At 62.8% G+C, this 49,468-nt stretch carries 58 protein-coding genes and 2 pseudogenes; 27 read left to right on the top strand and 33 right to left on the bottom strand.

Annotated features, from left to right (window positions below; genetic code table 11):
* The 3 genes and pseudogenes from AC0L17_RS08830 to AC0L17_RS08820 form a co-directional block, all read left to right on the top strand.
* A partial coding sequence (locus AC0L17_RS08830; RefSeq protein WP_473515513.1) for an efflux RND transporter permease subunit occupies positions 1 to 1,353 on the top strand: 1,353 nt, incomplete at its 5' end.
* A gap of 98 nt (positions 1,354 to 1,451) precedes the next feature.
* The gene (locus AC0L17_RS08825; protein WP_091593346.1) at positions 1,452 to 1,610 is read left to right on the top strand and encodes a DUF3309 family protein; all 159 of its coding nucleotides are present in this window, start codon (positions 1,452 to 1,454) and stop codon (positions 1,608 to 1,610) included.
* A 108-nt stretch (positions 1,611 to 1,718) separates the two neighbouring features.
* A pseudogene (locus AC0L17_RS08820) lies at positions 1,719 to 1,835 on the top strand (LysR family transcriptional regulator); the annotation flags it as partial.
* On the opposite strand, the gene AC0L17_RS08815 reads toward AC0L17_RS08820, so the two are convergent.
* From AC0L17_RS08815 to AC0L17_RS08805, 3 genes are all read right to left on the bottom strand, one after another.
* On the bottom strand, positions 1,793 to 2,989 hold the full coding sequence (locus tag AC0L17_RS08815; RefSeq protein ID WP_473515512.1) for an MFS transporter: 1,197 nt from the start codon (positions 2,987 to 2,989) through the stop codon (positions 1,793 to 1,795). The pseudogene AC0L17_RS08820 and the gene AC0L17_RS08815 overlap by 43 nt on opposite strands.
* A gap of 195 nt (positions 2,990 to 3,184) precedes the next feature.
* Entirely contained in the window at positions 3,185 to 3,493 is a 309-nt protein-coding gene (locus tag AC0L17_RS08810; protein WP_473515511.1) for a DUF1244 domain-containing protein, read from the bottom strand.
* Between the two features lie 25 nt (positions 3,494 to 3,518).
* Positions 3,519 to 4,316 (bottom strand): N-formylglutamate amidohydrolase, encoded by a 798-nt coding sequence (locus AC0L17_RS08805; RefSeq protein WP_473515510.1) that lies wholly within the window; start codon positions 4,314 to 4,316, stop codon positions 3,519 to 3,521.
* Positions 4,317 to 4,562: 246 nt separating this feature from the next.
* Between AC0L17_RS08805 and AC0L17_RS08800 the strand changes: the two genes are divergently transcribed.
* A complete protein-coding gene (locus AC0L17_RS08800; RefSeq protein ID WP_023797022.1) occupies positions 4,563 to 5,051 on the top strand; it encodes a DUF1036 domain-containing protein in 489 nt (162 codons plus the stop codon).
* Positions 5,048 to 6,484: a pyruvate kinase gene (pyk, locus tag AC0L17_RS08795; protein WP_023797023.1), complete on the top strand. Its 1,437-nt coding sequence runs from the start codon at positions 5,048 to 5,050 to the stop codon at positions 6,482 to 6,484. Before AC0L17_RS08800 ends, pyk begins: the two co-directional genes overlap by 4 nt.
* 33 nt (positions 6,485 to 6,517) lie before the next feature.
* Here the strand turns inward: pyk and AC0L17_RS08790 are convergent, their stop codons facing one another.
* The 11 genes from AC0L17_RS08790 to AC0L17_RS08740 form a co-directional block, all read right to left on the bottom strand.
* Positions 6,518 to 7,585, bottom strand: coding sequence for an alpha/beta fold hydrolase (locus AC0L17_RS08790; protein WP_473515509.1), 1,068 nt, complete (start codon positions 7,583 to 7,585; stop codon positions 6,518 to 6,520).
* 81 nt (positions 7,586 to 7,666) lie between these two features.
* Positions 7,667 to 8,251 carry a tetratricopeptide repeat protein gene (locus AC0L17_RS08785; RefSeq protein ID WP_473515508.1) on the bottom strand — a complete coding sequence of 195 codons (585 nt, stop codon included), beginning with the start codon at positions 8,249 to 8,251 and terminating at the stop codon, positions 7,667 to 7,669.
* A 219-nt stretch (positions 8,252 to 8,470) separates the two neighbouring features.
* A complete protein-coding gene (gene ykgO / locus AC0L17_RS08780; RefSeq protein ID WP_006327841.1) occupies positions 8,471 to 8,596 on the bottom strand; it encodes a type B 50S ribosomal protein L36 in 126 nt (41 codons plus the stop codon).
* A 281-nt stretch (positions 8,597 to 8,877) separates the two neighbouring features.
* Positions 8,878 to 9,954: a 5-(carboxyamino)imidazole ribonucleotide synthase gene (locus AC0L17_RS08775; RefSeq protein ID WP_473515507.1), complete on the bottom strand. Its 1,077-nt coding sequence runs from the start codon at positions 9,952 to 9,954 to the stop codon at positions 8,878 to 8,880.
* Positions 9,951 to 10,448, bottom strand: coding sequence for a 5-(carboxyamino)imidazole ribonucleotide mutase (gene purE, locus AC0L17_RS08770; RefSeq protein WP_473515506.1), 498 nt, complete (start codon positions 10,446 to 10,448; stop codon positions 9,951 to 9,953). The genes AC0L17_RS08775 and purE overlap by 4 nt, the downstream gene beginning before the upstream one ends.
* Positions 10,449 to 10,552: 104 nt before the next feature.
* Positions 10,553 to 11,758, bottom strand: a complete 1,206-nt coding sequence (locus AC0L17_RS08765) for an aminotransferase class V-fold PLP-dependent enzyme (protein WP_473515505.1) — start codon at positions 11,756 to 11,758, stop codon at positions 10,553 to 10,555.
* Positions 11,759 to 11,782: 24 nt separating this feature from the next.
* On the bottom strand, positions 11,783 to 12,244 hold the full coding sequence (locus tag AC0L17_RS08760) for a RidA family protein (protein WP_473515504.1): 462 nt from the start codon (positions 12,242 to 12,244) through the stop codon (positions 11,783 to 11,785).
* Between the two features lie 36 nt (positions 12,245 to 12,280).
* Entirely contained in the window at positions 12,281 to 13,075 is a 795-nt protein-coding gene (locus AC0L17_RS08755; protein WP_473515503.1) for an amino acid ABC transporter ATP-binding protein, read from the bottom strand.
* A gap of 4 nt (positions 13,076 to 13,079) precedes the next feature.
* Positions 13,080 to 13,730 carry an amino acid ABC transporter permease gene (locus AC0L17_RS08750; protein WP_077380470.1) on the bottom strand — a complete coding sequence of 217 codons (651 nt, stop codon included), beginning with the start codon at positions 13,728 to 13,730 and terminating at the stop codon, positions 13,080 to 13,082.
* A gap of 1 nt (position 13,731) precedes the next feature.
* Positions 13,732 to 14,397 carry an amino acid ABC transporter permease gene (locus AC0L17_RS08745; protein WP_023797032.1) on the bottom strand — a complete coding sequence of 222 codons (666 nt, stop codon included), beginning with the start codon at positions 14,395 to 14,397 and terminating at the stop codon, positions 13,732 to 13,734.
* A 70-nt stretch (positions 14,398 to 14,467) separates the two neighbouring features.
* The gene (locus AC0L17_RS08740; RefSeq protein WP_091593538.1) at positions 14,468 to 15,343 is read right to left on the bottom strand and encodes a transporter substrate-binding domain-containing protein; all 876 of its coding nucleotides are present in this window, start codon (positions 15,341 to 15,343) and stop codon (positions 14,468 to 14,470) included.
* A 123-nt stretch (positions 15,344 to 15,466) separates the two neighbouring features.
* On the opposite strand from AC0L17_RS08740, the gene AC0L17_RS08735 reads away from it, so the two are divergent.
* Positions 15,467 to 16,270 carry an IclR family transcriptional regulator gene (locus AC0L17_RS08735; protein ID WP_473512227.1) on the top strand — a complete coding sequence of 268 codons (804 nt, stop codon included), beginning with the start codon at positions 15,467 to 15,469 and terminating at the stop codon, positions 16,268 to 16,270.
* A 33-nt stretch (positions 16,271 to 16,303) separates the two neighbouring features.
* On the opposite strand, the gene AC0L17_RS08730 is transcribed toward AC0L17_RS08735, so the two are convergent.
* Positions 16,304 to 16,507, bottom strand: a complete 204-nt coding sequence (locus AC0L17_RS08730) for a YdcH family protein (RefSeq protein ID WP_023797035.1) — start codon at positions 16,505 to 16,507, stop codon at positions 16,304 to 16,306.
* Positions 16,508 to 16,747: 240 nt separating this feature from the next.
* Between AC0L17_RS08730 and AC0L17_RS08725 the strand changes: the two genes are divergently transcribed.
* From AC0L17_RS08725 to AC0L17_RS08705, 5 genes are all read left to right on the top strand, one after another.
* Positions 16,748 to 16,933, top strand: a complete 186-nt coding sequence (locus tag AC0L17_RS08725) for a YdcH family protein (RefSeq protein ID WP_023797036.1) — start codon at positions 16,748 to 16,750, stop codon at positions 16,931 to 16,933.
* Positions 16,934 to 17,308: 375 nt separating this feature from the next.
* On the top strand, positions 17,309 to 18,562 hold the full coding sequence (gene ispG, locus AC0L17_RS08720; protein ID WP_473515502.1) for a flavodoxin-dependent (E)-4-hydroxy-3-methylbut-2-enyl-diphosphate synthase: 1,254 nt from the start codon (positions 17,309 to 17,311) through the stop codon (positions 18,560 to 18,562).
* Between the two features lie 4 nt (positions 18,563 to 18,566).
* Complete coding sequence (locus tag AC0L17_RS08715) at positions 18,567 to 19,439, top strand: lytic transglycosylase domain-containing protein (RefSeq protein WP_473515501.1); 873 nt, start codon at positions 18,567 to 18,569, stop codon at positions 19,437 to 19,439.
* A 74-nt stretch (positions 19,440 to 19,513) separates the two neighbouring features.
* Entirely contained in the window at positions 19,514 to 19,816 is a 303-nt protein-coding gene (locus AC0L17_RS08710; protein ID WP_473515500.1) for a hypothetical protein, read from the top strand.
* A gap of 293 nt (positions 19,817 to 20,109) precedes the next feature.
* A complete protein-coding gene (locus tag AC0L17_RS08705) occupies positions 20,110 to 21,000 on the top strand; it encodes a LysR family transcriptional regulator (protein WP_473515499.1) in 891 nt (296 codons plus the stop codon).
* A gap of 25 nt (positions 21,001 to 21,025) precedes the next feature.
* On the opposite strand, the gene AC0L17_RS08700 is transcribed toward AC0L17_RS08705, so the two are convergent.
* Complete coding sequence (locus AC0L17_RS08700; RefSeq protein WP_473515498.1) at positions 21,026 to 21,943, bottom strand: polyprenyl synthetase family protein; 918 nt, start codon at positions 21,941 to 21,943, stop codon at positions 21,026 to 21,028.
* Between the two features lie 79 nt (positions 21,944 to 22,022).
* On the opposite strand from AC0L17_RS08700, the gene AC0L17_RS08695 reads away from it, so the two are divergent.
* The 3 genes from AC0L17_RS08695 (at position 22,023) to AC0L17_RS08685 (ending at position 23,757) form a co-directional block, all read left to right on the top strand.
* Entirely contained in the window at positions 22,023 to 22,793 is a 771-nt protein-coding gene (locus tag AC0L17_RS08695) for a biosynthetic peptidoglycan transglycosylase (protein ID WP_027152969.1), read from the top strand.
* A gap of 137 nt (positions 22,794 to 22,930) precedes the next feature.
* On the top strand, positions 22,931 to 23,113 hold the full coding sequence (gene rpmF, locus AC0L17_RS08690) for a 50S ribosomal protein L32 (RefSeq protein ID WP_006203806.1): 183 nt from the start codon (positions 22,931 to 22,933) through the stop codon (positions 23,111 to 23,113).
* A 242-nt stretch (positions 23,114 to 23,355) separates the two neighbouring features.
* A complete protein-coding gene (locus AC0L17_RS08685; RefSeq protein WP_091593310.1) occupies positions 23,356 to 23,757 on the top strand; it encodes a hypothetical protein in 402 nt (133 codons plus the stop codon).
* A gap of 145 nt (positions 23,758 to 23,902) precedes the next feature.
* Here AC0L17_RS08685 and AC0L17_RS08680 read toward each other — a convergent pair whose 3' ends face one another.
* Together AC0L17_RS08680 and AC0L17_RS08675 are read right to left on the bottom strand one after the other, a co-directional pair.
* On the bottom strand, positions 23,903 to 24,136 hold the full coding sequence (locus AC0L17_RS08680; RefSeq protein WP_023797044.1) for a hypothetical protein: 234 nt from the start codon (positions 24,134 to 24,136) through the stop codon (positions 23,903 to 23,905).
* Between the two features lie 79 nt (positions 24,137 to 24,215).
* Positions 24,216 to 24,743 carry a winged helix-turn-helix transcriptional regulator gene (locus tag AC0L17_RS08675; RefSeq protein ID WP_091593309.1) on the bottom strand — a complete coding sequence of 176 codons (528 nt, stop codon included), beginning with the start codon at positions 24,741 to 24,743 and terminating at the stop codon, positions 24,216 to 24,218.
* Positions 24,744 to 24,843: 100 nt separating this feature from the next.
* On the opposite strand from AC0L17_RS08675, the pseudogene AC0L17_RS08670 reads away from it, so the two are divergent.
* A pseudogene (locus tag AC0L17_RS08670) lies at positions 24,844 to 25,700 on the top strand (alpha/beta fold hydrolase).
* A gap of 92 nt (positions 25,701 to 25,792) precedes the next feature.
* On the top strand, positions 25,793 to 26,401 hold the full coding sequence (locus AC0L17_RS08665; RefSeq protein ID WP_473515497.1) for a glutathione S-transferase family protein: 609 nt from the start codon (positions 25,793 to 25,795) through the stop codon (positions 26,399 to 26,401).
* Between the two features lie 50 nt (positions 26,402 to 26,451).
* Here the strand turns inward: AC0L17_RS08665 and AC0L17_RS08660 are convergent, their stop codons facing one another.
* The 3 genes from AC0L17_RS08660 to AC0L17_RS08650 form a co-directional block, all read right to left on the bottom strand.
* Positions 26,452 to 26,739 carry an ArsR/SmtB family transcription factor gene (locus tag AC0L17_RS08660; RefSeq protein WP_027152975.1) on the bottom strand — a complete coding sequence of 96 codons (288 nt, stop codon included), beginning with the start codon at positions 26,737 to 26,739 and terminating at the stop codon, positions 26,452 to 26,454.
* Between the two features lie 31 nt (positions 26,740 to 26,770).
* Complete coding sequence (locus AC0L17_RS08655; RefSeq protein ID WP_027152976.1) at positions 26,771 to 28,018, bottom strand: MFS transporter; 1,248 nt, start codon at positions 28,016 to 28,018, stop codon at positions 26,771 to 26,773.
* A gap of 87 nt (positions 28,019 to 28,105) precedes the next feature.
* Positions 28,106 to 28,300, bottom strand: a complete 195-nt coding sequence (locus tag AC0L17_RS08650) for a DUF1192 domain-containing protein (protein ID WP_091593307.1) — start codon at positions 28,298 to 28,300, stop codon at positions 28,106 to 28,108.
* Between the two features lie 194 nt (positions 28,301 to 28,494).
* Between AC0L17_RS08650 and AC0L17_RS08645 the strand changes: the two genes are divergently transcribed.
* From AC0L17_RS08645 to AC0L17_RS08635, 3 genes are all read left to right on the top strand, one after another.
* Positions 28,495 to 29,508 (top strand): NAD(P)H-quinone oxidoreductase, encoded by a 1,014-nt coding sequence (locus AC0L17_RS08645; protein WP_473515496.1) that lies wholly within the window; start codon positions 28,495 to 28,497, stop codon positions 29,506 to 29,508.
* Positions 29,509 to 29,639: 131 nt separating this feature from the next.
* Positions 29,640 to 29,780 carry a DUF1127 domain-containing protein gene (locus AC0L17_RS08640; RefSeq protein WP_023797054.1) on the top strand — a complete coding sequence of 47 codons (141 nt, stop codon included), beginning with the start codon at positions 29,640 to 29,642 and terminating at the stop codon, positions 29,778 to 29,780.
* A 267-nt stretch (positions 29,781 to 30,047) separates the two neighbouring features.
* Positions 30,048 to 31,151 (top strand): helix-turn-helix transcriptional regulator, encoded by a 1,104-nt coding sequence (locus AC0L17_RS08635; protein ID WP_473515495.1) that lies wholly within the window; start codon positions 30,048 to 30,050, stop codon positions 31,149 to 31,151.
* 144 nt (positions 31,152 to 31,295) lie between these two features.
* Here AC0L17_RS08635 and AC0L17_RS08630 read toward each other — a convergent pair whose 3' ends face one another.
* Positions 31,296 to 31,844 (bottom strand): LysE family transporter, encoded by a 549-nt coding sequence (locus tag AC0L17_RS08630; protein WP_473515494.1) that lies wholly within the window; start codon positions 31,842 to 31,844, stop codon positions 31,296 to 31,298.
* Positions 31,845 to 32,257: 413 nt separating this feature from the next.
* On the opposite strand from AC0L17_RS08630, the gene AC0L17_RS08625 reads away from it, so the two are divergent.
* On the top strand, positions 32,258 to 32,956 hold the full coding sequence (locus tag AC0L17_RS08625; RefSeq protein ID WP_023797057.1) for a DUF1013 domain-containing protein: 699 nt from the start codon (positions 32,258 to 32,260) through the stop codon (positions 32,954 to 32,956).
* A gap of 203 nt (positions 32,957 to 33,159) precedes the next feature.
* On the opposite strand, the gene AC0L17_RS08620 is transcribed toward AC0L17_RS08625, so the two are convergent.
* From AC0L17_RS08620 to AC0L17_RS08605, 4 genes are all read right to left on the bottom strand, one after another.
* The gene (locus AC0L17_RS08620) at positions 33,160 to 33,879 is read right to left on the bottom strand and encodes a helix-turn-helix transcriptional regulator (RefSeq protein ID WP_023797058.1); all 720 of its coding nucleotides are present in this window, start codon (positions 33,877 to 33,879) and stop codon (positions 33,160 to 33,162) included.
* A gap of 70 nt (positions 33,880 to 33,949) precedes the next feature.
* Positions 33,950 to 34,360 (bottom strand): hypothetical protein, encoded by a 411-nt coding sequence (locus AC0L17_RS08615; protein ID WP_473515493.1) that lies wholly within the window; start codon positions 34,358 to 34,360, stop codon positions 33,950 to 33,952.
* Between the two features lie 101 nt (positions 34,361 to 34,461).
* Positions 34,462 to 35,064, bottom strand: coding sequence for a DJ-1/PfpI family protein (locus AC0L17_RS08610; protein ID WP_473515492.1), 603 nt, complete (start codon positions 35,062 to 35,064; stop codon positions 34,462 to 34,464).
* An 85-nt stretch (positions 35,065 to 35,149) separates the two neighbouring features.
* Positions 35,150 to 35,317: a hypothetical protein gene (locus AC0L17_RS08605; protein ID WP_023797061.1), complete on the bottom strand. Its 168-nt coding sequence runs from the start codon at positions 35,315 to 35,317 to the stop codon at positions 35,150 to 35,152.
* A 262-nt stretch (positions 35,318 to 35,579) separates the two neighbouring features.
* Here AC0L17_RS08605 and AC0L17_RS08600 point away from each other — a divergent pair, with 262 nt between their 5' ends.
* Both AC0L17_RS08600 and AC0L17_RS08595 read left to right on the top strand, forming a co-directional pair.
* Complete coding sequence (locus AC0L17_RS08600) at positions 35,580 to 36,551, top strand: ring-cleaving dioxygenase (protein ID WP_473515491.1); 972 nt, start codon at positions 35,580 to 35,582, stop codon at positions 36,549 to 36,551.
* Between the two features lie 136 nt (positions 36,552 to 36,687).
* Positions 36,688 to 36,879 (top strand): hypothetical protein, encoded by a 192-nt coding sequence (locus AC0L17_RS08595; protein WP_473515522.1) that lies wholly within the window; start codon positions 36,688 to 36,690, stop codon positions 36,877 to 36,879.
* Between the two features lie 27 nt (positions 36,880 to 36,906).
* Here the strand turns inward: AC0L17_RS08595 and AC0L17_RS08590 are convergent, their stop codons facing one another.
* The 6 genes from AC0L17_RS08590 to tkt form a co-directional block, all read right to left on the bottom strand.
* Positions 36,907 to 37,638, bottom strand: coding sequence for an SGNH/GDSL hydrolase family protein (locus tag AC0L17_RS08590; RefSeq protein ID WP_473515490.1), 732 nt, complete (start codon positions 37,636 to 37,638; stop codon positions 36,907 to 36,909).
* Between the two features lie 132 nt (positions 37,639 to 37,770).
* Positions 37,771 to 38,796, bottom strand: coding sequence for a class I fructose-bisphosphate aldolase (locus tag AC0L17_RS08585; RefSeq protein WP_473515489.1), 1,026 nt, complete (start codon positions 38,794 to 38,796; stop codon positions 37,771 to 37,773).
* Between the two features lie 154 nt (positions 38,797 to 38,950).
* On the bottom strand, positions 38,951 to 40,147 hold the full coding sequence (locus tag AC0L17_RS08580) for a phosphoglycerate kinase (RefSeq protein ID WP_473515488.1): 1,197 nt from the start codon (positions 40,145 to 40,147) through the stop codon (positions 38,951 to 38,953).
* 109 nt (positions 40,148 to 40,256) lie between these two features.
* The gene (locus tag AC0L17_RS08575) at positions 40,257 to 42,146 is read right to left on the bottom strand and encodes a potassium/proton antiporter (RefSeq protein ID WP_473515487.1); all 1,890 of its coding nucleotides are present in this window, start codon (positions 42,144 to 42,146) and stop codon (positions 40,257 to 40,259) included.
* A 251-nt stretch (positions 42,147 to 42,397) separates the two neighbouring features.
* A complete protein-coding gene (gap, locus tag AC0L17_RS08570) occupies positions 42,398 to 43,408 on the bottom strand; it encodes a type I glyceraldehyde-3-phosphate dehydrogenase (protein ID WP_473515486.1) in 1,011 nt (336 codons plus the stop codon).
* Positions 43,409 to 43,565: 157 nt separating this feature from the next.
* Positions 43,566 to 45,557 (bottom strand): transketolase, encoded by a 1,992-nt coding sequence (gene tkt / locus AC0L17_RS08565; RefSeq protein ID WP_473515485.1) that lies wholly within the window; start codon positions 45,555 to 45,557, stop codon positions 43,566 to 43,568.
* Positions 45,558 to 45,861: 304 nt separating this feature from the next.
* Here tkt and AC0L17_RS08560 point away from each other — a divergent pair, with 304 nt between their 5' ends.
* From AC0L17_RS08560 to AC0L17_RS08545, 4 genes are all read left to right on the top strand, one after another.
* Complete coding sequence (locus AC0L17_RS08560) at positions 45,862 to 46,134, top strand: DUF4164 domain-containing protein (protein WP_023797069.1); 273 nt, start codon at positions 45,862 to 45,864, stop codon at positions 46,132 to 46,134.
* An 11-nt stretch (positions 46,135 to 46,145) separates the two neighbouring features.
* Entirely contained in the window at positions 46,146 to 46,511 is a 366-nt protein-coding gene (locus AC0L17_RS08555; protein ID WP_023797070.1) for a cell division protein ZapA, read from the top strand.
* A 210-nt stretch (positions 46,512 to 46,721) separates the two neighbouring features.
* Positions 46,722 to 47,381 carry a peroxiredoxin gene (locus AC0L17_RS08550; RefSeq protein ID WP_077380501.1) on the top strand — a complete coding sequence of 220 codons (660 nt, stop codon included), beginning with the start codon at positions 46,722 to 46,724 and terminating at the stop codon, positions 47,379 to 47,381.
* 145 nt (positions 47,382 to 47,526) lie between these two features.
* A complete protein-coding gene (locus tag AC0L17_RS08545) occupies positions 47,527 to 48,399 on the top strand; it encodes an MBL fold metallo-hydrolase (protein WP_473515484.1) in 873 nt (290 codons plus the stop codon).
* A gap of 88 nt (positions 48,400 to 48,487) precedes the next feature.
* Here the strand turns inward: AC0L17_RS08545 and AC0L17_RS08540 are convergent, their stop codons facing one another.
* Complete coding sequence (locus tag AC0L17_RS08540) at positions 48,488 to 49,198, bottom strand: hypothetical protein (RefSeq protein WP_473515483.1); 711 nt, start codon at positions 49,196 to 49,198, stop codon at positions 48,488 to 48,490.
* Here AC0L17_RS08540 and AC0L17_RS08535 point away from each other — a divergent pair.
* The gene (locus AC0L17_RS08535; protein ID WP_473515482.1) at positions 49,190 to 49,297 is read left to right on the top strand and encodes a DUF2274 domain-containing protein; all 108 of its coding nucleotides are present in this window, start codon (positions 49,190 to 49,192) and stop codon (positions 49,295 to 49,297) included. The genes AC0L17_RS08540 and AC0L17_RS08535 overlap by 9 nt on opposite strands.
* Positions 49,298 to 49,468 lie beyond the last annotated feature (171 nt).

The following is a 49,468-nucleotide window of genomic DNA, read 5'->3' as shown; positions in this document are numbered from 1 at the left end:
TTCGTCGACTGGCGCGAGCGCAAATCGGCGAACGCCATCCTGGACGAACTGCGCGGCGTCATGGCCGGCATTCCCGGCGTCGACGTTGAGGTTCGCGTGCCCGAGGCCGGCCCGCCCACCGGCAAGCCGATCCAGATCAGGCTGTCAGCCGTCGACCCGAAAGGCCTCGACGACAAGGCGCGCGCCGTCGCCGCGCGCATTGCCAAGGTGCCCGGTGTCATCGATATTTCCGACGGCCTGCCGCCACCCGGCGTAGACTGGGCGCTCGACGTCGATCGCGCCAAGGCGGCGCAATACGGCATCAGCCCGACCTCGGTCGGCACGGTTGTGCAACTGGTGACGAACGGGCTGAAACTCAGCGAATACCGGCCGGCCGGTGCGGACGACGCCGTCGACATCAGGCTGCGCCTGCCCGAGGACCGGCGCACGCTGTCGACACTCGACGACCTCAGGGTGCAGACGTCGCAAGGGTCGGTGCCGATCTCGAATTTCGTCGTGCGCAAGCCCGAGCCGACCGTCGGCATCCTCAACCGCATCGATGGCGCGCGCACCGTGGTCGTCCAGGCCAATGTCGCCGCCGGCGAGCAGGTCGCTTCTGTCCAGCAGCAGGTCAGCCAGGCTGTCGCCGAAGTGGATCTCGGCAGCGGCATACGCTGGAAGCTTGCCGGCTCGAACGAGGACAGCGCCGAGGCCAGCGCTTTCCTCAGCAAGGCCTTTGGCGCGGCGATCTTCCTGATCTTCCTGGTGCTTCTGATGCAGTTCAACAAGTTCACCAGCGTCTGGCTGGTGCTGTCCTGCGTGGTCATGGCGACCGTCGGCGTGTTCCTGGGATTGCTGTTGACTGGAGAGGCGTTCGGCATCGTCATGTCGGGCATCGGCGTCATCGCGCTGGCCGGCGTGGTGGTGAACAACAACATCGTGCTGATCGACACCTACGACCGGCTGCGCGAAGAGGGCTGGGACAAGATGGACGCGGTGCTGCAGACTTGCCGCGAACGTGCCCGCCCGGTGGTGCTGACGGCGGTGTCGGCGATCCTCGGCGTGCTGCCGATCGCTTTCGGCCTCGGTCTCGAAATCTTCCATCACGAGACGACGATCAACGCGCCGTCGACGCAATGGTGGATTTCACTATCCTCGGCGATCGTCTTCGGCCTGTCCTTCGCCACCTTGCTGACTCTGGTGGTGACACCGTCGATGCTGATGGTGTTCACGCGCAGCAAGAACAGCCGCTTCTATGCATTCTTCCGTCGGGTGTTCCGGCGCGGGACGCCAGCCGATGCGACAATGGAGACCTCCGCAGGGCCGGGCTTGCTCGACAAGCCGGCGATCGACTTCCCGAAGGCCGCCGAATAGGTCGCTCCCTTCAGCCCAGGTAGAAAAGGCCGCCGGGAACAACCCAGCGGCCTTTTGCATTGTCCTGTCATGGAATGCCTCAAAGCGGGGAGTTTCTCATGACGCTCAGCACCATTCTCATCATCATTCTGATCCTCATTCTGATCGGCGCGGTACCGGCATGGCCTCATTCGCGTTCCTGGGGTTATGGTCCCTCCGGCATCGTCGGCGTCATCCTGATCGTGCTGCTGGTGTTGCTGCTGATGGGCAGGATTTGACCCGGAGTTTGGTGTGCACGAATGCTACAGCGCTGCGCGTCCTTTTGGACTCACAGCGCTGTAGCATTTGATTTTGCGCATGGTCCTTTGCGATCGCGACAACTCTCGGCCATGCGCCGCGAGGTTCGCACCAGCGTGCGCATCCGCCGTGTCGCGGATTTCCTCTACGAGGAGTTGAAGCGCTATTCGGCCGGGGCCGCGTCAGGCGCGAATTCGGCGCGGTGAGCGAGCCCGGCCATCAAGAATACGACGACCAGCAGTCCCGACAAAGCGACGAAGATCGGACCGAAGCTTGAATGCTCGGCGATGAAGCCGATTGCCGACGGCGCCACCAGAATGCCGGAATAGCCCATTGTGGTGACGACGCTCATGCCGGTGCCGGACGACATGCCTTCCTGGTTGCCGCCGGCCGAAAACAGGATCGGCACCATATTGGCGATGCCGAAGCCGCAAAAGGCAAAAGCTGAGATGGCGAGCCAGGGCGAGGGCGCCAGACCCGCCACCAGCATGCCGGCAGCGGCGACAAGCGCCGAGACGCGCAGTGTCGTCACGGCACCGAAACGGTTACGGACGCCGTCGCCAACGAAGCGCATGACGGCCATGACGCCGGAAAAAGCGGCGTAGGCCAAACCAGCTACGGCGAGGTCGGTGCCGAGTTCCTGTTGCAGGTAAAGCGCTGCCCAGTCGAGCACCGCACCCTCGGAGATCATCGTCATCAGCGCCATCAGCCCAACCAGATAGACCAGCGGATTTCCAGGCAGCGCAAATTTGCGATGCCCGATTACCCCCGAGGACGCTTGGGGCGGCTTGTCCTCGGCGATCAGGTAGCGGACTGCCACTGCAATCACGGCGAAAGCGAGCGCCGTCACCACCGTCGCATGGGCGAGATGACCGTAATTCTGGATGGCGAGGCCACCGAGAGCGCCGCCGGCGAAACCGCCAAGGCTCCAGAAGCCGTGCGAGGACGACATGATGGCCCGGGACAAGCGCCGTTCCACCGTCACCGCATTGGCGTTCATGGCGACATCCATGCCGCCGATCGACCCGCCGAAGATGAACATGGCGATGGCCGCCAGCGGCACGTTGGGAGCCAGCGCCACAACCAGCAGGCCGAAGCTGCCGATGAGGCCGAACCAGCGCAGCACGCTGCGCGACCCATGCCTGGAGATCAGGTGGCCGCACCAGGTCATCGCTGTGACCGCGCCGGCGCCGAACAGCAGGATCAGCAGGCCAAGCGTGAACTTGCTGATATCCAGCCGGGTCAGCACCACCGGGATCTGCGGCGCCCAGGCGCCGGTCAGAAAGCCATTGGCCAGGAAGATGGCCGCCACGGCCCATCGTCCACGAATGGCGGCCGGCATGCGGTTTAGCGTGTCCATCGTGTAGAATCCGATGCGAAAAATAGTTTCGCGCCGCAAATTAGATCGATTCAATTTGCAGTCAAGCGCTGGTTCTTGAAAAGTGCTTGGGCCAAACGGCTCGCTTGCACCCAGGTTGATGAAGCCGATCTGGTCGGGCTTTGTTCGACCACGATCTTGTCCGAAAACCGGTTTCCACTTTTTGGGATCGTGGTCTCAGTGATCCCTGGGGCGTCTTGCCTCGAACTCGGCCTTCTTGGCATTGGAGGCGTCGGTCTGGTTGAGCGCCTGCCATTCGGCATAGCGCATGCCGTAGATGATCTCGCGCGACTGGTCCTTGCTGAGATCGACACCCTCGGCCTCGGCGGCGTCGCGATACCAGTTGGACAGGCAGTTGCGGCAGAAGCCGGCGAGATTCATCAGGTCGATGTTCTGCACGTCAGTGCGTTCACGCAGATGCGCGACCAGCCGGCGGAAGGCGGCGGCTTCGAAATCGCGTTTCTGCTCGTCGCTGAGTTCGGTCATGTGTTCTTGGCCTCCTTGGGCCTGCTTAGAGCGGCCCGGTGCGCGAGCCGAATCGTGTGACCTGATGTATATCGGGACGGCGGTTGAGCGCGTCAACGATCGGCGCCAGCCGTTCGGCCCAGGCGACCGCATCCTGCCGATCGGCGATCAGGTCCTGACGGATTTCGATCAGCGCATGGGCAAATCCGTTGACGATGGCATGTCTGAACATGGTGTCGCCACGCAATGCGCCGTCATAGGGCTCGTTGTCGCCGACGATAAGGCTTTTGTCCTTCGCAAGCATGTCGATCAGCGGCCGCGCCACCCGGTCGTCGCGATCCCACAAGATGCCAACATGCCAAGAGCGCACGAACCCCTGCATGAACGGGGTGAAGGAATGCACCGAAAGGATAAAGGGGGCGTTTGCGCAAGCCTGCGCCACCGAGGCGATCATGGCGCCGACCGCATCGTGATAGGGTCGATAGAAGCGGTCGAGCCGCCTTTCACGTTCTTTCAAGGTAAGTGGATAATTCCCCGAAATGACGGTGCCGTCATAGAGTTGGCGGATCAATGTCGGATCGTCTTCGCCGCGATTGGGATCGATCAGAAGCCGCGAAAAATTGGCGAGTACCGCCGGCACGCCGAGCAAAGCGGCCAGTTCGCGCGTCACCGTCTCGACACCGATGTCGTAAGCGATATGGCGGTCGAAGTCCGCCGCCGGCAGGCCGAGGCTGCCATACTCTTCCGGCAGGTCGCGACGGGCGTGATCGGCCAGGAGCACAATGCCTCGCTTGCGATCGCCTTCGACGACGTCGAAAGGCGCGAAAACTGTGGATCGGGTCATCGGCGGGAAATGGTCTGTTCGCTGGCTTCGGGGGAGGATGGTATCCTCATTCCACGAAGGGGACGATTACGCAATGCCGTCGTTTGGCCACGGTTTCTGCGGAAATCTGGCAGAAGGCGACTGACCGTGCGCTAGAGGCCTTTCTAAATCGATTGGAATTGAGCAAAAGGGCGCGTTGACATGCGCCCGGACTTTTCCGAAAAGGGGCGTTGAGAGATGCAAATGTGGTTCTTGAGAGGTTTCAGGATGGGTTCCGCCGGCAGGCCGCGTGTGCGCTATGCCTTCGCCATGCCGTTCCTGACCTTCGCTGTGGGCCTCGCCGCGATGGTTGCTGCCTCGCCGGCGCGCGCCGATTTCCGTGTCTGCAACGCCACCCAGAACCTGGTCGGCGTCGGCATCGGCTATCGCGCCAAGGCCGGCTGGATCACCGAAGGCTGGTGGCACATCGAGGGATCGAGCTGCAAGACGTTGATCGAAGGGCCGCTGTCATCAAGATTTTACTATCTTTATGCAGAAGACGCCGAGCGCGGCGGGCGCTGGGATGGTCCGATCAACATGTGCGTGGCCGAAAAAGAGTTCAAGATCGCCGGCGTTAGCGATTGCGTCGCCCGGGGCTTCCAGCGCGCCGGATTCCAGGAATATGACACGGGCGAGCAGGCAAGCTGGATGGTCCAGCTGACCGATGACCCCGCAACGGGGGGCGTTCCAGCCGCCCCGGGAACAAACAGTCAATGAGACGCAGCCGCAAGGTCAAGATACTCGCCACCATCGGTCCGGCCTCCTCCTCCGAGGACATGCTGAAGAAGCTTTTCGAAGCCGGCGCCGACGTGTTTCGCATCAATATGAGCCACACCGATCATGAGTTGATGCGCACACTTGTCGGTCGCATCCGCACCGTCGAGAAAGCGGTCGGCCGGCCGATCGGCATTCTCGCCGACCTGCAGGGACCCAAGCTTCGGGTCGGCAAGTTTGCCAACGGCAAGGAGACGCTGACACTCGGCCAGACCTTCACGCTCGACGACAATCCCGAGCCCGGCAACTCGACCAGGGTCTATCTGCCCCATCCGGAAATCCTGAGATCGGTCGAGGCCGGCCACCGTCTTTTGATCGACGACGGCAAGCTCGAGCTGAAGGCGGTGGAGAGCGACGGACAGGCGATCGTCTGCACCGTCGTCGCCGGCACCAGCATCTCCGACAAGAAGGGCGTCAGCCTGCCCGACACCGACCTGCCGGTCGGCGCGCTGACCGAAAAGGACCGCAGCGATCTGGATGCTGTGCTGGCCACCGGCGTCGACTGGGTGGCGCTGTCGTTCGTGCAGCGGCCGGAGGATCTGGCGGAAGCGCGCAAGATCGCGCGCGGCCGGGCGCTGATCATGGCCAAGATCGAAAAGCCGCAAGCCGTCGCCAGGCTGGCCGAGATCATCGAACTTTCGGACGCACTGATGGTTGCCCGCGGCGATCTCGGCGTCGAAATGCCGCTCGAAGCCGTGCCCGGCATCCAGAAGCAGATCACCCGCGCCGCGCGCCGCGCCGGCAAGCCGGTGGTGATCGCCACGCAGATGCTGGAATCGATGATCACCGCGCCGGTGCCGACCCGCGCCGAGGTGTCGGACGTCTCGATCGCCGTGTTCGAAGGCGCCGACGCCATCATGCTCTCGGCCGAATCCGCGGCCGGCGCCTACCCGGTCGAGGCGGTGGCGATGATGAACCGCATCGCCAGCAAGGTCGAAACCGACCCGACCTATGCCGGCATCATCAATGCGCAGCGCTCGGAGCCGGAAGCGACCGGCGCCGACGCCATTTCGCTTGCCGCCCGCGAAATCGCCGAGACGCTGAAACTGTCGGCGATCATCAGCTATACGGCGTCCGGCACGACCGGCCTGCGCGCCGCGCGCGAGCGGCCGCAGGTGCCGATCGTCGCCCTGTCGCCGATCGTCAACACGGCGCGGCGGCTATCGCTTTTGTGGGGCACACATTGCGTCGTCTCGCCCGACGCCATCGACCTGGACGACATGGTCGACCGCGCCTGCCGCATCGCTTTGGACGAGGGGTTCGGCAAGCCCGGCGACCGGGTCATCATCACCGCCGGCGTGCCGTTGAGGACGCCCGGCTCCACCAACATGCTGCGCATCGCCTATGTCGGATCGGACGTGCAGGCCCGCCGCTAGGCTTGACCGTCGCTTCGAATGATTTCGGTTGCTCTAAATTGGCGCGAGTTCGGCCTCCGGGGCTTTGATGTCGGCGCATTTGCCGGCACCGTAGGTGTCGCCGGCGATCCTGATTTCCACGGCCTTCGCCATTGCCTGGAGGTCCACGTCCCTGCCGGCGACCTTTTCGATCGCGCCGACAACGAGATCGGGTGCTATCCAGTCTGGCTTGTGGCCGAGATTGCGGACCCAGACCAGTTCGGCCCCGGCGATGTCGCGGACGAGGCCGACCGAATGGATCGTTGCATAGACCACCTTGTCGCGGTCGCCCGAGATGACCACAGTCGGCGCCTTGATATCGCGGTAGTGCGGTGCGGCATCGAGCGTGTAGCGATAAAGCCCGGCGACATCGGTGGCGTTGGCACGAAAGGCGTTCGGCCGAAGCACCAGCGGGATCGCGACCTCGGCGACATAGAAGTCCGGCACCTTGTTGGGGGCAAAGACGCAGGCGGTGGCGGCATTCATCTGCAGCGTTCCCGACGGATAGGTCAGCGTTTCGGAAAAAAGCCGGCCGACGATCGGAATGGTCGTCAAATTGTAGTACCAGGCGGTCGCGCCGCCCGGCCAGGGATGGGTGGCAGGCGCCATGAACACCAGGCCGAGCGTCTTGTCGGGATGCTCGCGGCCGAAGGCGGTGGTCACCGAGCCGCCGAAGGAATGGCCGGCGATGATGGCTTTCCTGATGCCGAGATGGTCCATCAGCGCTGCGATGGTGCTGGCCTGTGCCGATGGGGTCTCGTTGTTGCCGGGGCCGCGCGCCGACCAGCCTGCACCCGGGCGGTCGAAGAACAGCATCTCGCCACGGCCTTCCAGCAAGGGCCTCAACGGCAGCATCTGATCCCTGAGATTGGCGCTGGCGCCGTGGATAAAGACGATCGGCGGCAGTTCGGCGTTTTCCCCGGCCGGAACGTGAACGTAGTGGATGCGGGCACCGTTTATATCCGCGAAGTCGCCGATCGGCGGATTGCGGCGCTCGATCAGCCATGAACCGGCGCGGGTGACACCTGCAAGGGTGAACACAAGCGCCAGGAGGAAGGCGAGCGCGGCGTAGATCGGGTTCATGGAGAGAGGTACGGACCGGAGCGAAATTAGTTCACAGTCTAGCTAAAAAGACTTTCACTCAAGTGGATTTGTCCGCCAACCTCATATCCCTTCGCCGGCAAGTTCTTCGGAAAGCGTGCCGACCTGATCCTGGGCACTGCGCATCATCGGATAGATGCTGAGCACGCGCTGCCAGGCTTCCAGCGCCGACTGCTTGTGGCCGGTTACCGCCATGATCTGCGCCAGGCCGGACAGCGCGCCAAAATGGCGCGGCTCGAGCTGCAGCGTGCGGTCGATGTCCGCCATCGATTTCCCAAAGTTATTCATCATGAAATGTACGGTGGCGCGCCGGTTCCAGCCTTCGGCATAGGCCGGTTGCAACGTCACCACCTGGTCGAGGAAGTCGAGCGCCACGTCGAACTTCTTGTCTTCGGCCGCCTTTTGCGACCATTGCATCATCAGGTCGATCGAGGCGCTGCCGGATTGCGACCACTCGTGCGAGATGCGCGCCGCGATGCGCTCGGCGGCTTTTTCATTGCGCTCGCGCTTCAGGTCGACAAACAGCTGGTCGAGCCTTTCCTCCCTGGTCGTGGCAACCGGAGGGGTGGCCGGGTCTTCCGCTTGAGCCGGAAGCGGGGCGACACCGAAAAGAGAAAGCGCCGCGAAGAATGCAAAATGAATCCGCATGACCGGAATCTAACCCCGGACAGCGGATCGTCAAACTGAATTTAGCGTGAAAGGGCCGGCAGGCCGGTATTAGAGCGCCACGCGTCCTTTTGGACGCGTAAACGACGCTCCAGCATTTTGAACTCCTCGCATCGTGTTTTCCGAAAATCGATTCCGATTTTTGGGTCGATGCGGTACATCATGCAGGCGCTGAGGCAGGCCGCCCCAACGCGAAAAGGCTCAGCCCTGGCGCGCCTTGTAGCGCGGAGCGGTCTTGTTGATGATGTACACGCGGCCCTTGCGGCGAACCAGCTGGTTGTCGCGGTGACGCGCCTTGAGCGCCTTGAGCGAATTCTTGATCTTCATGGTCTTGCCCGTCGGTCTGGGCCCGCTTGGGCCGAATTATTAAGGCGCGCTCGGAAAGCGCGCCTCTCAACTTGTGCGTGGCTCATAAACGAGGAGCCTTGCCCGTGTCAACCAAGCATGTGGCGGAGTATGAGTTTCTGCCCTATCGACGGCATTAATGCATGTCGCATAAAAGTGCGCAGCGGTTTTGCGATAACGATATGCATAAAACAACAACCTAAAGCGCGTCGCGTGAGGCCGGTCAAATGCGACGCGCTTTAGAGCGGCGCCGTCGAATAGCCTCAACGGTATCGGCTCATTCGCGTAAAATGGCCCATCTTGCGGCCGGGGCGTGCCTCGGCCTTGCCATAGAGATGCAGCATCAGATCGGGCTCGGCGAGCAGGGCCGGGATGCGCAGGATATCGTCGCCGACCAGGTTTTCCATGACGCAGTCAAAATGGCGGCCGGGATTTCCCAGTGGCAGGCCGGCGACAGCGCGAATGTGCTGCTCAAACTGCGAGACGATGCAGGCGGCCTCCGTCCAGTGGCCGGAATTGTGAACGCGCGGCGCGATCTCATTGGCCAGCAGCGCGCCGCCGGCAAGGACAAAGAACTCGATGCCGATGACGCCGACATAGTCGAGCGCGGCAAGTATCTCTGCTGCCGCCGCCTGCGCTGCAGCGGCGGTTTCGGACCCTATCCCGGCGGGCAGGGTCGAACTGTGCAGGATGCCGCTGCGGTGGACGTTTTCTGCCGGATCGTAGGCGGCGAGCGAACCGTCCATGCCGCGCGCCGCGATCACCGAAATCTCGCGTTCGAAGGCGACGAAGGATTCGAGGATCAGCGGCACGTTGCCCATCGCCTCGCAGGTGCCGGCAAAGCCCCCCGTTTCCATATTGCGGAAGACGCGCTGGCCCTTGCCGTCATAGCCCATGCGTCGCGTCTTCAATATGCCGCTGCCGTTGAACTTTTTCAGCGCCGTCGTCAATTCGTCGTCATTGTCGACGGGGCAGAAATCCGCGGTGGGAATGCCGATGCCGTTGAGGAATTTCTTCTCCGCCACCCGGTCCTGCGCTACTTCCAGCGCGCGCGCCGGCGGGTAGACCGGGACCGTGATGGCAAGCGCGCTGGCGGCCATGACCGGAACGTTCTCGAACTCGTAGGTGACGACGTCGCTGACTGCAGCCAGTTCGGCGAGCGCGGCCGTGTCGTCATAAGCGGCAGTGATCTGCCGGTTGGCGACCTGTGCCGCCGGACAATCCGGCTGCGGCTCCAGCACGACCGTGCGGTAGCCGAGGCAGGCCGCGGCCATCGCCAGCATGCGGCCGAGCTGGCCGCCGCCGATGATGCCGATGGTCGATCCGGCGGCCAGGCTCATGGCGTGTCCGTGGGCTCGGCGGCGACCTTGGCGGTCTGGGCGGCGCGCCAGGCATCGAGCCGGGCGGCGAGCTTTTCGTCGGTCAGCGCCAGCACGGCCGCAGCCAGAAGGGCGGCATTGGTGGCGCCCGCCTTGCCGATGGCCAGCGTGCCGACCGGAATGCCGGCCGGCATCTGCACGATGGAGAGCAGCGAATCCTGCCCGGAAAGCGCCTTCGATTCCACCGGCACGCCAAAAACCGGGAGCGGCGTCATCGCCGCCGTCATGCCGGGCAGGTGTGCCGCACCACCGGCGCCGGCGATGATCACTCGAAAGCCGGCCGCCTTGGCACCCTTGGCGAAGTCATAGAGCCGGTCGGGGGTGCGATGGGCCGAGACGATCAGCCGCTTGTGCGGAACGCCCAGCGCCTCCAGCGTTTCGGCGGCGTGGCGCATCGTCGCCCAGTCGGACTGGCTGCCCATGATGATGGCGACGTCGGCACGTTGATCGTCCAAGCTTCTGCTCCCGGCGGCAAAGGCGCGCCTTAGCGGAATTCGGGTCCGACGGCAAGGATGCGCTGCCTCTGCGCAAGCGTCCTGGCGCGAGGCGCCATTATTACCTAATCCGGCCAGCGCAAGGCGCCGGCGCTATCCTTGCGGGCCGACTTCATCGCATCCGCCGGACGCTCGGCCACGCTCAACACGGCCCGCAGGCGTTCGGCGACGATTTCCGCCTCGCCGGGATGGAGATTGCACGGGTCGAGAAAGAAGTGACCGCGCTCGACCTCGTGGTTGCGCACGATAATGGGAGGCGAAACGGCCGCCAGCGCCGAGGCAAGACCGGCTGCGGTGAATCCGCTTTCGGGCGCAACAAACACCTGCAGGCGGTCGAGCGGATTGCCGGTCGGATCGGGAATGACATGCGCGGCGATGCCGGGCAGGCCCAGCAATGCGTCCTTCCACAGATCGAGCGCCGCTTCTTCCCGCTTGCGGATGCCGGCGTGATCGCGCCGCTCCCAGGCCTCCAGTGCGGCCATGGTGCCGGCGATGCTTTCCTTGCCGACCTTCATCGCCCGCGCAACGCCACGGACCTGCAGATAGGCGGCGCGCACCAGATCCTTGCGCCCGGTGACGATGCCGCTTGTCGGTCCTGAGAGGAATTTGTGTCCGCTATAGACGACGATGTCGGCGCCGCGCGCGAGAAAGCCGCGCAAATCGTATTCGGAGGCGGCGTCGACGATCACCGGGACGCCTTTGGCGTGGCAGATCTCGCAGAACTCCTCGAGCGAGAGCATGCCGTATTGCACCGTGTGATGGGCAACGACATAGAGGCCTGCTGCGGTGCGGTCGCGGATCGCCTCGCGCACATGATAATCCTGAGTCACGCTGACCGTACCGGCCGGTACGGTCCTTGCCCCGGCAAGCCGGATCGACTGGTCGATCGGCGCGCCGTAGTTGACGATGTGGCCGAGTTGGACGATGACCTCCGACTTGAGGCCCTCGGTGTCGTCCGGCAGCCGCTCGATCGCCAGAAGGTTGGTGCCGGTCATCGTGCCGGCAATGGCCATGGTGATGCCGCTGGCGCAGCACGCCGTGATGAAGCCGGCCTCGCCGCCGGTGAGGCGCGCGACAACCGTGCTTGCGGCGCGCTGCAGATCGTCCATCTCCACCCATTGCGAGGCGATTTCCGACATAGCGGCGATCGCTTCAGGGACGATGATCGAGGCGCCGAGCGCCGTCATCGTGCCGGAGACATTGATGATCGGGCGAAGGCCGAGCCGTTCGCGGATTGTCGTGTTGGAGCCGTTCGCGGAATAGGTTTTCATCTCTGGAGGTCCCATTGGTAGACTTCAGGCGGCGATCTCGACGACCGCCTCGATTTCCACGGTGATGTTGCCCGGCAGGGAGCCGACACCGATCGCCGAACGGGCGTGCCCGCCGATACTATCAAAGACAGCGGCGAAAAGATCGGAACAGCCATTCACCACCTTCGGATGGTCGCTGAAGGTCGGGATCGCGTTGACGAAGCCAAGCAGCTTGACGACGCGCACGATGCGGCTGAGGTCGCCTGCCGCAGCGTGCATGACGGCGAGCAGGTTCAGACCGGTGAGTCGGGCATGCTTGTAGGCCTCTTCAACCGTGACGTCCGCGCCGACCTTGCCGGTGCAAAGCGTGCCGTCGGGGCGCAATGGCCCTTGGCCGGAGAGGAAGATCAGCCGTCCGCTTTCGGCGTGGGTGACGAAGTTGGCGATCGGCGTCGGCGGCTCGGGCAGCGTCAGGCCCAATTCGGCGAGCCGGATGTAAGGCGTCATGAAAAGGCTCCTTGCGACAGCTTTCGCCGTCCGATGTCAGAAATGCGAGGCACGAAACCGCGCCAGGAAACTGCGGAGACGCTCATTGTCGATCTCCGCGCCCAGAATCTCGGCGGGCGGGCCTGCGGCGCTGACGCCGCCATCTGCCATGAAGATGATGCGGCTCGAGGCATCGCGAGCAAAGGCCATCTCGTGCGTGACCATCACCATCGTCATGCCGTCCTCGGCCAGACTGCGCACGACCTCGAGCACCTCGCCGACGAGTTCCGGGTCGAGCGCGGAGGTTATCTCGTCAAGAAGCAGGATTTTTGGCTCCATCGCCACCGCGCGGGCGATGCCGACACGCTGCTGCTGGCCGCCGGAAAGTTCGGCCGGCAGGCTGTCGGCCTTGTGGGCAAGGCCGACCCGGCCGAGCCAGTGCTCGGCAATGGCGCGGGCCTCGGTACTGCTCTTGCCGCGCACCTTGCGCAGGCCAAGCATGATGTTGCCGGCCGCCGTCAGGTGCGGAAACAGATTGAAACTCTGGAACACCATCCCGGTTTCGGCCCGCATCTTCGCCAGGTCACGCTCGCTGCGGCGCTGGCGTGTTCCCGTGTCGCGGAAGCCGACCTCCTTGCCGTCGATGCGGATGGAGCCGCTGTCGTAGCTCTCCAGGAAGTTGACGCAGCGCAGCAGCGTGGTCTTGCCGCTGCCGGAAGGCCCGATGACAGTCACCACCTCGCCGCGCGTCACCTCCAGGCTGACGGAGCGCAGGACCGCGACGGATCCAAAGGATTTGGAAACCTCGGAGACATCGAGAAGCGCCGGATTGGCGGGCGTGGCGATGGGCATCTTGCTATTCCCGGATGAAGGAGAAACGCCGCTCCAACCGTCGGCTGGCCAGGGAGAGCGCGTAATTGACGGCGAAGTAGATGACCGCGCCGAGGATGTAGAGCGGCATCGCTTCGTAGGTGCGGCCGATGACCTGGTTGATGGCATGCATCAGGTCGGTGATGCCGAGCAGCGAGACCAGCGCGCTGCCCTTCACCGCATCGGTGACGCCATTGATCCATGGCGGCAGGAAACGCCTGAACGCTTGCGGGAAGATGACGTAGGCCAGTCGCTGGCGAAAGGTCAGCCCGATCGCCATCGCCGCTTCGGACTGCCCCTTCGGTATGGAACCGACCGCACCGCGCAGATACTCGATGACCTGCGCCGTCTTGAACAGGGTGAGCGCCAGCACGGCTGCCCAGAAGGATTCCAGATGGAGGCCGACGGCAGGCAGGCCGTAATAGACGAAGAAGATGAGCACCAGGATCGGAATGCCGCGAATGGTATCGCTGAAAATGCGCACTGCCCAGCGCAGCGGAGCCGGGCCATAGACAAGGCCGACGCCCATCATCACGCCGGCGACGAGCGACAACACCACGACCAGCAGCGACACCCATAGCGTCACGGCAAAACCCTGGGCCAGGAAGGGCAAGGCATAGGCGATCTGGCCAAGCATCCTAGTGCGCCGCCCTGAACCGGCGCTCGACAAGCCGAAGTGCAAAAAGAAGCGCGTAGCCGGTCAAGAGATACATCGCCGTCACCACAAGGTAGACCTCGACAATGCGGAAGGTGTTGAAGTTGATCCACTGGGCGCCGTAGGTGAGTTCGGGCACCGAAATGACCGACGCAACGGACGTGTCCTTGAACAGCGACAGGAACGTGTTGGAAAGCGCGGGCAGCGTTATGCGCAGCATTGTCGGCAGGCGCACATGGACCAGCCTTTGCCATGGCGTCAGGCCGATCGCCTTGCCGGCGTCGAGCTGTCCGCGCGGAACCGCTTCGAGCCCCGAGCGGAACACCTCGACCAGATAGGCGCCGCTATAGAGCGACAGCGTGGCAATGAACGAGGTCTGCGCGCTATAGGCAATGTCGACCACCGTCGGCAGGCCGTAGAAGACGAGATAGACGAGCAGGATCAGCGGCACGTTGCGGATGAACTCGACATAGGCGGCGATGACGGTCCGCACCGCACGCCCGGCCGACACGTACCAGACCGCCAGAAGCAGTCCGATGAGGATGCCGATCGCGATGGAGATCACGGCCAGCTCGAGGCTGAGCAGCAGCCCGCCCCAAAGCTTGTCGAAATGCCGCCAGATCAGGTTGAAGTTCAGGGTATAGCCCATGTGTCCCTGTGATATCGAGGGCTGTCGACGATAAGCCGCGGAAGGGCGCAAGCCCTTCCGCCTGCTTGCATCAGATGACCGGGAAGCCAGGATGGCGCGCCGGCGGCTCCTGTCCAAAATAGTCCTTGAATGCAGCGTCGTAGAGCGCCGTCTCATGGCCGAACATGGCGGTGGTGAAGGTCGTGTTGACGAAGGTCAGCCAGTCGAGGTCGCCTTGCCGAAGTGCGGCGCCGTAAAGCATCGAGAACCAGCTCTTGCCGGCATCGAAGTATTTGTCCGGATTACGCGAGGCGAGCCAGCGAACCGTCGACAGATCGACGGCGGCGGCGTCGACGCGTTTCGATTCCAGTGCCTGCAGCACGTTGGCCTGCGTGTCTATCTGCATCACCTGCGACTCCGGCAGGACGATGTGCACATTTGCCTCGGCATCGACATTCTGCAGGATGGAAACCCGCGTCGCCGAACCGCCGGCAAGCAGCTTGTCGAAGGTCTTGTTTTCGGCGTTCGGAAGGGTCAGCAAGGCGATGCCTTCGACGTAATAGGGCCGGGAGAAGTGGATCAGCTGCGAGCGCTGGGCGGTCATGGTCATGAACTGGATCGAAATGTCGACCTTGTTGGTGGTCACGTTCGGAATGCGCTGGGCCGGATCCTGCATGACGAACTCGACCTTGGTCGTATCGTCGAAAAGTCCCTTGGCAAGAATGCGCCCCATGGTGATGTCCATGCCGACCAGTTCGCCGGCATCGTTTTCAAAGTGCCAGGGCGCGTTGGTGCTGCCGGTGCCGACGATCACCTTGCCGCGATCGAGAACGGTGCGCAGCAGGCTGTCCGGTGCCGCCTGCGCCGCCGCCTTCTGAACATCGACTGTTGTCGCTGCGCCCACCACTCCGGCCGTTGCAAGCCCGGCCAGTTTCAGAAAATCACGTCTTTTGGATGTGTCGTTCACGGCGACCTCCTTTTCGTGTTGTGTTCCCCTTTGCCGATACATGCATCGGTAATCTGCTAGATTGTCTCTTACAAAAGACACATGTATCCTGTACGAGACAGATACTAACACCAGGAATCAGCAATGCAAGATGGCAATGGCTTGGCAGTTCGGCCGGACGCTGGTCCGGACGAAGACAGGATTGCGGGCTCCCGCGAGAAGGGTCTCAACCGCGTGCTCCATATCCTGGAGTTTCTCCATGCGAACCAGCGAGCGATCGGGATTGGCGATCTCGCCAAGGGAGTGAATGCGCCGCGCTCGACGATCTACACGCTTGTGCGCTCGCTCGTGGATGCGGGCCTGCTGGAAATGGCCGGCGACGGCAATCGCGTCTATTTCGGGAAGAAGCTTTATCTCTACGGAATGGACTATGTGCGCGGCAACGACCTGCTCAGGAGAGGGCGTCAGGAAGTCGACAATCTTTCGCGCGAGACAGGCGAGACCTCCGAATTGTGCATGCTGCAAAACGGCCGCTACACGATTGTCCATTCAAGCCCGGGCACCAGGCCGTTCCGGATCAGTTCGGCCACGGGTCTGCAGATACCGCTTCCCTGGACCGCTTCCGGGCGGTTGCTTCTCGCCGGTTTCGAACGGGCGGTGATCGAAGACATGGTGTCCGAAGACGATCTCGTCCTGCCGGATGGCCGCAGATTGCTGCTGGACGACTTCATAGAAGATATCGCTACGGCCGGGGCTACCGGCTACTGTGTGACCTCCGGTCTTGTCGACGCCTATACAAAGTGCCTTGCCGCGCCGGTCTTTTCAGCTGCCGGCAAGGTCGAGGCGACGATATGCCTGGTGGTTCCCATCGACACTTCCGAGGAAAAGACCGGCGATCTCATCGCCCTGCTACGCGAACGCGCCGCGAGGCTTTCGATCACGGGATGAGCAGGATTTGTCGCGACCGCAAGTGGGATTCGCTCACGCGATGATGTCGGGGATGATCCGGTCTTCCAGCGCCATCAGCCGATCTTTCAGGAAGAGCTTTTTCTTCTTCATGCGCTGGATCTGCAGAGGGTCGCAGCCCATGGCGATCATCGCGTTGATCGCCGCGTCGAAATCGGCGTGTTCTTGCTTCAGCCGAGAATATTCGAGGCGGATATCGGCCTGTTCCTGTTCGGACATTATTTACCGTCTGCACGTCTGCGGCGCCCAAAAATGGGCCTGATTGGGCGAGGCCGGAGGTATCTTGCACCGGCGCGCAGCCAATACCACATTTCGTATTGTCGTGGAATGCTACCACGGAGCATTCGACATCGGTGCCCGATAGTGGCACACTGTCATTATGCCGTCACAGAAGCGAAATTGCGGTGGGACGCGCCTTGACGGCTGCAATCGAGGAAACCATGAAAGGGAGAACCAATCATGTCTCTTGCATCCCATCTTGATGAGCTGCAGCGGAAACACGGCGACATCGAACGCGAAATCGATGATGCGATGAACCATCCATCGGTCGACGACCTCGAAATCGTGAATCTCAAGCGGCGCAAGCTGGCGCTCAAGGACGAGATTGAGAAATTGAAGGCGAAACCGAAACCCACCACGCACTGACGCTCATCTACGGCGCTGCGCGTCCTTTGGACGCGCAAAGGGCGCTGTCGTGCTTCTGATTTTGGCGCATGATCCTTTCCGAAAATCCTTTCGGTTTCGGGGTCATGCGGGGACAGTGCGCGTTTTGCCCGACCATCTTCTCCGGTGGCAACCAATGCCGCCGGAGCGTTTTTCTGTTTGTCCGGCGGTTCGATTTGACAGGTTTGCCTGCCTGTCGCCATTGACAAGCCATCTTTGCTCCTCCACCTCATGCCGGGACCTTCTATAGCGCCGCGCCTCCTTTCGGACGCGCAATGGACGCTGTATTTTGATTTTTGCGCAGATTGTTTCCGGAAACCGATTCCGGAATTCGGCGCTAACAAAGGGCAGCCGGCCATGACCGGATATTTTTCTTCACCCTTCTCGCGCCGCACGTCTGTCGGTGTCGACGTCGGCGGCGTGATGGTCGGCGGAGGCGCCCCTGTCGTCGTTCAGTCGATGACCAACACCGACACTGCCGATGTCGACCAGACAGTCGCTCAAGTTGCCGCGCTGCATCGCGCTGGCTCCGAGATCGTGCGCATCACCGTCGACCGCGACGAGAGTGCCGCCGCCGTGCCCGCCATCCGCGAGCGGCTCGAACGGCTCGGCATCAATGTGCCGCTGGTCGGCGATTTCCACTATATCGGCCACAAGCTGCTCGCCGACCACCCGGCTTGCGCCGAGGCGCTGGCCAAATACCGCATCAATCCTGGCAATGTCGGCTTCAAGGACAAGAAGGACCGGCAGTTCGCGGCGATCGTCGAGATGGCGATCCGGTACGACAAGCCGGTGCGCATCGGCGTCAATTGGGGGTCGCTCGACCAGGAGCTTTTGACCAGGCTGATGGACGACAACCAGCGCCAGGGCTTTCCGCTGACCGCGCAGGAGGTAACGCGCGAGGCGATCGTGCAGTCGGCGATCCTTTCGGCCGACATGGCCGAGGAGATCGGCCTTGGCCGCGAGAAGATCATCCTGTCGGCCAAGGTCAGCGGCGTGCAGGATCTGATTGCGGTCTACACCGAGCTTGCCACCCGCTCCAACCACGCGCTGCATCTCGGCCTCACAGAGGCCGGCATGGGTTCGAAAGGCATCGTCGCCTCATCCGCGGCAATGGGCATTCTTCTCCAGCAAGGCATTGGCGACACGATCCGCATCTCGCTGACGCCGGAGCCGAACGGCGACCGCACCCGCGAGGTGCAAGTGTCGCAGGAACTCCTGCAGACCATGGGGTTCCGGCAGTTCGTACCGATCGTCGCCGCCTGCCCCGGTTGCGGCCGCACCACCTCTACCGTGTTCCAAGAACTCGCGCAGGACATCCAGGCGGATCTGCGCAAGAACATGCCGGTGTGGCGTGAAAAATATCCCGGCGTCGAAAACCTCAAAGTCGCGGTGATGGGCTGCATCGTGAACGGTCCGGGTGAATCCAAGCATGCCGATATCGGCATTTCGCTGCCCGGCACCGGCGAGACGCCGACGGCGCCGGTATTCGTCGACGGCAGGAAGGCGGCGACGCTGCGCGGCCCTTCGATCGCCGCCGACTTCGAGAAAATGGTCGCCGACTATATCGAGCAGCGGTTTGGGCAACCTGGCAAGGCTGCGGCGGAGTAGGTCGATGCGGCGCTTCCCCTGGGCGACGCCGATTTTGCTTGGTGGATTGGTTTTGCTTGGTGGGCTGGGCTGGGCGACAGCCGTCCACGCCGATCCGCCGCGTCCCGCCAAGCAGCGGCTGCTCGACCGGGTTTGCAATCTGATCGAGGCGCATGCCGATCAAAACGGCCTGCCCAAGGATTTCTTTGCCCGGCTGATCTGGAAGGAAAGCCGCTTCGATCCCAATGCGGTCAGTCCGGTCGGTGCCGAAGGCATAGCCCAGTTCATGCCGGGCACCGCCAAGATACGCGGCCTCGCCAATTCCTTCGATATCGAGCAGGCCATCCCGGCCTCGGCAAAATATCTCGCCGAGATGAAAACCGGCTTCGGCAATCTGGGCCTGGCCGCCGCCGCCTACAATGCCGGCGAAAGCCGGGTGTCGCGCTGGCTGAGTTCCGGCGGATTCCTGCCGATGGAGACCGAAAACTACGTTCTGGACATCATGGGCGAGCCGGCCGACAGGTTCACCGACACCGCCTATGCCGGCAGCATCCAGCCGCTCGACAAGAAAGCGAGCTTCGCGGTCGCCTGCCGCAGGCTGCCGGTCATCAAGTCCCAAACCGTGGCCATGGCGTCGATCAACGTCAAGCCGTGGGGCGTGCAGGTGGCCGGCAATTTCCGCCGCGCCGCGGCGCTCAATCAATGGACTGGCGTGAAGCGCCGGTTTCCGGCCTTGCTCAAGGGCCATGATCCGGTGGTCAGCCGGGTGCGCTCGCCGATCGGCAGGCGCGGCATCTATGCAGTCCGCATCGGCGCCGACTCCAAAGCCAAGGCCGACAACATCTGCCGGAAACTGCAAAGCGTCGGCGGTGCATGCATTGTGGTGCGGAATCGGTGATGGGTGAAGCTGCGCTTTTATTCCACGAATGCTGCCGGTCCACGGCTTCAGCTATAGGCTCGCCATGACCGATCGTGTCTATAGCGATCCCGACCTCGTCCAGTTCTACGATATCGAGAACGAAGGCGGCGTGGATTTCGAACGATTTCCGCCACGATTCCGCTACCGGTGTCGTCACTTACTCGACCCATTACGAAATGCCCGGCAGCGGACGCGTGCTCAGCGCCGAATCGAAAATCGCCTTCCCGACAAAGGAAAGCCTTGCGCCGATGCTGGATCGGGCCGGGCTGGTCGTCGAAGAATGGCTCGGCAACTGGCGTGGCGAGCCATACGCTCCAACATCGCCAGAAATCATTCCGATCGGCCGGCTGCGCTAGCCCGGACGTTGCTTCGCCTTGAGCGTTTTCCCATTCCTTGACGTGACCGATTGAGCGTACGGATAAGCCAAAGACACCACCGCCCAATTGCGGCGCTGCGCTGACGACGTGCCCACCGATGCACGTCGTGAGCATCTGGCAGGTTTACGTGTTCTGAACTCATGGCACCTCCTCGCCAGCATTTCGCATGCTGAAGAGGAAAACATATTATGGTTCGCATCTGCTGATAATCGGTGATAGTTTTCGTTCATCTGTGACGAATTGGAATAGATATCATCGACCGGCAAGAGACGATGGGTGTGTACCTGGCAGTTGTCGAGGAAGGCGACTTCTCGGCAGCGGCACGCCGGCTGCGGATGACACCTTCGGCCGTCAGCAAAATCATCGGTCGGCTTGAGTCCCGCCTTGGCGTGCGCTTGCTGCAGCGCTCGACGCGGCGCATCAGCTTGACGGCGGAAGGCAGCACCTATGCCGAGAGCGCACGCCGCATCCTGAACGACATCAAAGAGGCTGAAATCGCGGTTCAACCCGGAGCAGAACCGCGCGGCCGGCTGCGCGTCAGTCTTCCGAGCGCCTTCGGCCATCGCTTGATCGTGCCGATGTTGCCGGCCTTCATCGATCGCTACCCGGCCATCGAGCTCGAGCTGATGTTCACAGATGCGATTGTCGACCTGTTGGCTGAGGCGACGGACGTCGCCGTGCGCGTTGCCGCACACAGCGATTCGAGGCTGGTGGTGCGGCGGCTGGCGCCCAATCGCCGTGTCATTTGCGCATCACCTCGATATCTCGAAAGACATGGCATGCCGACAACGCCAGACGACCTTCAAGGTCATATCTGTCTTGGCGTCACAGCACGCGGCGGTCTCAATATCTGGGAGTTCGATGGCCCGGACGGTCTGCAAAGCATGCGTATCCGCAGCCCGATAGAGGCCAACAGCACCGAAGCGCTACGCCGGCTGGCGCTCGCCGGTATAGGCATCATCCGCATGTCGGAGATATTGGTCGGGCCGGATATCGAGGCAGGCAGACTGACCGCGCTGCTCACCGGATACAATCATCCTGACGGAGCGCCAATCTGCGCTGTCTATCCGCCTGGCCGAATTCTGTCGCCGCGCGTGCGCGTGTTCGTGGATTTCCTGGCCGAACAGTTCGCCAACCCTCCTTGGCTGCACGGTGCGCCATAGTACGGGAGTACAGCTTGGAACAGCGTCAGCTGTTGCGGGCCGCTACGAATTCCGCTGCCTGCTTCAGAAGCACGGCGTCTTCGCCATAGGGACAAAGCAAGGCGTGGGCCTGGTCGACGAGGCCTTGAAGCTGGTCCCGCGCCCAGTTGGCGCCGTGCAGCGCCACCAGCGTCGCCTTGCCGGCGGCTGCATCCTTGCCTGTCGCCTTGCCCATCTGGCGCGCATCCGCCGTCAGATCGAGCAGGTCGTCGGCAAGTTGAAAGGCAAGCCCGATCGCCGAGCCGAATTCCGCCAGTCTTTCACGGTCGGCCGTCGGCGCGCCGGCAACAATTGCGCCCGCCTCGCAGGCGAAGCGGATCAGCGCGCCGGTCTTCATCGCCTGAAGCCGGATGATGCCGGCTTCCTCCGGCCGGATACGCTCGGCTTCGAGATCGAGCATCTGGCCGCCGACCATGCCGCCGGCTCCGGCGGCGCGGGCCAGCGCCAGCACCAGCGCCGCCCGCCGTTCGGCCGGCAGCATTGTCGCTTCGTCGGCAATGATGTCGAAGGCGAGCGCCAGCAAGGCGTCGCCGGCGAGGATGGCGGTCGCCTCGTCGAAGGCCTTGTGAACGGTCGGCTGGCCTCGGCGCAGATCGTCGTCGTCCATGGCCGGCAGATCGTCATGGATCAGCGAATAGCAATGCACGCATTCGAGCGCCGCCGCCACGCGCAGCGCCGCCTCGCCGTCGGCGGAAAACAGCGCGGCGCTTTCCATGACCAGGAAAGGGCGCAGGCGCTTGCCGCCGTTCAGCACGCCGTGGCGCATCGCCTCCATCAGACGCTGCGGCCGCGCGATCTCGCCTGAAAGCGGGCGGTCGCCGAGCAGCCGCCTGAGCAGCGCCTCGATCGGCCCTGTGCGTGCGAGAAGCGCTGCCTCGAACGGTATTTGATCGTCTTTCACCATGCCGGGGACGGGTAGCCGACACTCAGACGTTGCGCAAGAAGCCAAGCGCCATTATGCCGGGGGCAGGGAGCAGCATGGATTGAGCGGCTTGGCGGAACCGATCGTCGATCACGAAACCGAAGGGCTGGACATGGTGAGGCCGAAACGCGGCAATCGCATCGGTCTCAAACGCTGGCCTCGGCACTGGGTCCGGCGCGGTATCTCCGTCGCCGTGGTGCTGGCGCTGATGCCGGTGGTGTTGACCTTTCTGTACCTGCCGCCGTTCGTGCATCCGGTATCGACACTGATGCTGAAGGATCTGGCGACGTTTTCCGGCTATGACCGGCGCTGGGTCTCGATCGACGATGTGGCGCCGGCGCTGGCGCATTCGGTCATCATGTCGGAGGACGGGCAGTTCTGTTTCCATCGCGGCATCGACCTTGGCGAGTTGAGGGGCGTCGTCGACGACGCGCTGGCCGGCGAGATGACGCGCGGCGCCTCGACCATCACCATGCAGAGCGTCAAGAACCTCTATCTGTGGTCGCGGCCGCTGGGCTCGGTCCGGAAAGTCGTCGAGCTGCCGCTGGCTGTCTATGTCGACATGGTGATGTCGAAACGGCGCATCATGGAAATCTATCTCAATATCGCTGAATGGGGGCCGGGCATCTATGGCATCGAGGCCGCCGCCCAGCACCATTTCGGGGTTTCGGCAAAACGATTGTCGCGTCGCCAGGCGGCGCTGCTTGCCGTCACCCTGCCGAACCCGATCGCCCGCAACCCGGCGAAGCCCGGGCCGGGGCTGAGACGGCTGGCCTCGCTGATCGAGCGGCGCGCCGGTCGGTCCGGCGCCTATGTCGGCTGTCTGCGATAGCTTAAAAAAATTCGCGGCGGCGCTGGCCAAAACGGCGCAGGGCGTGTATAGGCACCCGACTTTCTCAGATTCCGGCCCTGACGCGGCCCTTTCACGAGGGCAGCCGGGGCATTTTGACCATGTAGTGGAGCATATCCATGGCCGTACCGAAACGAAAAACCTCCCCGTCGAAGCGCGGCATGCGCCGCTCGGCCGATGCGCTGAAGGCCCCGACCTATGTCGAGGACAAGAATTCCGGCGAGATGCGCCGCCCGCACCATATCGACCTGAAGACCGGCATGTATCGCGGTCGCCAGGTTCTGGAGCCGAAGGAAAGCTGAGAACGCTTCGACGGCTTGTGACTATCGAAGGACCGGCCATCGCGCCGGTCTTTCTGCGTTTTGCGCAGATGATCGCCCCTCGAATTGTTGTCAAAGATGCCAGCAGCCGTACCGGATGCAGCCGTACCGGCTGGTACTGTTATTTCGCACGGTCTTTGTCCGTGTTCGCGGTCGCATGCGAAAATTCTTGACGGCGAACGCCGAGCGCATACTAGAGAAGGCTGTCCAACCGGAGCCTTCTGATGTTCGGTGCCATCCCGCTGCTGATCGTACCCTTCGTCCTCTATAATCTTGGGCTTCTGGGAATATTCGGCGGCGGCGACGATCCCTGGGCAATCCAAATGTTCTCGATCCGCATGATGTCGGGCGGAGTGTTCTCGATGACGCTCGGCGATCTGATCGTGCTGATCGGGCTGCTTCTCTTCTTCGTCGAAATCTTGAAATCGACGCGCACGACGAGCGCCTCGATTATGGACCACCTGTTGTCGACCTTCGTCTTCGTGGCGTTCCTGGTCGAGTTCCTGCTGGTGAAGGGCGCGGCGCACTCGGTTTTCTTCATTTTGATGGTCATCGCACTGGTCGACGTCCTGGCCGGCTTCTCAGTATCGATGCGAGCAGCCAGCCGCGACATAACCATGAGCTAATGCATGTCGCGCAAAGCATGCCTCGGGCTTAAACGAGGGTGCGCAGCGGTTTTGCTGTAACGACATGCATAAAAGGCGGTGAAGCAGCTGCCTCGTTGTCAGCACCTGCCGACGGCAGGACAGGCCCGCCCGACACGCCGGACCGCTATTTTTTCTTGGCGCGTGTCGGCTTCTTCACCGGAGCAGCCGGCGCATTGGCGAGGTCTTCCGCTTCCTTGGCAAGGCGGAGCGCCCTCAGCTTGTTGGTCTTTATCTGGCGGGCATCGCTCTCGGCGACATATTCCGCCATCGCCTTCTGACGAACCGTGGCTGCCTCTTCCTGCTTCTTGAAACGCAAATCGGCCCGCGCGCGGGCAGTATCCTTAGAGTTCTCAACCAAGGGCTTTTCCAATCCCGTAAATTATAGCTTTCAACGGCTTTAATAGCAGAGCCGCCCTGCGATGGGGGAAATAAGTTGGTCAGGCGCCGGCATCGCACCCGGCGCCCGCCGCCTTTCGGGCGACAACCGCCTCGTATCCGGCCTGCAACGTCGCACGCACGGTGGCATCCGGCGGCGTGTCGGAAGGCGTGCCCAGATGTTCGTGGCGCAGTTCGTCCATGAACTTTTCCCACATCGGCGGGCCGCCCTTTTCCAGAAGCTCGGCGCGGATCGAGAGCTCCTCGCTGACCGGCAGCCAGACGCGACCCCAGGCGCCGAGATGCGCCAGGATCGGCACCAGCGTTATCGCCATTTCGGTCAGGCTGTAGATCGCCTTCTGCTTGTGGGTGGGATCGTCGGCCCTGGTCAGCATGCCGAGTTCCATCAGCCGTTTCAGCCGATCGGCGAGGATGTTGGAAGCGATGCGTTCCAATGACCCGTTGAGCAGGTCGCGAAAGTGGCGTTTGCCGCCGAAAATCATGTCGCGGAGGATGATCAGGCTCCACCGGTCGCCGAACACTTCAAGCGACAGGTTGATCGGGCACCCAGAACGATGATCGATGCTCATGCGAATCTCCGACAGAAACTGGTTGCATTATCATATCAGTTTTATTATCGTGCAACTGATTGCAAAATGCAATCGGTTTTGCAGAGAGGAGACGGCGACCATGACCAAGGCAGCGGAACCCGAAATGGTGTCGCAGACGTTTGGCGATCCCACGCATCCGCCGATGCTGCTGATTATGGGCGCGATGGCTTCGATGCTTTGGTGGCCTGCCGGAAACTGGCCGGCAAGGGCCTGTTCGTGATCCGCTATGACAATCGCGATACCGGCCGTTCGACCAAATATGCGCCGGGCGAACCGCCTTACACTTTCGACGACATGGTGGACGACGCCATTCGCGTCCTCGACAATCATGGCATCGCGAAAGCGCATGTCGTCGGCATGTCGATGGGCGGCATGATCGCGCAACTCGTGGCGTTGAAATATCCGTCGCGGATCATCTCGCTAACGGCGATCAGCACTTCGCCAATCGGGATCGACACGTCGCATCTGCCAGGGACGAGCGAAGCCTATATGGAGCATTCGGCCGAAGGCGCAAAGGTTGACTGGTCTAATCGAGCCCAGGTGGTCGACTTCATCGTCAAGGACGCGCACGCAATCGCCGGCACCGCGCATCCCTTCGACGAGAAGCGGACGAGGGCCTTCGTCGAACAGGACTACGACCGGTCCGGCGGTTTTCTAAGCGCGACCAATCATTTTATGCTCAAGAGCGGTGAAGATCGGGGCGGCGAGGATCGGGGCAGCGAGGATTGCAAGGGTCGCCTGCACGACTTGAAGGTTCCGCTCCTCGTCATCCACGGCACCGATGATCCGATCTTTCCGGTCGAGCATGGCGCCGCTCTGGCCGATGCAGTTGCCGGCGCGAGGCTTGTCCGCATTGAAGGCGGCGGCCACGAACTGCATCCCGACGATTGGGCCGCGATCGTTGATGCCATCGTCGCCCATAGCCAGGCCAGGTAAGCAGCGGGTCGAACCTTGACACACCATACAACCTGCGGGTGGAATGCGCGCGAGCGCCCCAGCCCAAAGACCAGCAGAATCGGGAGGATATGATGAAACTCTACTGCGGCATTGGTCCGAATTCTTATCGCGTTCGTATCTTCATGGCTGAGAAAGGCATCGACGTTCCGCGGGTTGATGTCGATCTGACAAAAGGCGAGCACAAAACCCCGCAATTCCTTGAGCTCAACTCACTCGGCCAGATTCCCGTGCTCGCGCTCGATGACGGCACGGTGATCACCGAAAGCATCGCCATCTGCCGCTATCTGGAGGCGCTTCATCCAACGCCGGCACTGTTCGGCTCGGACGCGGTCAGCCAAGGCAAGGTCGAGATGTGGAACCGCCGCGCCGAGTTCGAGATCTTCGGAACGATCGGCAGCATTGCCCTGCATTCCGATCCGATGTTTGCGGAGCGGCTCGTGCAGTTCCCGGCTTTCGCCGAAACCCAGCGCGAAGCCGTTCCGGCAAAGTGGGCGTGGCTTGACCGCGAGATCGCCGATGGCCGTCCGTTCATCGCCGGCGACCAGTTCTCCGTCGCCGACATCACCGCCGCCGTCGCAGCCTGGCTTGGCGCCTTCTTCGGAGCCGACATCCCGGACTCGCTGGTCAATGTCCATCATTGGCTCGACCGCGTTCAGAAACGTCCAAGCTGGAACGCCTAGCCCGATGCATGCCCGACACAGTTCAATAGGACGATGTGCGGCTCAACGCCTCAGCTTCCGGGCGAACCAAGCTGCTCGGCTTCCCAGAACTGGTCGAGCCAGATGTTGAGCTTCAGGAAGCCGGCACTGCTGACCGTATAGACGCGCCTTGTCCCTTCCGGCTTGGCGTTGACCAGCCCGGCGTCGAGCAGCACTTTCAGATGCTGCGAAACCGCCGGGCGCGAGACCGGCAACCCGGCGGCCAGTTCGTTGACAGTCTTCGGGCCGCGCCGAAGCTCTTCCAAGAGATAGCGCCGGTTGGGGTCGGCAATCGCCATGAAGGCGTCGGAAAACATCATGCCTTATTTGTGAGGCAAAGTTTTCCAAATCTCAACCGTTGGTTTCAGGCTTTCTGCGCGGATCGAGCCGCAAGGCTTCCGGCGTGATCGAGCGCTCAGCCGGTTGCGTCTTGAAGGCGTCGCGGTCTTCGATTGGCACCGGTGCGCGCCGGCTGATGCGCAGCAGCGTATAGCCTGCCAGGCAAAGATGCGCGAGGGCCGTTGCAAGGAACAGGCTTTCCGGACGCATCCAGCCCATCAGGCCGGCGGCCAGCAGCGGCCCGATCATCGTGCCGAAACCATAGAGCAGCAGCAGGCCGCCGGACACTTTGACGAAATCCTCCGCCCGGGCGTGGTCGTTGGCATGGGCCACGGCGATCGAATAGAGCGTGTAGGCAAAGGCCCCGTAGGCGGCGGTGCAGACGATGACGAAGACGCCGGAGCGCGGCTCGAACAGGAACAGAGCGAGGGCGAACAGCGCCGCGCCGAATGCCAGGCCCGCCAGCACAAAGCGGCGGTCGGTCTTGTCGGAGAGACGCCCGGCCGGAAGCTGCATGGCGGCGCCGGCGACGACCACCAGGCTCATCATCAGCGCGATCTCGGCCGTGGAAATGCCGATGCGGGCGCCATAGACAGCGCCAAGCGTGCCCCAGGCGCCGTTGGCGACACCGATCAGAACGCAGGCGATCGCCGACACCGGCGAATTGACATAGAGCCCCTTGACGTCGAGCGAGACGTCCTGCAGCGGCTTGGGATGCGAAGCCGTCGACACTGCGGTCGGAATGAGCGACAGGCAGAACAGGATACCGGTGATCATGAACAGCGAGGCCGACTTCACGTCACCGCCGGCAACGATCATCTGGCCGCCCATGATCGAGGCATAGGTGACCATCATGTAAAGCCCGAAGACGGCGCCGCGGTTCTCGTTGGTGGACTTCTCGTTGAGCCAGCTTTCGATGATCATGAAGGCGCCGGCCATGGTGAAGCCGGTGAAGGCGCGCAACAGGATCCAGATATATTCGTCGATGATCAGGCCGGTGAGCAGTGCGACGATGGCCCCCGATGCCGCAAAGGCGCCAAAAGCGCGTACGTGACCGGCGCGGCGCACCAGGCGCGGCGCAAAGAAGCAGCCGGTGACGAAGCCGCCGGCCCAGGCCGTGCCCATCAGGCCGAGCGATGCGGTCGAGAAACCCTCCAACTGGCCGCGCAACGGCAATAACAGCCCGTGCAGTCCGGTTGCCGCCAGCAGGAAAGCGGTGCCGCGAAGCAGCGAGAGGATCGGTCGGTAGCTTGCAAACATCATTTAGCTGATCCGGCTGGAATCTAGGGAGGATCTGAAGACAGCCGCATTCGAGCTTTTCGGCGGCGGGCAGTTCGGCTCTGGAAACTATTCGCGGCGAAACAGCGCCTCGGCCGCTGATTTGGTGGTGCCCTTGGTCTTGAGCTCGGCTTCGAGCCGGGCGATCTCGTCGCGCAAGATGCCGATCCGCTCGGACAGTTCATCGACGGAAAGCAGCGACAGATCCTGCCCGATCTCATGCGGGCGCGCTTTCTTTTTGGGTTCGTCGTCGAAGATCGCCATCGTCGCTCCTCGCTCATGCGTCAAAATTAAACGGCTACAGCGTCCTTGGCGCGTCCAATCGCACGCCCGGTGCTGCAGTGGCCATTTGCCTGATTTGGCAATGAGCATACATAGGGCAGGGGCATGGATGCAAACAGTCGGCAATAAAACCGGCAAGTCGGCAAGAAACTGGCGAAGCGAGACGGGAAAAATTCATGGCGAGCGGACAGGACAAGATTCCGGCGAAGATGACGGCCATCGCGATCTCGGAACCCGGCGGACCGCGGGTTCTGAAACCGGAAACGCGCGACGTGCCCGTGCCCGGACCTGGCGAAATCCTGATCCGGGTGCGCGCCGCCGGTATCAACCGGCCGGATGTGCAGCAACGCAAGGGCGTCTACCCGCCGCCGCCTGGTGCGTCGGACCTGCCGGGCCTCGAAGCGTCAGGCGAAGTTGCCGCTCTTGGCGACGAGATATCGCGCTGGCGCGTCGGCGACCGGGTCTGCGCGCTGACGCCCGGCGGCGGCTATGCCGAATACGTCAAGGTGCATGCCGGCAGCGTGCTGCCGCTGCCCGCCGGCTTTACCCACACCGAAGCGGCGGCGGTACCGGAAAACTACTTCACCGTCTGGCATAATGTCTTCGAACGCGGCGCCCTGAAGAGCGGCGAGACGCTGCTCGTGCATGGCGGCTCGTCCGGGATCGGCACCACGGCGATCCAGCTCGCCTCGGCTTTCGGCGCCCATGTCATTACCACTGCCGGCAGCCAGGAGAAGTGTGACGCCTGTCTGAAGCTCGGCGCCAACCGGGCGATCAACTACCGCGAGGAGGACTTCGTCGCGGCGGTCAAGGACGCGACCGGCGGCAAGGGCGCCAACGTCATCCTCGACATGGTCGCCGGCGACTATGTGGCGCGAAACTACGAGGCCGCGGCGGTGGAAGGCCGCATCGTCCAGATCGCCACGCAGAGCGGGGCGGTGGCAAGCACCGACTTCTCGAAGATGATGGCCAAGCGGCTCACCCACACCGGCTCGATGCTGCGGCCGCGCACCGTCGAATTCAAGGCGGCGATCGCCGCAGCGCTGGAGGCGCAGGTGTGGCCGCTGCTCGGCACCCGCAAGGTAGCACCGGTCATGGACATGATCTTTCCGCTCAGGGAGGCGTGGCGGGCGCATGAGCGGATGGAGGACGGCGACCACATCGGCAAGATCGTGCTCGATGTCGGCTGACGGTCGGCAAGCAAGCTGAACAAAACCTTAATTGCGCAATGCACAAACGCATTGCCGCCATGCAAAAGCGTCTGTTCAACTTTTCATCAACGGTGCCTATTTGAGCGGCATCGAAACGATGGAGGACTACCATGAACCCGATCCGTGCTTTCCGTAACTGGCGCATGTACAATGAAACCGTGCGCGAACTGAACCGCTTGAACGCCCGCGAGCTCAACGACCTCGGCATCAACCGTGGTGACATCGAGAGGATCGCCCGCAAGACGCTTTGATCCGCCAAGCAAGAGCCGAGGCAGGCGGATTTCCCGCCGCCGGTTCCGAGCCCGCTGGACCAGTCCGGCGGGTTTTGTCGTTTTGAAGTCCGAGGCAACAGCAGCGGCTGCTATGATGGCCACTATCCAGATCCGAATACAACTCGACCGCAATCTGCGGTTGACTCCAGTTTCAGCGTGGGCATTTTGATCGCGCGGGGCTAGGTCAGAGGGTGGGAGCGCTGATCCGGGCCAGTAGCGTGCTGACTCTGAAACAGGCTTGCGCCCATGTTCGACGATCTGACGGACAAGATCTACGAGGCGGCTTTCGTGCCGGAACTTTGGGGGGATGCGCTCGAAGCTGCCGGCAGTCTTTCAGGTTCGGCCACCGGCGCCATCTTCCTGTTCAGTGGCGATTCTCCGGTCCGCGGCAGATTGAGTGACGTTTCTCCGGTCCACGGCAACTCGCTGCGATCCGTGTTTGACGAATTTGTCGCCAGCGACACCTGGAAATTCTCTGACGCCGTACAGCTTATGTGCAGCATGCAGCCGGCAAGCTTCGTTCAGGTCGAAGATTTCTTGACAGCTGAAGAGGTCGAACGTGATCCGGTGCGGATACAGCTGAGAGCGGCCGGTATCGGCGCACACGTTTGTTCGGCAGTCGCCATGCCGAGTGGCGAGCTCGTCACGTTCGTCTTTCAACGGTGGATGAAGGATGGCGCCTACGATCGGGCGTCGGTCGATCGGCTGGACCAGCTTCGCCCGCATTTTGCGCGTGCCGGCATGGTCTCGGCGCGATTGGGATTGGAACGGGCCAGGGCGACCGTCTCGGCACTCGAGACCATCGGGCTGCCAGCCGCGGTCATGACTGCATCGGGACGCGTGCTGACGGCCAACAGCCTGCTGGAAGAAATGACCGAGACGTTTCTGCCAACCGCCTATGGCGGCATGGCGATCGCCAATGCCTCCGCCAATGCGCTTTTCCAGCAGGCCATTCGCGAGAACCGCAACGATTTCGCGGTCCGATCCATTCCTGTTGCCGCGAACGAAAGCCGGCCGGCTGTGGTCATCCATCTTTTGCCGCTGCGCCGCGCCGCTCATGACATTTTCACCGGCGCGGACATCCTGGTTGCTGCAACGGAAGTAAGGGCCAGTGCCGTCGTGCCTTCACCAACCCTCCTCGCGGGCCTGTTCGACCTGACGCCCTCCGAGGCACGTCTGGCCGCCGCGCTTTCGCAGGGGCGACCCTTGAAAGATGCGGCATCCGACTTGAAGATCACCGTGAAGACCGGCCGGACCTATCTCGAACGGATTTTCGCCAAGACCGGGACAAGCCAGCAAAGCCAACTCGTCGCCTTGCTCAAGAGCACAGAACCGCTCAATCGCAGATGACGATCGGCCTAAAGCGCGTCGCGTTCGACCGGCCTCATGCGACGCGCTTAAGGTTGTTGTTTTTATGCATGTCGTTATCGCAAAACCGCTGCACACTTTTGCGCGACATGCTTAAATCGGTGGAAAGGCCGCCTATTTGCCGCTTCAATGGCTAAGCGCAGCAAAACCAATCGCTATCAAGGCGCCTCCCAGCACGATGTCCATGTGCTTGCGGAAACGGTTATAGAATTCGCGCATGGCTGGCTGGGAAATAGCCAGACCGACAAGGCTAAACCAGGCGATTGCAATGGCAAAAACCAGCGCTGCCACGGATATCTGGATTGCCCCGCGCGTATTCAAGCTCAGCGCAGAGGATGCAAAAAACAATGCGGTGGCCGGATTTGCCGCCGCCGTGACAAACCCCAGCCGGAAGTACCGAACGATGGGAAGCGGCTTCGGCTCGTCGGCGCCGATCGTGATCGACAGCGCCCGCCGCATCGAATTCCAGCCGATGAAGACCAGCATTGCGCCGTAAAGGCTGGCGGCTATCTGGTGCGCAATGCCCCCCGGCGGCAGCGCGGCGGCGCCCGTCGCGACGACCATCGCCAGCGAACTCGCGCCCAAGGCAATGCCGGCGGCTGCCGAAAGCGCTGTAGTACGCGAAGCGGTTAGCCCGGCCCGCGCGACGACAGCAAAATTGGCGCCCGGCAGCATTGCCAGAAGCGCATAGGAAATGGCGAACGGAAACAACCCCGCCGCGACAGCGTGCCCGGTTTCCAACATCGATCAGCCCACATCGGCGGCGGCTTGCTCTCCCAAAGCAGGTCGCCGCTACCGAAGCGAAATGTGGATGAAACATGTTCCCACTAACAGTCGGCAAATGCCGACAGAAGGACGTTTTGTTGCCGGGCTAGCGGCCGCGGCCGCTGAGCGGCTCATCGAAGGCGCGATGCTGAAGCCGACAAGGCTGCCTTGACAGGGTCGATATCTCCCCCATCTCGCGACTACCTTCCAAAAACGTTGCGGAACGGCAACGGAGCGGCTATATAAACCGCGATTTTCCCATTTTGGTGGCTCTAAAACCACCGCCCGCGCGGGAACGCGGGCGAACGAGAAGGATATTTGCAATGGCCAATACGCTGCTGATGCCCAAGGCGACCGCCGTCTGGCTGGTCGACAACACCGCGCTGTCCTTCGAGCAGATCGCGCAGTTCTGCGGACTGCATCCGCTCGAGGTCAAGGCGATCGCCGACGGCGAATCGGCGCAAGGCATCAAGGGCATGGACCCGATCATGACCGGCCAGCTGAGCCGCGACGAGATCGCACGCGCCGAGAAGGATCCGAACCATCGGCTGAAGCTGTCAGACCCCAAGGTGCGGGTGCCGGAATCCAAGCGCAAGGGTCCGCGCTACACGCCGCTGTCGAAGCGCCAGGACCGGCCCAACGCCATCCTCTGGCTGGTGCGCAACCATCCCGAGTTGAAGGACGCGCAGATCGCGCGCCTCGTCGGCACCACCAAGTCGACGATCGACCAGATCCGCGACAGAAAGCACTGGAACTCAGCCAACCTGCAGCCGATGGATCCGGTGACGCTGGGGCTCGCCTCGCAGATCGACCTCGACATGGAAGTCAACCGCGCCTCGCGTGGCCGCGAACAGGCACAGCCGGCCGGCGACACGCTGCTGCCGGCGGCATTGACCGAGCGCCTCGTGCCGGCGCCGGAGAAGCCAAGGGACGAGGATGCGGAACTCGACGCCAACGCCGTCTTCGCCAAGCTCTCGGCGCTGAAGTCGAAGGACGAGGACAAGGACGACGAGGAGGGCTGAGGCGCCTCTTCCTTCTCCACTTGTGGGAGAAGGTGGATCGGCGCGCAGCGCTGAGACGGAAGAGGGGTGTTGGAAGAAATGAGGCGTCGGCGTTCCCTGGAACACCCCTCATCCGGCCGCGGAGCCTGTCCTCGGGCTTGCCGGAGGCAAGACCCGTGGGCGGCCACCTTCTCCCACAAGGGGAGAAGGAAGAGGCGCCGCGCCTAGGTTCGCGCGGCCCGGTCCGGCGCCATGCCGTAGTCCTCGCTGCGCTCCACCGCACGGTAAAAATCGGCGAGCTGCTTGCCGCGCTCCGGCTTGAAGACGCGGCCGGCTATGACCACTGAAGCAATGCGGTCGATGCGGAAAGCGCGAAAGTCGTCGCGCATCTCGCACCAGGCGACCAGCGTCCACACCTTGCCCCAGAACCACAGGCCCAATGGCCTGATGTCGCGCACGGTGCTGCGGCCTGCTTCGTCGGAGTAGTCGATGGTCAGCACCTGGCGTTTTTCCACCGCGCGCTCGATCAGGTCGATTGCTTCGCGGGCGGCGTCGCTCACCACCCACATCGGCGTGTGGATCTCGGTGCGGGCGATGCGATCCTTTTCGGCATCGGGCAGCACGGCGCCGATCTTGACCAGCGCCTCGTCGGCGGCCCGCGCCATGGCAGCGCCGCCAAATGCTCGCACCATGCGGGCGCCGGCGACCAGCGCGACGATCTCGTCACGCGTGAACATCAGCGGCGGAAGGTCGAAACCCTCCCTCATCATGTAGCCGACGCCGGCCTCGCCGTCGATCGGCACGCCCGTCGACTGCAGGTCGGCGATGTCGCGGTAGATGGTTCGCTCGGAAACCTCGAGCCACGTGCCCAGCTTCTGTGCGGTGACCAGACGGCCACCGCGCAGATGCTGCACGATCTGGAAGAGCCTGTCGGCGCGGCGCATCGTACGGTCCCTCGATGTGGTTTTTAGCCTGTCGTTGTCCCCAAACCGGTTCCAACTTTCGGGCGATGCATTATGGCTCAAGCCCTTCGCGCTTGCGCTGCGCGGCGACGAATGCCGCGCCGAAGGACAACTTCCCTGTTGTCGGCGTCTTTGCATCCAGCACCCGCCAGAACGGTGTGATGTCGCTCAGCGTCATGCCACGTTCCAGATCCTCGTTCGCGGCCTCGGCGATAGTGCGTAGATGATAGCCGATGGTGACCGGACATGTCACTTCGGCGCCATGCTCAATGGCGAGCGCGGCGCGCAAAGCGCGGATATCCATGGCCACGCCCTCTGGAATGGAGCGAATGAAATCATCGACCTGCCGAGCCGTCGGCACAAGCATCGGCTGGCCCTCGACGACGTCGCCAACAGTCCGCGGCGTCGGCTTGATACCGTTGATGCCCGGCGTGTTCAGCCTGTCGTTCCAGCTCTTTACCATGCGTCACCTAGACGAAGAGCCCGAAGCTTTTGCAGGGATGAAGGCCATGTCTGTCTCCTGGTACTTTCGAATTATTGCACGCCGCTCCTGACACCATACTGTCAGGAGGCTTCAGCATATTCCCCTTCGGCATACTCCTTGGCGAACAGCGTGCGCATCTCAGCGAGATCGCTGCTTCTCTGGGGATAGAGCGTCTTCAAATAGGCAAGAGCGAAGGTGCCGGGAGCCGAACCCGGCGCGGACACGATGCGACCGTCGGCGACGGCATAGGGCACGTCCTGATAGTTCTGGGCGCCCGGATAGCCCGGCTCCTTTTCATTGATCCAGTCACGACCATTGCTGGTGTGTTTTGCCTTGTCGAACAGGCCGGCACGCGCCAGTGCCAGCGTGCCGGCGCAGATGCCGCCGACCACGCCGCCGCGCGCCGCTATCGCCGTCAGCAGTGCGGAGACATCAGGCGGGGCATCGACCCACTGGTCGGAGCCGATGACCGCGACGGCGTCGAGATCGGTGGTTTCATCAACCGCGGTGGAGCGGTCGGGCGTCAGCATAAATCCGCTGGCCGAAGTCACCGGCTTGCCGTTCGGCGCCAGCGAAACCGCGCGTGCGCCGAACCATTCGACCGCCGAAGCCGCCAGCAGCCCGTATTCCCAGTCGGCGAAGCGATCGATGAAAAGAACGCCGATAGTTTTCTGTTCGGACATTTCCTGCTCCGTCTTTCAGTCAACCGGACCTGTTTATCTGGGCGCTGTGGCGTCCGCATCCAACTGCTGCTGCGAAAAAATCGCCTCAATGGCCGCGGCGGTGGCGGCAATCATAATTATCCGGCCAACCGATGTCCTTGCGGATGCTCTGCGGCAAGCCGTTCATGAAGCGCCGGGTGCGGATCTCGTTGCGCATCGTCCGGATCTTGCCGACATAGTGCTGCACGCTGCGGAGAATGGTAAAACCGTTCATGGCTGGTCTCCTCTTCTTTCGATGAAGACACTATCGCACACCCCTCCTGACAGCAGTCTGTCAGGAGGCTGAGCGGTCTTTGGTGAGCGTGCCAGGTTTTGCCGTTTCCCGTCCGTCTGCCCGGGAAAAGCAGGCTTTCTCGTCGCCAGGATCAAGTCTTTCGTCTGCGAACGACGGACCGTCAGAATCCGCAGCAGCGACAGGGCCGGGGTTCTGATATCTATCTACGGAGAAGAATTTTCGAGAGATCAGGGAGATGACAATGAGCCTGCAACTGACAGGAATTCACCACCTGACCGCAATCACCGCCAATGCACCCGGAAACCTTCGTTTCTACACCAGGACCCTGGGCCTGCGACTGGTCAAGAAGACGGTCAATCAGGACGACACATCGGCCTATCACCTTTTCTATGCCGACGCCGAGGCGACGCCTGGCACCGATCTTACTTTCTTCGATTGGCCGGTTGGACGCGAACGGCGCGGCACCAACAGCATCGTGCGGACCAGCCTGAGGGTCGCCAGCCCTGAAAGCCTTGCCTGGTGGAAGCAGCACCTGGCCGGCGAGACCGTCGCGACGGAAGAGATCGGCGCGACGGGAGAGATCGGCGATATCGGCGGCTACCCGTCGTTGGACTTCGAAGACCCGGAAGGCCAGCGCCTGCGTCTCGTCAGCGATGGCGGCAAGGGCGACAGTCACCCCTGGGTGCAAAGCCCGATCCCCATCGAGCACCAGATACGCGGGCTCGGGCCTATCGTCATCAGCGTTCCCGACATCACCAATACTGAAACAGTGCTGACCAGGGTGATGAACATGCGCAAGGCGAGAAACTATGCCTCGCCGGATGGCCAGGGCCAGATTCACGTCTTCGAGATGGGAGAAGGCGGCCCGGCGGCGGAGCTTCATGTCGCTGTGCAGCCGGGCCTTGCGCCGGCACGGCAGGGCGCCGGTGCGGTCCACCACGTGGCATTCAGGGCGCCGGACCAGGAGATTTTGCATCAATGGACGGCGCGGCTGGCCGAATTCCGCCTGCCGTCAAGCGGTGAGGTCGAGCGATACTACTTCCGCTCGCTCTATTTCCGCGAGCCAAACGGCATATTGTTCGAGATTGCCACCGACGGCCCAGGGTTCACGGCCGACGAGCCGCTGGAAACGCTGGGCGAAAGGCTGGCCTTGCCACCGTTCCTCGAACCGAAACGGGCTGCGATCGAGGCCGGCCTCAAGCCGCTGGCATAGCGCTCTCGTGAGTGAGCGAAAGGAGTACTTCGACAGCCGACCGTGATGCTGGAGCGCCGCGCGCCCTTTGGAGGCGCAAAGGATGCTCCAGCAGCATTGAGTCTACGCATCGTGCTCTTCGAAAATCGATTTCGATTTGCGGGCCGATGCGCTAGTCAAAAGCGGCATGTCGAAACTCCTCGCGCTCGTTATCATTGCCATGATGGTCATCCAGCTGATCAAGCCGCTTGGCTGGCCGGGGCTGAAGCGGCGCAGCGATTTTTGGAAGCTGGCGGTATTGGCGATGGCGGCGATTTCGATAACAGCGGCGCTGGGGCATTGGACGTAGGGCTGGGGACGTAGCGCTGGCGGGCCGCTACGCGAGGCGTGGTTCGTTGGCCAGCACCAAATCGACCAGATGTTCCGCCCAGGCCCGGTAGCCCGCTTCCGAGGCATGAAATCCGTCGGAGGCAAAACCGGCTTCGGCATCGGTGATCGGCAGGCGCGGCGCCGGCACAGCGCCGCGTTCAAGGCAAAGGCGCTCGCCCATCCGGTTCATCTCGGCGGCGCGGATCTCCAGGATATTTCCAAGCAGCGGCGGCATTGCCGGTGCGCGGGTGAATTCCAGCACCGGCGACCACACCACGCGCGCCTCCGGCCATTTGGCGCGCAGCGCGTAGAGCAGGCCGCCAAAATCGCTTTTGAAGCGTGGCACCGAGTGGAAGTTCTTGGTGTCGTTGGTGCCGATGGCGAGCACGATATGCGTCCAGGGATCGGCCGACAGATTGGGCAGCACATGATCGCGGATCTGGCCTGAGGTCGCCGAGTTGAAGTCGGCTGCCCGCCAGCGCACCGCTCGGCCGGTGCGTTTTGAGATCAGCTCGGCCAGTTGCGCGGCCAGCCCGTATTCGGAATTGCCGATGCCGACCGATGCGGCGGAAGAATCGCCAAGCATCAGCAGTGAGATCGCCGGCGCCTGGCCCGAAATCTCGTGCATGACCGGACCTTGCGCCGGCAGCATGCGGCTGGTGCGGCGGCGCACGCCGAGCCCCTGCCAGACATAGACCGGAAAGGCGAGCCAGGTGAGGAGGGCAAGAAAGCGCTGCATCAAAAGCCAGTTAATGGGGGCAAGCGACGTTCGGGCTCAACGCAAGCCGACACCGGCGTCGTTTTTCTGGAGCATTGGAGCAGATGGAACCCGGACACATGGCCCGGGTTCGGACGAAGTTAAAAAGACCGGTCAGGCGGCCTGTTCCAGCTCCGGCTGCCATTTGCCAAGCGCTGCCAGGTGGTTCATGTGGGCGCGGTGGGCGAAGGCTGCCTGGGCAGCGGCGACGTTGGCCGCCTTGCCGCTCCATGCTTTCTGTGGCGCCGCCTGCAAGGCGCGGCCATAGGAGAAGGTCAGCTTCCATGGATGCGGGCCGATGGCGTTGATGGCGTTGAGGTTGGCGGTCGCCTCCTCATCCGATTGCCCACCGGAGAGAAAGGCGATGCCGCCAATCGCTGCCGGCACCGTCTCGCGGAACAGTTTTATGGTCTTTTGGGCGACTTCCTCGGGGCTGCTGGTGCTGCCGGACTTCTTGCCGGCGAGAACCATGTTCGGCTTCAGAATGGTGCCTTCAAGGACGACGCGGGCGGCGTAGAGCTCGGTGTAGAGTTTCGCCAGCGTTGCCTTGCTGATCTCGTAGCAGGTGCCGATGTCGTGGGCGCCGTCCATCAGCACCTCCGGCTCGACGATCGGCACGATGCCGGCCTCCTGACAGAGCGCCGCATAGCGGGCGAGCGCATGGGCGTTCGAGCCGATCGACGTGGCGGAGGGCACGCCCCTGGCGACGTCGATGTCGATCACCGCACGCCATTTGGCGAAACGGGCGCCGAGCTTGTAATAGTCGGCGAGCCGCTCGCGCAGGCCGTCGAGGCCTTCGGTGATGGTGTCGCCGGGGTACCCGGCCAGCGGCTTGGCGCCGGCATCGACCTTGATGCCTGGAATGGCGCCGGTCGCCTTGATGATGTCGACCAGCGGCGTGCCATCGGCGGCTTTCTGGCGAATGGTCTCGTCATAGAGGATGACGCCGGAGATGTATCTGGTCATCGCCTCCCTGGCGCGGAACATCATCTCGCGATAGTCGCGGCGGCTGTCGGCGGTCGATTCGACGCCGATGACGTCGAAGCGCTTCTTGATGGTGCCGGAACTCTCGTCGGCGGCCAAAAGACCCTTGCCGTCGGCCACCATCGCAGCGGCAATGTCCTCGAGTCGTTCGCTCATTGTGCATCCTCCTGAACCGGTTGTTCCAAACAGTGTGAAAATCCGGGCTAGCAGACCACTAGAGCAAAGCAGGTTCAAGTCGAACCATTCCAAGCGGAAAGCTCGAATCGATTGAAACGCGCAAACGCCCCTGTTCGCCTGTTGCCCAGGGCCTTCAGCGCTTCAGCACGTCGACACCGGGCAACGGCTTGCCCTCCATCCATTCCAGGAAGGCGCCGCCGGCGGTCGAGACATAGGTGAAGTCGTCGGCGACGCCGGCATGGTTGAGGGCGGCCACCGTGTCGCCGCCACCTGCCACCGAGATCAATTTGCCGGCCTTGGTGCGGGCCGCGGCATGCCTGGCCGCCGCCACCGTCGCCCGGTCGAACGGCTCGATCTCGAAGGCGCCGAGCGGGCCGTTCCAGACCAGCGTCGCGGCGCGGTCGATCCAGTCGGCAACGGTCTCCACGGTCTTTTCGCCGACATCGAGGATCATGGCGTCGGCCGGCACCTCTGATATGGCGACGGTTTCGCTGGCGGCGCCCGCCTTGAATTCCCTGGCGACGACACCGTCGACCGGCAGGATGACGGCGCAGCCGGCTTCGGCCGCCTCGATCATGATCTGCTTGGCGGTGTTGGCGAGATCATGCTCGCACAGCGATTTTCCGACGGCGGTGCCGCGCGCGGCGAGGAAGGTGTTGGCCATGCCGCCGCCGATGACCAGCGCGTCGACCTTCTTCACCAGATTCATCAGGAGGTCGATCTTGCTCGAGACCTTGGCGCCGCCGACGATGGCAACGACAGGGCGGACGGGATTGCCGAGGCCCTTTTCCAGCGCGTCGAGCTCGGCTTGCATGGTACGGCCGGCGAAGGCCGGCAGCAGCTGCGCAAGCCCTTCCGTCGACGAATGGGCGCGGTGGGCGGCGGAAAAGGCGTCGTTGACGAAGATGTCGCCATTGGTGGCCAGCTTTTCGGTGAAGGCCGGGTCGTTCTTCTCCTCGGCCTTGTAGAAGCGGGTGTTTTCGAGCAGCAGCACGTCGCCGTTGTTCATGGCGGCGACGGCGCTCGCGGCCTTGTCGCCGATGCAATCGGCCGCGAAGCCGACAGGGCGGCCAAGCACCTCCGCGGCCGCCCTGGCGATCGGCTCAAGCGAGAATTCGGGCGAAGGTCCATCCTTGGGCCGGCCGAAATGGGCAAGCAGGATGACCTTGGCGCCCTTGCCTGAAAGCTCGGCGATGGTCGGCGCGATGCGCTCGATGCGGGTGGCGTCGGTGACCTTGCCGTTGGCGACGGGAACGTTGAGGTCGACGCGCACCAGCACGCGCTTGCCGTCGATATTGCCGATGTCGTCCAGTGTCTTAAAGCCGGCCATGCTGTTCCCTTTCGCGAAAAATCGCGGGGACCTTACCCCGCATCAACGACGATGCAAGACCTGCATCGGCGTTCACGGAAAATATGATCCACGCCTCGGTCGCAAGCAGTCAGCCCTCGCCGGTTGTTTTTTCCATCACTGGCTGTGGAGCCGGTTCCGCGTCGTCCGGCGCCTCGGCACCCGGCTTTTTGGTCCGCTTGCGCCAATTGCGCACAAAGCCAACGATGCGGTCGGCGATCTCGCCGGCACTCAGGAACACCGGCACCCGCGCCACCGGCGCGGTCGGCTCGAGGGAAAGACCGAGACCAGTGATCCTGCCCTTGTCGTCGACATCGCGGACGATCAGCTCGATCGGACCAATCAGCACGCGGTCGGCATATTCGGCATGGCCACCGAGCCGCTCCGTCACCAGGTCGCCAACCGTCAGCTTGCGTTCCTCCTCCGTCAGGCCCGGCGCGTAAGCGGCTTCCAGTTCCGCGGCGGAGCGCGCCGGATCGACGGCGAAGGCGCCGAAGAAGTCGGCATCCTCGGGATCGACCACGGCGCGGCTGGCGAACAGCTTGTCGAGCAGGGCCGGATAGCGATCCGGCACGAAGATGTAGACATGGTCGCCGGCGGCGAGTCTGCCCATGTCCTGGAAGCGCATCGAGCGCCCGTCGCGCAGCACCAGTGACGGCCGCGCCCAGCGCGGAATGCGCTCGCCGCGCGCCACCGGGCTGCCAGGTGCAACGCGGTAGGCGAGCAGTTCGTGATGGGCGGAGCCAGGCAATTCGAGCTCGACCTTGTCCAACGGACCCAGGCGGGCGGGCACGATCAGGCCGAGGCGGCGCGCCAGCGGTCCGACGGTCCATCCCTGGATGACCAGCGATACCAACACCACGATGAAGGCGGTGTTGAAGATGAGGCGGCCATTCTCAAGACCGCCAAGCAGCGGCGTAATGGCGAGCAGGATCGACACGGCGCCACGCAGACCCACCCATGAGACGAAGGCGACTTCCGGGCGCGGCAGACGAAACGGCATAAGGCAAAGCCAGACGGCGATCGGCCGCGCCACGAATATCAGGAACAGGCCCAGCAGCACCGCCGGCAGCAGGATCGCCGGAAATTGCGAGGGCGTCGCGAACAGGCCGAGGATCAGGAACATGATGATCTGCGCCAGCCACGACATGCCGTCCTGGAAGCGCTTGAGGATGGTAACGGCGCGGATGTCGGAATTGCCGGAAATGAGGCCGGCGAGATAGACCGCCAGAAAGCCGGAGCCGCCAATGGCGCCGGCGGCGGCGAACACCATCAGCGACAGCGTCAGCACGAAGATCGGCAGCAGCCCGTGGTCGAGATTGAGCCGGTCGACGAGGCGAACGATGGCGAGGCCGCCGAAAATGCCGACGATGGCGCCAAGCCCCATGTTGATAAGGAAGCCGAGGACGAGGTCGGTAACCAGCACCCTGGCCTCGGGGCTGGCGTTGGCGGCGATGATCTCGACCAGGCTTATTGTCAGGAAGATGGCGATCGGGTCGTTGGTGCCGGATTCCACCTCGAGCGTCGAGCGTACGCGTTCGCGCAAATTGATCTCGCCGGCGCGCAACAGGAAGAACACCGCTGCCGCGTCGGTCGAGGCGACAGCGGCCCCGAGCAGGAAGGATTCCAGCCAGCTGAGATTGAGCAGATAATGGGCGACCGCGCCGAACAGGCCAGTGGTCAAAAGGACGCCGATGGTCGCCAGCGACAGCGCCGGTCCGGCCGCCTGGCGCAACGCGTTGAGCGGTGTGCCGAAACCGGAATCGAACAGGATCACCGCCAGCGCCAGTGAGCCGGCAAAATAAGCCAGCCGCGCATTGTCGAACTGGATGCCGAGGCCGTCGGTTCCAGTGGCCAGGCCAATGCAGAGAAACAGCAGCAAGAGAGGGGCGCCGAAGCGGAAGGCGATCAGGCTCGAAAACGCGGCGGCAACGACGAGAGCGGCGCCGACCAACGTCACGAGATAGATCGCATGCTCCATCCGCCAATTGCCCCTCGAATTCGTGTCCCTCTCGCTTTACGGGAGAGTGAGGCGAAGACATGACCGGTGCAAGGCGTGAGGGTGGTTTTTTGCGCTATGCCGCTGATTTTCGAGTGTTTTGGCGCTCAAGGCGCGGGTCTTGCCAAACAAACCCTTAGAGCGTCGTTGCGCATTCAAAAGGGCGCTGCGCGCTCTCATGAAAACGCCCGGACAGGCCGGGCGTTTCAAGTCGCAAGAAGATGGTTCTGCGGTCAGGCGATGGTCTTGCCGAAGGCGACTGATGTGTCGGCCATGCGGTTGGAAAAACCCCATTCATTGTCGTACCAGGACAGCACCGAAACGAAGTTGCCGTCCATGACCTTGGTCTGGTCGAGCGCCATGATCGAGGAATGCGGGTCGTGGTTGAAGTCGATCGACACGTTCGGATGACGGGTGACGGCGAGAACGCCCTTCAGCTTGCCGTTGGAGGCGGCGATCACCGCATCGTTGATTTCCTGCACCGTGGTCGAACGCTTGGCGATGAACTTGAAGTCGACGACCGAGACGTTCGGGGTCGGCACGCGAATGGAGATGCCGTCGAGCTTGCCCTTGAGATCGGGCAGCACCAGGCCGATCGCCTTGGCCGCGCCGGTCGAGGTCGGGATCTGCGACAGCGCCGCGGCGCGGGCGCGGTAGAGATCCTTGTGCATGGTGTCCAATGTCGGTTGGTCGCCGGTGTAGGAGTGGATCGTCGTCATCATGCCCTTCTCGATGCCGACGGCCTCATGCAGCACGGCTGCCAGCGGCGCCAGGCAGTTGGTGGTGCAGGAGGCGTTCGAGATGACGATGTGGTCCTTGGTCAGCTTGTCGTGGTTGATGCCGTAGACGACGGTTAGGTCGGCGCCCTCGGCCGGCGCCGAGACGAGGACGCGCTTGGCGCCGGCGGCCAGATGCGCGGCGGCCTTGTCGCGGGCGGTGAAGATCCCGGTGCATTCGAGCGCGATGTCGATGCCGAGATCCTTCCACGGCAGCTGCGTCGGGTCCTTGATGGCGGTGACCTTGAATTTTTCGCTGCCGACGGTGATCTGGTCACCGTCGACCGTCACTTCATGCGGGAAGCGGCCATGCACGCTGTCGTAGCGCAGCAGATGTGCATTGGTCTCGACCGGGCCGAGGTCGTTGACGGCGACGACATCGATGTCCTTGCGGCCGGATTCGTGGATGGCGCGCAGGATGTTGCGGCCGATGCGGCCGAATCCGTTGATGGCAACTCTGACGGTCATTTTTCTCTCCCTGGGAGTTGGAGGCCGAAGATCAAGTCCGCAGCTTCATAACGGCGGGCTGGCAAAGAATCCAGCCGTCGATGGGTTGGATTTAAGTCCATTAGGTCGCGGCTGCCGGCGAAACCGCCATGTGCGGCTTCGCCGGGTACCAGTACATTTACTCGCCGTGCAGGCGGGCTTCCGCCGCCTTCACCGTTGCTTCGGCGGTGATGCCGAAATGCGGATAGAGCTGTTCAATCGTGCCAGAGGCGCCGAAGCCGGTCATGCCGATGAAGATGCCGTCGGTGCCGATGAAATGATCCCAGCCCTGGCGGATGCCGGCTTCGATGGCGATCTTGATCGGCGCGTTGCCGATCGTCTTGTTGCGGTAATCGTCACTTTGCTTGTCGAACAATTCGAAGCAGGGCACAGAGACGACGCGGGTCGGATGGCCGTGCTTCTCCAGCGCCTCGCGCGCCGCCAGCGCAATCTCGACCTCGGAGCCCGAAGCGAAGATCGTCACCGCCGCATCGCCACTGGCAGCGGCAAGCTCATAGGCGCCCTGGCGACAAAGGTTTTCCGCAACGAAGTCGTTGCGCACCGCCGCCAGGTTCTGCCGGGTCAGCGCCAGCGTCGAAGGCGTCTTTTCCTGTTCGATCGCCAACTGCCAGCATTCGGCGGTCTCGACCGCGTCGGCCGGGCGGAAGACATTGTGGTTCGGAATGGCGCGAAGTGCGGCCAGATGCTCGACCGGCTGATGGGTGGGGCCGTCTTCACCGAGACCGATGGAATCGTGGGTCATGACGAAGATCGAGCGGATGCCCATCAGCGAGGCGAGCCGCATCGACGGACGGGCGTAGTCGGAAAAGCACATGAAGGTGCCGCCATAGGCGATGAGGCCGCCATGCAGCGTCAGTCCGTTGAGCGCGGCGGCCATGCCGTGCTCGCGGACGCCGTAGTGAACGTAGCGCTGGCCATAGTCGTCCGAGGTGATGTTCTTGGTCTGGCTGGTCTTGGTGTTGTTGGAGCCGGTCAGGTCGGCCGAGCCGCCGATGGTTTCCGGCACGGCGCCGTTGATGATCTCGAGCGCCATTTCCGACGATTTGCGGGTGGCGACCTTCGGTTTGTCCGCGGCGAGCTTCTTCTTGTAGTCGGTGATGACGGCGTCGAAATTAGCCGGCAGCGTGCCGCTTATGCGGCGCTCGAATTCGCTGCGCAATTGGGCGTCGGCGCTGGCAAGGCGGCCTTCCCAGTCGGTGCGTGCCGTGATGCCGGTCTTGCCGGCGTCGCGCCAGGCGTCGAGGATATCGGCAGGAAGCTCGAAAGGCGGATAATCCCAACCGAAGAATTTTCTCGCGCCGGCGATTTCCTCGGCGCCGAGCGGCGAACCGTGCGCCTTGTTGGTGCCGGCCTTGGTCGGCGCGCCGAAGCCGATCGTCGTCTTGCAGGCGATCATCGTCGGCTTGTCGGAATGGCGCGCCGCCTCGATGGCATAGGCGATCGCTTCCGGATCCTGGCCGTCGATGTGGCTGGCGTTCCAGCCGGACGCCTGGAAGCGGGCGACCTGATCGGTGTTGTCGGCCAGCGAAACCGGGCCGTCGATCGAGATGTTGTTGTTGTCCCAAAAGACGATCAGCTTGTTCAGCTTGAGATGTCCGGCAAGCGCGATGGCTTCCTGGGAAACGCCCTCCATCAGGCAGCCGTCACCGGCCAGCACATAGGTGTAGTGGTCGACGAGGTCGTTGCCGAAGGCGGCATTCATGATGCGCTCGCCGAGCGCGAAACCGACCGAATTGGCAAGTCCCTGGCCGAGCGGGCCGGTCGTCGTCTCGATGCCGGCGGCATGGCCATATTCGGGATGGCCCGCCGTCCTCGATCCCACTTGCCGAAAATGCTTGATCTGGTCGAGGGTGATGTCCTCGTAGCCGGTCAGATAAAGCAGCGAATAAAGCAGCATAGAACCGTGGCCGGCCGACAGGATGAAACGGTCGCGATCGGGCCAATGCGGGTTCTTCGCATCGTATTTCAGGAAACGCGTGAACAGCACCGTGGCGATGTCGGCGCAGCCCATGGGCAGGCCGGGGTGGCCGGACTGGGCCTTCTCGACGGCGTCCATGGAAAGAAAACGGATCGCATTGGCCATCCGGTCATGTCGTTCACGCGAGGTCATGCTTCCTCCAGAGTCGGGGTTCGGGGCCTTGGGAGAGCCCTGGAAAGGGGTGCGCGACACATAGCAGGCGCGGCTTTTTAGTCAACAAACCGGCGCGTTTTTGCCGACCTTGTTGTTCAGTAAACCGGCGCTTTTGCCGGACTTGCGATGGCGCCAGAAGGGCTTTGGTGGCCTAAATTAGCGTTAGCAGGGGACAGTCGCGAGAGCTTTATTGACGTTGGCTTCACACGGCGCGTAATGTTTCAGACATAACGCGTTCTGAACGTGGATGATTCGGTGATGGGCAGGGCGCAGGACGAAAGCCATGACCGGGGAAACGACACTCAAGGAAGTCATCGCCAGGCTGGGTAAGGCCATCGAGGGGCTGGAAAACGCCGTCGCGGCCAAGCTCGAGCACGAGCGCGACTATACGGAAGCCGAGGCGGAGGTGCAGCGCATGAACGCCGACCGCTCGCGGCTGGCGCAGGAACTCGACAATTCCGAAGCGCGCGCCGAACGGCTGGAAGACGCCAACAAGGAAGTGTCGCGTCGGCTGGTGACCGCCATGGAAACCATCCGCGCCGTGTTGGATAGATAGGGGCTGGCCCAATGGCACAAGTCACGGTTTCCATCGATGGCAAGCAGTATCGCATGGCTTGCGACGAGGGCCAGGAAGAGCATCTGATCGACCTTGCCGAGCGCTTCGACCGCTATGTCTCGCATCTGAAAGACTCATTCGGCGAAATCGGCGACCAGCGGCTGACGGTGATGGCCGGCATCATGGTTATGGACGAGCTTTCGGAACTGCAAAAACGCGTCAAGGGCATGGAAAGCGAAGTGCTGACGCTGCGCAAGACGCGTGACGACGCGCTGACCAAGGCCGACAAGAACGATTCCGTGCTGACCCAGGCGCTTGGCGCGCTCGCCCAGCGCATGGAAGATCTGGCGACGACGCTGGCGGTGAACAAGGCCTAGACTTCCACTGCCATCGCGCCCAACGCCCTATTGCGCCGGCATCAATGGGCGGGAATGCTGCTGTTTGCGACAAAAGGCGAAAAAGTTGTCGTCGCCGGCCCCGGTACCGGTGCAACAGGCGTATGAAGGATGACGCCGCAGTGGTAAAAAGGCGGAAGCAGGGCCGGTGGATGGTCCATGCCGGCTGCAATCACAGGGTAGGGACGCATCATGAGCCTTCGTATCAACGACACCGCGCCGGATTTCACGGCCGAAACCACGCAAGGGACGATCAACTTCCACGAATGGATCGGTGACGGCTGGGCGGTGCTTTTCAGCCATCCGAAGAATTTCACGCCGGTCTGCACGACCGAGCTCGGCACGATGGCCGGGCTGGAAGGCGAGTTCAAGAAGCGCAACGTCAAGATCATCGGCATTTCCGTCGATCCGGTCGAGAGCCATGGCAAATGGCAGGACGACATCAAGAAGGCGACCGGCCAATCGGTGAACTACCCGCTGATCGGCGACAAGGACCTCAAGGTCGCCAAGCTTTACGAGATGCTGCCGGCGGGCGCCGGCGAAACCTCGGAAGGCCGCACGCCCGCCGACAACGCTACGGTGCGTTCAGTTTATGTCATCGGCCCCGACAAGAAGATCAAGCTGGTTCTCACCTATCCGATGACGACCGGCCGTAACTTCGATGAGATCCTGCGTGCGATCGATTCCATACAGTTGACCGCCAAGCACCAGGTGGCGACGCCGGCGAACTGGAAGCAGGGCGAGGACGTCATCATCACCGCCGCTGTTTCCAACGAGGATGCGGTCAAGCGTTTCGGCGCCTTCGAGACGATCCTGCCGTATCTCCGCAAGACCAAGCAGCCCTCCGCCTGAGAAGGCGGCACGGAAGGATTTTTGGCCTTTTTGCCTCGGCGAAGCATGCGGTGCTTGACGGCGTGGCGCTGGCGAATGACCATGCTCTTCTTTTACCCCGGCAGGGAAAACCATTCCTGCCGGGTGGGAGTTGAGGGAGCCGGGATTGGACGCATCATCGGCCAAGCTGCAGGTGGCAGGCTTTTACGACAAGCCGAGCGGGTCCATCCAGTATGTCGTTGCCGACCCGCAGACGCGACGATGCGCAATCATTGATCCGGTCCTCGATTTCGACGAGAAGTCCGGCAGCACTGCCACGAAAAATGCCGACGCCCTGCTCGACTTCATTAGAGATCAACGGCTGGTTGTCGAATGGATCCTCGACACCCACCCGCATGCCGACCATTTCTCGGCGGCACACTATCTCAGCACGAAGACAGGAGCGCCGACGGCGATCGGCGAGAAGGTCGTCGACGTCCAGAAACTGTGGAAGGCAATCTACAACTGGCCGGGGTTTCCGGCCGACGGATCCCAGTGGAACAGGCTGTTTGCCGACGGCGAGACCTTTTCGGTCGGCGGCGTTCCGGCAAAGGTGCTTTTTTCGCCGGGCCACACGCTGGCCTCGATCACCTATGTGATCGGCGACGCCGCTTTCATCCATGATACGCTGTTCATGCCGGACAGCGGCACGGCGAGAGCGGACTTTCCCGGCGGCAGTGCCGCGCAACTCTGGCGCTCGATCCAAAATATCCTCGCGCTGCCGGACGAGACGCGTCTGTTCGTCGGTCATGACTACCAGGCGGAGGGGCGCGAGCCCTTGTGGGAGAGCACGGTCGCGGAACAAAAATCCGGGAATACCCATGTTGCCGCTTGCAGGACGGAGGCCGATTTCGTTGCGTTGCGCGAGGCGCGCGACAGGACGCTGCCGATGCCGAGGCTGATCCTGCACGCGCTGCAGGTCAACATGAATGGCGGGCGCTTGCCGGAACCGGAATCCAACGGCCGCCGCTATTTGAAATTTCCGTTGGATTGCCTTTGAGGGGCGCGGGTCCAACTTTTGCAATCTCGGCGCCGCTCCTCATCGCCCAGCCGGGTGAGGGGCAGCGCAGACGCCAGCCAGTCTAGCTTCAGGGTTTTGTTCGGCGGACTAAATGTTCATACGTGATTTGCCAAGGGTTGCTCTCGGAAGATCTTTCCTCGCCGATCCAATGGAATCTGTTGGCAGTGATCTCGGTGAAACGCCATCGAGTTTTCAGACCGCGCGAATCAGTGCCGAGTTGGACAATGTCCTTACCCTCGGCCCGCCCGATCTGGCGCGAGTGATCTCGGTTGAGCGGGTCGTTCCATGTGATGTGCCAGCCATCGATCCCAGGATCGAAGATGCGCAAAGTCGTGCCATACATCGTGGACGGCGCAGGGCGCTTGGGCCTGATCCAGACGTCCTGAATCGCGCGGCCTTCGAGCACCCAGCCAAAATGGCATTCTCCATCCCATTTCTGGATTGTGCCGTCATCGCGGTAGTGGACCGTGTCCATTTCCCAGCTTCCAATTAGCCATCCATACAGGTTCATGTCTTTCGCTCGCTCGGCTGGGGGACCGTCGGATCCGAGAGCGGTGAGAAACGGAGAAATCGTCATCGTCATACTGCCTTTGGTTTCCAAATAGGCGAGCTCAACTGCCCAGCGCAGCCCCGACGGCCCGTTGTCGCGCCCGCTTGCCGCAAGCGCCGCCTCGTGAAATTTCGCGACGGAAGCCCGTGTTAGCGCCCGGAACATTGCCGCCACAATTTGCAGCGTTGCGGTTTCCAGGGCTTGGGGAAAATTGCTATAATGCCGCATGAGCCGGCCAGGCTGATCACACCGATGATTGAGCGGTTTATGGCGACGGATCGGGCGTTCGCGAAGGCCGCGGAACCGGCAACCCTAGCTGGAATATGACACCAAGGGACAGTTCCCCCGGCAGTCGGAGGACCCACAAAAAAGGCGGCGCCCCTTAACAGGCGCCCCCCCGATTTGTTTACGCCGGAGGGTTTTTACCGCCGGCTGCGCCGCGCAGGTGCGCCGCGCCGGCAACTTGCGGATGGGTGCGGGCGTTGCCCCGGCCGGGCC

It is taken from the genome of Mesorhizobium sp. WSM4829, from assembly GCF_055811475.1.
Note: the sequence above shows the minus strand (reverse complement) of the source record. Positions and strands in the feature narration are given on the sequence as shown.

What these genes read in the sequence shown, in the direction of transcription:
- AC0L17_RS08575 (WP_473515487.1), bottom strand. Translation starts at nt 42,146, where the DNA reads ATGGAGCATGCGATCTATCTCGTGACGTTGGTCGGCGCCGCTCTCGTC.
- AC0L17_RS08600 (WP_473515491.1), top strand. Translation starts at nt 35,580, where the DNA reads ATGAGCCTGCAACTGACAGGAATTCACCACCTGACCGCAATCACCGCC.
- AC0L17_RS08675 (WP_091593309.1), bottom strand. Translation starts at nt 24,743, where the DNA reads ATGAGCATCGATCATCGTTCTGGGTGCCCGATCAACCTGTCGCTTGAA.
- AC0L17_RS08605 (WP_023797061.1), bottom strand. Translation starts at nt 35,317, where the DNA reads ATGAACGGTTTTACCATTCTCCGCAGCGTGCAGCACTATGTCGGCAAG.
- gap (WP_473515486.1), bottom strand. Translation starts at nt 43,408, where the DNA reads ATGACCGTCAGAGTTGCCATCAACGGATTCGGCCGCATCGGCCGCAAC.
- AC0L17_RS08700 (WP_473515498.1), bottom strand. Translation starts at nt 21,943, where the DNA reads ATGGTGAAAGACGATCAAATACCGTTCGAGGCAGCGCTTCTCGCACGC.
- AC0L17_RS08760 (WP_473515504.1), bottom strand. Translation starts at nt 12,244, where the DNA reads ATGACGCCTTACATCCGGCTCGCCGAATTGGGCCTGACGCTGCCCGAG.
- AC0L17_RS08615 (WP_473515493.1), bottom strand. Translation starts at nt 34,360, where the DNA reads ATGGTAAAGAGCTGGAACGACAGGCTGAACACGCCGGGCATCAACGGT.
- ispG (WP_473515502.1), top strand. Translation starts at nt 17,309, where the DNA reads ATGACCGGATATTTTTCTTCACCCTTCTCGCGCCGCACGTCTGTCGGT.
- AC0L17_RS08665 (WP_473515497.1), top strand. Translation starts at nt 25,793, where the DNA reads ATGAAACTCTACTGCGGCATTGGTCCGAATTCTTATCGCGTTCGTATC.
- AC0L17_RS08625 (WP_023797057.1), top strand. Translation starts at nt 32,258, where the DNA reads ATGGCCAATACGCTGCTGATGCCCAAGGCGACCGCCGTCTGGCTGGTC.
- AC0L17_RS08730 (WP_023797035.1), bottom strand. Translation starts at nt 16,507, where the DNA reads ATGTCCGAACAGGAACAGGCCGATATCCGCCTCGAATATTCTCGGCTG.
- AC0L17_RS08550 (WP_077380501.1), top strand. Translation starts at nt 46,722, where the DNA reads ATGAGCCTTCGTATCAACGACACCGCGCCGGATTTCACGGCCGAAACC.
- AC0L17_RS08610 (WP_473515492.1), bottom strand. Translation starts at nt 35,064, where the DNA reads ATGTCCGAACAGAAAACTATCGGCGTTCTTTTCATCGATCGCTTCGCC.
- AC0L17_RS08705 (WP_473515499.1), top strand. Translation starts at nt 20,110, where the DNA reads ATGGGTGTGTACCTGGCAGTTGTCGAGGAAGGCGACTTCTCGGCAGCG.
- AC0L17_RS08800 (WP_023797022.1), top strand. Translation starts at nt 4,563, where the DNA reads ATGGGTTCCGCCGGCAGGCCGCGTGTGCGCTATGCCTTCGCCATGCCG.
- AC0L17_RS08640 (WP_023797054.1), top strand. Translation starts at nt 29,640, where the DNA reads ATGAACCCGATCCGTGCTTTCCGTAACTGGCGCATGTACAATGAAACC.
- AC0L17_RS08725 (WP_023797036.1), top strand. Translation starts at nt 16,748, where the DNA reads ATGTCTCTTGCATCCCATCTTGATGAGCTGCAGCGGAAACACGGCGAC.
- AC0L17_RS08590 (WP_473515490.1), bottom strand. Translation starts at nt 37,638, where the DNA reads ATGCAGCGCTTTCTTGCCCTCCTCACCTGGCTCGCCTTTCCGGTCTAT.
- AC0L17_RS08580 (WP_473515488.1), bottom strand. Translation starts at nt 40,147, where the DNA reads ATGGCCGGCTTTAAGACACTGGACGACATCGGCAATATCGACGGCAAG.
- AC0L17_RS08660 (WP_027152975.1), bottom strand. Translation starts at nt 26,739, where the DNA reads ATGATGTTTTCCGACGCCTTCATGGCGATTGCCGACCCCAACCGGCGC.
- AC0L17_RS08645 (WP_473515496.1), top strand. Translation starts at nt 28,495, where the DNA reads ATGGCGAGCGGACAGGACAAGATTCCGGCGAAGATGACGGCCATCGCG.
- AC0L17_RS08815 (WP_473515512.1), bottom strand. Translation starts at nt 2,989, where the DNA reads ATGGACACGCTAAACCGCATGCCGGCCGCCATTCGTGGACGATGGGCC.
- AC0L17_RS08735 (WP_473512227.1), top strand. Translation starts at nt 15,467, where the DNA reads ATGCAAGATGGCAATGGCTTGGCAGTTCGGCCGGACGCTGGTCCGGAC.
- AC0L17_RS08535 (WP_473515482.1), top strand. Translation starts at nt 49,190, where the DNA reads ATGCCGCATGAGCCGGCCAGGCTGATCACACCGATGATTGAGCGGTTT.
- AC0L17_RS08790 (WP_473515509.1), bottom strand. Translation starts at nt 7,585, where the DNA reads ATGAACCCGATCTACGCCGCGCTCGCCTTCCTCCTGGCGCTTGTGTTC.
- AC0L17_RS08650 (WP_091593307.1), bottom strand. Translation starts at nt 28,300, where the DNA reads ATGGCGATCTTCGACGACGAACCCAAAAAGAAAGCGCGCCCGCATGAG.
- AC0L17_RS08785 (WP_473515508.1), bottom strand. Translation starts at nt 8,251, where the DNA reads ATGCGGATTCATTTTGCATTCTTCGCGGCGCTTTCTCTTTTCGGTGTC.
- AC0L17_RS08655 (WP_027152976.1), bottom strand. Translation starts at nt 28,018, where the DNA reads ATGTTTGCAAGCTACCGACCGATCCTCTCGCTGCTTCGCGGCACCGCT.
- AC0L17_RS08685 (WP_091593310.1), top strand. Translation starts at nt 23,356, where the DNA reads ATGTTCGGTGCCATCCCGCTGCTGATCGTACCCTTCGTCCTCTATAAT.
- AC0L17_RS08620 (WP_023797058.1), bottom strand. Translation starts at nt 33,879, where the DNA reads ATGCGCCGCGCCGACAGGCTCTTCCAGATCGTGCAGCATCTGCGCGGT.
- ykgO (WP_006327841.1), bottom strand. Translation starts at nt 8,596, where the DNA reads ATGAAGATCAAGAATTCGCTCAAGGCGCTCAAGGCGCGTCACCGCGAC.
- AC0L17_RS08750 (WP_077380470.1), bottom strand. Translation starts at nt 13,730, where the DNA reads ATGCTTGGCCAGATCGCCTATGCCTTGCCCTTCCTGGCCCAGGGTTTT.
- AC0L17_RS08560 (WP_023797069.1), top strand. Translation starts at nt 45,862, where the DNA reads ATGACCGGGGAAACGACACTCAAGGAAGTCATCGCCAGGCTGGGTAAG.
- AC0L17_RS08585 (WP_473515489.1), bottom strand. Translation starts at nt 38,796, where the DNA reads ATGAGCGAACGACTCGAGGACATTGCCGCTGCGATGGTGGCCGACGGC.
- tkt (WP_473515485.1), bottom strand. Translation starts at nt 45,557, where the DNA reads ATGACCTCGCGTGAACGACATGACCGGATGGCCAATGCGATCCGTTTT.
- AC0L17_RS08825 (WP_091593346.1), top strand. Translation starts at nt 1,452, where the DNA reads ATGACGCTCAGCACCATTCTCATCATCATTCTGATCCTCATTCTGATC.
- rpmF (WP_006203806.1), top strand. Translation starts at nt 22,931, where the DNA reads ATGGCCGTACCGAAACGAAAAACCTCCCCGTCGAAGCGCGGCATGCGC.
- AC0L17_RS08810 (WP_473515511.1), bottom strand. Translation starts at nt 3,493, where the DNA reads ATGACCGAACTCAGCGACGAGCAGAAACGCGATTTCGAAGCCGCCGCC.
- AC0L17_RS08745 (WP_023797032.1), bottom strand. Translation starts at nt 14,397, where the DNA reads ATGGGCTATACCCTGAACTTCAACCTGATCTGGCGGCATTTCGACAAG.
- pyk (WP_023797023.1), top strand. Translation starts at nt 5,048, where the DNA reads ATGAGACGCAGCCGCAAGGTCAAGATACTCGCCACCATCGGTCCGGCC.
- AC0L17_RS08630 (WP_473515494.1), bottom strand. Translation starts at nt 31,844, where the DNA reads ATGCTGCCGGGCGCCAATTTTGCTGTCGTCGCGCGGGCCGGGCTAACC.
- AC0L17_RS08635 (WP_473515495.1), top strand. Translation starts at nt 30,048, where the DNA reads ATGTTCGACGATCTGACGGACAAGATCTACGAGGCGGCTTTCGTGCCG.
- AC0L17_RS08555 (WP_023797070.1), top strand. Translation starts at nt 46,146, where the DNA reads ATGGCACAAGTCACGGTTTCCATCGATGGCAAGCAGTATCGCATGGCT.
- AC0L17_RS08715 (WP_473515501.1), top strand. Translation starts at nt 18,567, where the DNA reads ATGCGGCGCTTCCCCTGGGCGACGCCGATTTTGCTTGGTGGATTGGTT.
- AC0L17_RS08765 (WP_473515505.1), bottom strand. Translation starts at nt 11,758, where the DNA reads ATGAAAACCTATTCCGCGAACGGCTCCAACACGACAATCCGCGAACGG.
- AC0L17_RS08540 (WP_473515483.1), bottom strand. Translation starts at nt 49,198, where the DNA reads ATGCGGCATTATAGCAATTTTCCCCAAGCCCTGGAAACCGCAACGCTG.
- AC0L17_RS08805 (WP_473515510.1), bottom strand. Translation starts at nt 4,316, where the DNA reads ATGACCCGATCCACAGTTTTCGCGCCTTTCGACGTCGTCGAAGGCGAT.
- AC0L17_RS08775 (WP_473515507.1), bottom strand. Translation starts at nt 9,954, where the DNA reads ATGAGCCTGGCCGCCGGATCGACCATCGGCATCATCGGCGGCGGCCAG.
- AC0L17_RS08755 (WP_473515503.1), bottom strand. Translation starts at nt 13,075, where the DNA reads ATGCCCATCGCCACGCCCGCCAATCCGGCGCTTCTCGATGTCTCCGAG.